This window comes from Pseudomonas sp. FG98 (assembly GCF_057808595.1).
The window spans coordinates 1-40421 of sequence record NZ_JBMDIJ010000060.1 but is presented as its reverse complement, the minus strand read 5'-3'; the positions used below and the strand labels follow the sequence as shown (position 1 = coordinate 40421).

Sequence of the window (40421 nt, the reverse complement as noted above, 5' to 3'; positions counted from 1 at the left end):
CATCATTTTGTGGTGATCTGAAGTTGTGTAGATACCCATGCAGCGATGAGGCCCTCGGGAACGCCAGAAGACCGTTCCCCTACCCCTGCACCCCATGCACCGCCAGCAGATCCTCGATAAACGCCCGCGCTGCCTCGCTCCGGGGCCGTCCGTTGTAGGTGATCATGCTGTGCACCACTTCGTACCGCAGCCGCTCGGGCTGCAAGGCGCGCATGCGGCCGCGCTCGATCCAGATCTGCGCATAGTGGGTCGGCAGGTAGCCCAAGTGCGTCCCGGCCAGCACCGCGTGGGCCACGGCTTCCATATGGTAGGCCGTGGCCCGGCTGCGTTCGGGGCGCAACGGCAGCTCCTGGTTGTCCGGGAGAAAACCATGGCTGATCCAGTTGCACGCGGCGATCCGTTGCAGGTCCGGCTGCGCCTCGGCGAACAGCGGATGGCGGTCGCCGCAGAACACGCCGATCTCCTCGGTATACAGCGGCAGGTACTCCAGGCTCGGCCGCGAACGGCTGAAATAGGACACCGCCAGGTCCAGTTGCCCGTCGATCACCGCCAGTTCCAGTTCGGTGGGCGAGTTGACGTAGAGGTTCAACTGGACGTCCTGCTCGCGCTGGTGAAACCTCGCCAGCGCCTCGCCGAAACGCGCCTGGGGCAAGGTCGCCACGTTGTCCGCCATGCCCACGTACAAGTCCCCGACCAGATTGCCCGACAGCCCCTGCGCCTCGTCGCGGAACAGTCCGATGGCCTCGAACATCGCCTGGGACGCCTCGATGATGCGCTTGCCCTTGGTAGTCAGGCGAAACCCGCCCTTGCCGCGCTCGCACAGGCGATAGCCCAGGCGCTGCTCCAGGCTGCCGATCTGCATGCTGATGTTCGACTGGCTCATGTTCAGCTCGGCCTGGGCAGCGGTGAAGCCGCCGCATTTCACTACCGTAGTGAAGATGCGCAGCAGGCGCAGGTCGAGGTCGGTGACGGTACGGAGCATGGCAGGCACGGGTCGACAGGAATGGGCGCTCAGTGTACCTGTCGCGTCGCCTGCCAGCACATGAGCGATCCCGCCACCACCAGCAGCGCCCCTTGCCAGAACTGCCCGCTCAACTGTGCCCCCAGCCAAAGCGCGGCAAAGGCCGAGGACAGCACCGGCGAAAAGTACGAGGCGGTGGCCAGCAAGGTCAGGTTGCCGCGCAGAATGCCCAGGTTCCACAAGGCATAACCGCCGGCCATGGCCACTCCGGCGGCGAGCAGTTCCAGGCTGTTGCCCGCAGTGAACGGCGGCAGTCGCTCGCTGCTCAGGGCGTACTTGATCCACAGCAGGCAGGACGTGAGGAAGAAGAACAGCACCACCAGGTTCTGCCCGTTGGCATAGCGGCGGGTAACGTTGCAGTACAGGGCGAAAGTGATCGCACAGCTCAACGCCAAGCCATAGCTCAGCGGGTTGGAACCGACATTGGCAAGAATCCGCCCCAGCGACAGCTCATTGCCGCTGACCACCCAGACGATCCCGGTCAGCGCCAGCAGACTGCCCGGCACGATCAGCCAGCGGGCACGCTGGCCGTTCATGAAGATCGCCAGCACCACCGTCAGGCACGGCCACAGGTAGTTGAGCATGCCGACCTCGATGGCCTGGTTGGCATTGCTGGCAAAGCCCAGGGCCAGCGACAGGCAGATCTCGTAGGCGACGAACAACGCGGTGCCGACAAACAGGTACATACGCGGCACCGAGCGCAGCCGTGGTCGGCCAAGCAGCAGGACCAGCAGCACGGTGCCGAGGGAATAGATCAGCGCGGCACCGCCCAGCGGGCCGAAGACCTGGCTGATGCTGCGGATCAGGCCGGACGCGGTGCTCCACAGCAGGATGGCGAGCAGGCCGCAAGCAGTGGCGGCCCGGGGGCCGGTGACGGTCATGGAAGTCTCCTCGGCAAAAGGCGCCGAGTCTAACCCAAAGGCCATTGGCAAAACCGGCGCACAAAGACACCGCGCCTGGCTGAGAATGACATGGCGATCAATGACACACCTCGTGCCGAACCCCGCTTGCAGGGCATGGTTGCTACGCGTCGTGGTAGTCCATCAGCCACTCGCCCAGGGTCAGCCCCACTTGCGGCAAGGTCCGCCTCCAGCCTTCGCGCAGGTAAGACCCGATCTTCGCCACGCTCATCTCCTCCAGCTCCTGCCCTTCGAGTTCGACGATCCTTTTCAGCCGCCTGACCAGCCATGAGGACGTACGGCCTTTGCTCGCCTCGACGGAGACCGACTCGCACCAGGAGTGGACAAACAGCTCCCAGGCCGTGTTGTCCTGGCGGAAACGCGGCATATCCGGAAACTCGTAACCCTGGATGTAGCGGCTCTTGAAATCCTGGTCCTGGGCAAGGTTGAAATCCTGCTTGAGCTTCTGGAGAAACTGAGCCTTGTACGGCCCCGGGTTCAGTTTGCCGTTGAGCTCCATGAGGTAGCGTTGCGGAGGGATCTGCGCACGCTGCAAACCGTCCCATACCTGCTCGAGTGCCTTGACCAGGGTCTCGACCCTCTCTGCCTGCCAGTCTTCATCGGCATGACCGCTGACGATCATCGCCACTTTCGCCTCGCGTGCATCGGCCGCCTTCGAACGCATGATCTTCCAGTTAGCCCGGTAGCATTCATCCGAGACCCAGTCCCCCAGGTGCGTCCACACGCTGAAACTGGCCTTCCAGTGAAGCTGCTCCTGTTCCTGCTCGGCGGCAGCCGCGTCGTCATTCACATAGCCATAGCGCACCACATCGCGCTCGCCCTGCTCGGTAAAGGCACTGTTGGCGAAGATCTGCGCGACCTGATCCCGTGGTAACGCTTGCTTGAGGCGGATATTGAGTACGCCGAACTGCGGCGCATCGCGGTATTTGGCAGTCAGCCGGCCGCGCTGCAACCAGGTGTCGAACCCCGACGGCAGGGTCCCCATGGGGATGCTTTTGAACGCAGGTAAATGCAGGAATGGGGCATTGTACGAATAGACACGCCGCTCCTCGACCCTGACCGCCGCGTCACCGTCGGTATCGAAGGTCCGCAGGATGTCGAGGAAGTAATCGGCAAGATCGCTGTCATTGCTGATGGACAGCTCGAGATCGGCGATCAACTCGGCATTGATGTTGCCGCTGAACGCTGCATTCGTGGCGTTGGCCGACCCCAACAGCAAGCGGCGCTTCCTTCTGCGCGGTCCTTCCTTGCGTATGAACTCGAAGTAATAGGACTTCATGTGCATCAGGCCCCGGGCGCGCCCCAGGCGGATCTCCAGATCGACCGACTTGCCACAATCGGCCAGCAACGCCTCCAGATCCTCCTTGCGGATACCGTCGTCGGCCAACAGGCACAAGCGTCTCGGCTTCATCCGTGCAATCAGCTGCTTCATGAACTTCACATCGACATAAGGCGCCACGACCAGAGCCACTTCCGTGGCATACCCCTCGGGCACCGACAACCTGTCAAAACTCATCCTGCGACATCCATTCGTTCATCGAAAAAGGCTTGGCGGGGCCGTAAAACCCGGCGTGCCGCCATTATCCAGGACTCCGGGGCAATATCGGGAGAAAATAAAAGCAAAATGCCAGCATTCTTTTTGAACGGGACTATCCTGTCAGTCGGTACTCACCAGCAGGAGGCAAAAAATGCCAAGGATTGCGACCATCCCGAAAAACGATCACGAACCGGCGTGCAACATCGAGGAGGATGAGGATTTACGGGTGCATTTCACTGCCGATGCCGATATCGACGCCGACGGGGCCAACGGCCAGAATGGCAAACCGGCGGCCTACATGCTCGGCGACAAAGGTAGCGACTACCTGGAAAACGGCGGGATGTACGAAAAGAACGGCAAGGTCTATTGCTACGACGCCGACAACAGCATCGCGATCCTCGACAAGCAGGGCTACCCGAAGCTCTATCCCGGCGGCATCGTCGGCTGCAAGACCGCCTACCGATACCCCGGCAAAGCGTCGGATGACCTCGCTGCCTACGTCGACTCGGCCACCGTGCCCTATATCGTGGTGCCCGCCGTGGTTATCAGCAAAACCAAGGGCGTCGTCCTGGGTTGCAAGGCCAGGGTGACCTTGAATGGCAAATCGGTCGACTGCGTGGTCGCCGATGTCAGTTCCAATTCAAAGATCGGCGAATTGAGCATCGCCGCCGCCGAAGCGCTGGGCATTCCGTCGAGCCCGAGAAACGGTGGCAGGCACAAGGCCGATGTGCTGTACGAGCTCTGGCCGGGCATAGCCGCACCGGGCTTCACCCTGATCCCCTCTCCCAAGCACCACTGAGTTCCTCGGTCCGTTCGGGTGTCGCTCGCCACAACTACGGCCGGCGACACCCGAAGTCAGCCCGCGACGCCTTGCAAGCAACCAAAGCACCCGCCCTGCTGTCTGCATGCAAGAGCTGGCTTGCAGAAGGACTGAACCGTGCCCAACACCCCCACCCGCGTCGACGACTCCTCGACCGCCGATATCTCCGGCCATCCCAAGGACATCTTTTTCGCCGCGGTGGAAACCACGCGCATGCCGATGATCGTCACCAACCCCAAGGCGCCGGACAATCCGATCATCTTCGCCAACCAGGCGTTTCTCGACATGACCGGCTATGCCGCGGCGGAGATCGTCGGGCGCAACTGCCGTTTTCTCCAGGGGCCGGACACCGACCCGGAAGTGGTCACGGCGATCCGCGAGGCGATCGCCGGGCGCTACGACTTTTCCACCGAGATCCTCAACTACCGCAAGGACGGCAGCAGCTTCTGGAATGCCCTGTTCATCTCGCCGATCTACAACGAGAAAGGCGAGCTGATCTATTTCTTCGCCTCGCAACTGGATGTCAGTCGCCGCCGCGACGCCGAGGATGCCCTGCACCAGTCGCAGAAGATGGAAGCCCTGGGCCAGTTGACCGGCGGTATCGCCCATGACTTCAACAACCTCTTGCAGGTGATGGGCGGCTATATCGACCTGATCCGCACGGCGGCGGAAAAGCCGGCGCCGGACATGGAACGCATTCGCCGCAGCACCTTCCACGCCCGATCGGCGGTAGACAAGGCCAGCACCCTGACCAAGCAACTGCTGGCCTTCTCGCGCAAGCAGAAGCTGCAAGGCCGGGTGCTCAATCTCAACCAGCTGGTGGATACCGTGCGGCCGCTGGTCAACCGCACCTTTGGCGACGGCGTGCAGGTGGAATATGACCTCGAAACCGGGCTGAAGAACTGCCGCATCGACCCGACCCAGGCCGAGGTGGCGCTGCTGAATATCTTCATCAACTCGCGGGACGCGCTGATTGGCCGGGCCAAGCCGCGGATCTTCATCGAAACCCGCAATGTCACGGTGCGCGACCTCGCCACTACCTCCTACGACGGCCTGCTGCCGGGCCATTACGTCAGCCTGGCAATCACCGACAACGGCATCGGCATGTCGGCGAGCATCCGCGACCGGGTCATGGACCCGTTCTTCACCACCAAGGAGGAAGGCAAGGGTTCCGGGTTGGGTCTGTCGATGGTCTACGGCTTCGCCAAGCAGTCCGGCGGCACCGCGCGGATCTACACCGAAGAAGGCATCGGCACCACCCTGCGCCTGTACTTCCCGGTGGACAGCGGTGCCGTACTGCCGCTGGAGCGGCGCCCGGCGGCCGAGGCGAAGAACGGCCACGAACGGGTGCTGATCGTCGAGGATCGCCCGGATGTGGCGGAGCTGGCGAAGATGGTTCTGGAGGACTACGGCTACCAGGCCGACCTGGTGCTCAATGCCCGCGAGGCGCTGAAGCGTTTCGAAGCCGGCGAGCGCTACGACCTGCTGTTCACCGACCTGATCATGCCCGGCGGCATGAACGGCGTGATGCTGGCCCGCGAGGTGCGGCGCAACCACCCGGCGATCAAGGTGCTGCTGACCACCGGCTATGCCGAGAACTCCATCGAGCGCACCGATATCGGCGGCTCGGAGTTCGAGGTGATCTCCAAGCCCTACCTGCCCCATGACCTGGCCCGCAAGATCAGGCAGGTGCTGGATTCGCCGGGGGGGATCGCCTGAACGCCTGGTCATGGCTAGACAACAGAGTTAACCGGGCTTCTTGCAGGAGCGTGGCTTGTTCGTCGAATTAGTTGCAACAGGGTTAATGAGAAGTATTACCATGCGCACCATACGCCACCCTCTGCCATGGAACCGCGCGCATGCCCTCTTCCACCTCCCCGCATCACGCCGTCGGCGAACTCTATGTCGCCCACCACGGCTGGATCGTCCAGCTGCTGCGGCGCAAGCTGGGCAATCACCAGCAGGCCCAGGACCTGGCGCAGGACACCTTCATCCGCCTGATGCGCCAGGACGTGCTGCCGTCATTTCGCGAGCCACGGGCCTACCTGGCCACCGTGGCCAGCCGCCTGTGCGCCGAGTTCTTCCGCCGTCGCGCGCTGGAGAACGCCTACCTGGAATCCCTGGCGGCCCTTGACCCGCAGGAAATGCCGTCGGCGGAGACCCGCCTGCTGGTGCTCGAAGCCCTCGATACCGTGGGCCGGGTGCTCGACGGCCTGGGCACGCGGGTGCGGGAGATCTTCCTGCTGTCGCAACTGGACGGCCTGACCTACCCGCAGATCGCCGAACAGCTCGGGGTCAGCGTCAATGTGGTGCAGAAAGCCATGCTCAAGGCCTACCGGGTCTGCTACGCCGCGGTCTACGAACCGTGAGGCCGTTTCAGCCGCTGGAAAACCAGGCCGTCGACGAGCAGGTGCTGGAACAGGCGCTGCACTGGATGGTGCTGCTGCAATCCGGGGTCAGCAGCGATGACGAGCGACGGGCCTGCGAGGCCTGGCGGGCGCAGAGCGCGTCCCATGAACTGGCCTGGCAGCGCCTGGCCGGGCTCAACCAGGACCTGCGCCAGACCACCCGCAACGTAACACCAGCCAGTGCGCGCAGCCTGTTGCGCGCACGCAGCGGCAGTTCGCGGCGGACCCTGCTCAAGGGCCTCGCCGGCCTGGCCGTGCTGGGCGCCACCGGAGTCGGGGTCAGCGAGCGCAGCCTGTTGCCGCAACTGTTCAGCGACTACCGCACCGGCACCGGTGAACGTCGGCGCCTGCAACTGGCCGGTGGAGTGCAGTTGCAACTGGATACCCGCACCGCGCTGGACCAGCAGGCCGCCGAGCTGAGCCTCAACCTCGGCCGCGTGCTGATCAGCACCGACACGCAGGCCGCGCTGCGCATCCGCAGCCAGGGCGGGTGGATCACCCCCGGCAGGTCCAGCAAGCTGGTGATCGCCCGGGACCTGCCGGGGATGACCGGCAGCCAGCTGCAGGTCTTCGCTGGCAGTGCCGAGTTGGAACTTGCCCAGGGCGACAGGCTGGTGCTCAACGCCGGGCAGCAGTTGAACTTCGACAGCGAGCGCACCTTGCCGCCGGTTGCCCTCGGTCCTGCCGAGCTGGCCTGGAGCGACGGCCTGCTGGTGGTCGAGCGCATGCCCCTGGGCCTGCTCCTGGCCCATCTCGATCGCTATCGTCGCGGCGTTTTGCGCTGCGCCCCGGAAGTGGCCGGGCTGCCGGTGTCCGGGTCGTATTCGCTGGATCGTCCCGACGCCAGCCTCGACCTGCTGGCACGCATGCTGCCGATCAAGGTGGAACGGGTGCTGGGGGTCTGGGCGACGGTGACGCCGGCCTGAGCCGGGCCGCGAATAAAAATAATTCGCGATAGCCGGCAGTTTTTTTCAGCTCACGCATCAAGACAGACAGAACGCTGAAAAACAGCGCCCTTCCCTCTGCCACCCAACGGATCGTCTTCATGCACAAACGCCCTTCTCCCCTGGCCCACGCCCTGCGCCTGGCCCTGCTCGGCGCTACCCTGGCCAGCGCCAGCCAGCCGCTGCTGGCCGCCGACACCGGCAGTCAGCAACAAACCCGCAGCTACCGCATCCCCGCCGGCAGCCTGGACAGCGTCCTGGGTACCTTCGGCCAACAGGCCGGGGTGATGATCGGCGTGGATTCGGCACTCACCGCCGGCCTGCGCAGCGACGGCCTGAACGGCGATTACTCGGTGGCCGACGGCCTGGCCCGGATCCTCCTCGGCAGCCACCTGCAAGCCATTGGGGACGGTCTCGGCTATCGCCTGGTCAAGCGCGCCGAGGACGGCCCCCTGGAGCTGAGCGCGACCACCATCAGCGGCCAGGGCATGGGCGAAATGACCGAGAACTCCGGCGCCTACACCACCGGCCTGGTCAGCATCGGCTCGAAGACCCCGGTCAGCCTCAAGGACACCCCGCAAAGCGTCTCGGTGATCACCAACAAGCTGATCGAAGACCAGCGCATGACCAGCCTGCCCGAGGCGATGAAACTCACTCCGGGCATCACCAGCCGCAGCTCCACCTACCACTCCAAGCAGTTCTATTCCCGCGGCTTCCCCATCGACAACGTGCAGATCGATGGTGCCGCGCCCATGGACATCGGCACCGGGGTCGGCACCTTCTACAGCGACCGTATGTACGACCTGGCCGCCTACGATCACGTCGAGGTGCTGCGCGGCGCCAGCGGCCTGCTCGGCGGTACCGGCGACCCGGGCGGTATCGTCAACCTGGTACGCAAGCGCCCGCTCGATCACTACCAGCTCAAGCTCAACACCTCGGCCGGCTCCTCGGACAACTACCGCAGCGAAGTCGACGTGACCGGGCCGCTGGCCTTCGACGGTGCGCTGCGCGGGCGCCTGGTGGCGGCCTACACCGACCGCCAGTACTTCATGGATAACCGCAGCACCGAGAAGCCCCTGGTGTACGGCGTACTCGAAGCCGACCTCGGCGCCGACACCCTGCTGACCTTCGGCGGCAGCTACGACAAGGTCAAGGAAAACGGCACCGGCGACGGCCTGCCGCGCTACAGCACCGGCGGCGACCTGCACCTGCCGCGACACAGCTGGTACACCACCGATCAGGCCTGGAACGACAGCTTCACCCGCGAGTGGTTCGTCAAGCTCGACCACTACTTCAACGACGACTGGAAGCTCAACACCTCGTACACCTGGACCTACAACGGCTCCACCACCGAAGGCGTGATCCCCTATGGCTCCGTCGACGAAACCACCAATACCGGGCCGTACTGGTGGGGCAGCTACGTGTCGAGCTGGAGCGAGCAATCGGTGTTCGACGCCAACCTGTCCGGCGCCTTCGACGCCTTCGGTCGTCGTCACGAAGTGCTGTTCGGTGCCGACTACCAGAAAGTCACCAGCCGCTGGCGCGCCGCCAACGGCATGCTCGGCAAGGGCGGCCTGATCGACCTGTGGGACCCGAAGAGCACGCCGCTGACCAGCGATGCATCGAACCACGCCTTCTGGCGCGACTATTCGCCCAACACCCGCGAGCAGTACGGCGTCTACTCGACCCTGCGCCTGCAACTGAGCGATCCGCTCAAGCTGGTACTCGGCGCGCGGGCCCAGCGCTACAAGTTCGAGCAGGCCTACAGCAAGCGCAACAGCGACGGCACCGGACAATGGGCACTGCAGGACCGGGTGTCCGATCGTGAGCCGACCACCCTGGTGCCCTTCGGCGGCCTGATCTACGCCCTCGACGAGCAGTGGTCGGCCTATGTCAGCTACAGCGAGGTGTTCAAGCCCCAGGCGCAGAAACTCATGGGCCCGGAAGACGCGCCAAGCTCGATCGAACCCATGACCGGCAAGACCTACGAAACCGGACTCAAGGGCGAATTGCTCGGCGGTGCCCTGAATGTCAGCGCCGCGCTGTTCTACACCACCCGCGAGCACCAGGCCGCCATCGACCCGTCCTATCCCGACCCGGTGTTCAGCTACAGCGGCTCGTGCTGCTACCTGGCCCAGGACCGGGTGGTCAGCAAGGGCATCGACCTCGAGGCCAGCGGTGAAATCACCCCGGGCTGGGAAATCCTCGCCGGCTACACCTACAACCGGGTGCAGAACGACACCGAGGAAACCCTCTACAGCAGCATCACGCCCAAGCATCTGTTCAAGCTGTGGAGTGTCTATACCTTGCCGGGCGCGCTGTCTGACCTGCGGGTCGGCGCCGGCGTCACCGCGCAGAGCCCGACCTACGTGACCGGCAAGGCTTATCGCTTCGACGCGGTGGGCAACGCCATCGACAGCCGCGACTACGACTTCAGCCAGTCCGGCTACGCGGTGTACGACGCCCTGGTGGAGTACAAGGTGGACGAGCACTGGACCGTGGCGCTGAAGGGCAACAACCTGTTCGATCGTCGCTACTACGAGAGCGTCGGGACGTCCGAGTACGGCAACTACTATGGAGAGCCGCGCAACTTCACCCTGACGCTGCGCGGGGTGTTCGACTGAGGGTTCACAGGCTGATGGCCTCATCGCCGGCAACGCCGGCTCCCACAGGGTTCCGGGCCGGCCACAGTATCTGTGCTCGACGCGGTCTCTGTGGGAGCTGGCTTGCCAGCGATGAGGCCGGCAAGAACAATCAGGCCAGCAAGATCGATATCGAGGCTGACGGCCTCATCGCCGGCAACGCCGGCTCCCACAGGAATCTCGGCCAGCCACAAGACCTGTGTCCGACACAGACACTGTGGGAGCTGGCGTTGCCAGCGATGAGGCCCTCAAGAACAATCAGGCCAGCAAGATCGGTATCGAGGCTGACGGCCTCATCGCCGGCAACGCCGGCTCCCACAGGGTTCACGGCGGATGCGATCTCTGTGGGGCTTGGCGGGGCGCCGGGCACCATTGCCGTCAATCAATGCGCAACCGCCAGCGGTCATAGCGACTGAAGCTGACCCGCGACAGCGGCAGCACATCGATATGCTGGAACGCCGACAGCGGACATTGCAGCACATGCAGCAGCGCCGCACGGATCACCATCGGATGGGTGATCGCCTGCCAGTGTCCCGGATCCGTCCGGCGCTCCATCCAGTCCGCCACCCGCTGGCAGAGCTGCGCCACCGACTCGCCGCCGTGGGGCGCGACCTGGGGATCGCCCAACCATTGTTGCAGGCCATCCGCCTCTTCCTGTTCCAGCTGTTTCAGCGACAGCCCTTGCCAGCGCCCGAAATCGCAGTCGCGCAGTCCCGCATCCGGTTGTCCAACCAGGCCCAGCGCCTCGGCGGTCTGTCGCGTGCGCAGTTCCGGCGCAATCAGCGTACGGGCCGCTTCATCCAACGTGATCACCGCATCGAAAGCCGGCTGTATCCCATCCTCGGCCAAGTGGAAGCGACCGACGCGCTGGGCTTCGCTGCGGGCGTGACAGATCAGGGTCAGTTGGCTGCTTTTCATGGACGGACCGGACAACGTCGGGGAAAGGGGCCGGCATTGTGGCACGGCTCAAGCTTCGCGCGAACGCGCCGATAGCCTTGAACACGTACGGACACCATGGGCAACCACATGACCCCCATCAGCACAGGACTGCGCATTTCGCCTGTCTACATCGCACCCCAAGCCACGCCGGCCAGCACCGCAAGCAGCACCCAGGCGCCGGCCGCGACCAGCAATGTCACCCTGGGCCAGGCCCGGGACGACAGTGACGGCTACACCTACTCGTCACGCAATGCCACCTCCACCGCACGCTACGCCCTGCAGGACGACGGCGTGGACAAGCTCAGCCTGAGCCTGCTCACCGGCATCCAGGGCGGGTCTGCCAGCGAACGTTTCCGCGGCGTGGGTTCGGCGCTGGTCGAACAGTTGGTGCTCAAGGGCGGAACATCGGTTTCCCAGTCGGTATTCCGTTATGCCGAAGGCGCCACCCCCAGTGCCGAAGCCATCAAGCTGCGCGCCGACAGCCTGCGCCAGGACCCGGCCAATACCATCAGCCTGAGCCTGACCACCGCCTCCGGAGCGACCATCAAGCTGTCGCTGGTCAGTGACGACAACGGCCTGGCGGTCAGCGCCGAGGTCGAGGACGGTGAACTCAACGCCTACGAGCTCAAGGGTCTCGCCACCCTCGCGGACGGCTTCCAGGCCGCCATCGACGGCCTGGCCAAGGAGCCGCCGAGCCTGAAGCTGGATGGGCTTGTCAAGTTCGATTCCAACCTGTTCAGTTCCTTGCAGATGAACGCCACCCTGCAAACCGCCAGTGGCGAACAACAGGTCTTCGACCTGAAGCTCGACGACACGGCGCGCAACCTGAGCCTGCAAGGCCCGTCGGGCAATCTCAAGCTCGACCTCGACACCCGCGACAGCAGCCTGCTGGGCACTGCCAGCCAGCGCCAGGCAGCGATCGGCAACTACCTGGAGCAGTTCGACGCGGCGCGCAAGCGCGGCAATGGCGACAAGGACCTGATGGCCCTGTTCAAGGACGCTTTCGTCCAGCTCAACAGCGTGGACGACGGCAAGGCCGCCAGCGGCTCCGGCCCGATTTCGGGCAAGACCGATCGCCTGCTGCTCAGCGGCCTGGCCGACTTCAGCGCCTCGATCGGGCAGACCGCGCAGTCGGTCAACCCGCTTTTGCCGGGGGAAACCGACCGTTTCGACTACCAGGTCTCGCAGAGCACCATTGCCCAGGGCAAGGCCCTGTCCAGTCGCTCGGTGCAGCAGGACCAGCAGTCGCGCCTGAACGCCGCCTGGCACGTCGGCGCCAACCCGCAGGTGGCGCTCGCCCTGAGCAAGGACCTCAAGTCACAGAACTACAGCTACCACGAGGTCACCGACGAAGCGAAAAGCAGCACGCGCCTGGGCTTCAACAAGGACAACAAGCTGGTGCAGGCCAGCGCCACGCAGCAGGCCAGCCAGAACGAACGCGTGCGCACCTACACCGATGGCGTGCTGACCAACGAAACCAATACGCCGAAGTCGGTCTCACAGACGCGCAATCTGCTGGGCACGCTGAACGACGCGTTGCAGCGCGAGCGCATCTCGCTGCGCGACAAGGGCGTCTCGGTGCTGGAATCGCAGTTGGCGGAGAAGCGGGATGAGTGGTGGTTGCAGAGCGATGCAAGCGCTATCCGCAGCCAGGGCTGAACGCAAGCCGGCCTGCCTGCAGGCCGGCGTCCCTGATCGATCAGTGGGTCGCCATGCTCGAGCCCGCAACCGGACCTTCGCTGTAGGTGTAGTTGGCCACCACATCATTGCGGATCAGCAGATCCAGCATCTTCTGGGTGCCGGTGGTGGTCACCTGCATGTTCACCACATAGCTCTTGGCGTGGGCCGAGGCGTTGGTGTAGGCGTAGATCCACTTCTCGTCGGTATCGCTGACTGCGGTCTTCATGTAGGGCTCACCGAACATCGAGCGCAACTGCGCGGTGGTGGTCTTGCCCTTGACGATGGTGGCCACACTGGCCGAGGAGAAATCCCGACCGACCGTGTAGTTCGACGAAGTGGCGCAGCCATTGAGCACCAGGCACATTCCGATTGCGGCGAGCAGCTTGTTCATGGTCATCCCTGAGGTGGAAAAGGACCGAGCTTAACCTGCGACAAAGCAATTCGCCATCATTCAGCTTCAGGCGCGATGTGCACAACCACACAAAATTAGTGGATATCAAATTGACATCGTGCTGACCCCATGGCTACGCTCGCCCGCAGTCCGATAATGCCCGCCGAACTGACGTCGGGCGCCCCCAGAAAAAACCGCCGGCAAGGAACGCAGAACCGCCATGAGCCCCCGCGAGCAACTCCGCCGAGACGGCTATCTTCTTCTTCGCCAGGCGATTCCCGCAGATTGGCTGGAAGAGCTGCGCGGCGCCTTCGACGGTGGTGCCCGCGCCTCCCACGAATGGCCGGTTCCCCGTGGCCGTGACTGGCGCCACTCGCTGCTCGACAGCCATGCGCGGATCCAGGCGCTGTGCCGGCTGCCGGCGCTGCTGGCGGCCACCGGCGCGATCATCGACGAGCCCTTCTTCCTGTCCCATGTGGAAGGCCGCGAGCCCCTTGTCGGCGGTGGTCACCAGCGCCTGCACCGGGACATGTGGGGGCACCGGCCGGGGGATACGGTGACGGCCATGGCCTACTTCGACGACTACGGTCCGCACAACGGTGCGACCCGCCTGATACCCGGCAGCCATCGCTTCGAGCCGGGGGAGTCGCCATACGACTTCGACGACGAATCCCGGGTGATACAGGTGTCCGGCCGTGCTGGCGACATCCTGGTGTTCGACGTCGACCTGGTGCATGGCGCCAGCCTCAACCCCTCCGGAGCGCGGCGGCGGTCGATCCTGATCAACTACTGTGCGCAACCCTTGTACGCCACCCACCTGCAGACCGCGCCGATGCGCAATGTCAGCATGGACAGCAGCGAGCGCTTCGAGCCGGCGGATTACGACTTCGTCGCGTAGCATCCGGCCGGCAAACGTGCTCCAATCGCCGGCCCGATCCGTTTCTCCAGGCCTTCAGCATGTCCCAAGCCACCGACCAAGCCTTCTACGACCGCGCCGACGCCCATATCGACCTGGCCAACCAGCAGATCGAAAGCCTCCAGGACCTGGGCAAGGTCAGCGCCTCGCTGACCTTCGGCGCCACCCGCTTCAATGCCTGGATGAGTGCACGCAGCTTCAAGTCCGGCAGCGAAATGGCTGCGGCGCGGGAGGAACTGCTGAAGTACTTCTGCGAACAGTACCGGATGATGCTGGAAGACAACCTCGACGATCACATCGCGCATTTCGAGCAGTACATGCTGGGCAGGAAGGATTGATTCGAGGCTGATGGCCTCATCGCCGGCAAGCCGGCTCCCACAGGGTTCCGGGCCAGCCGCTTAATCCAGGCCCGACACAGGAACCTGTGGGAGCTGGCCTTGCCAGCGATGAGGCCGGGAAGAACAGCACAGACCCGCGCAGGATTGATGTTGAAGCTGATGGCCTCATCGCCGGCAACGCCGGCTCCCACAAGAATCCCGGTCAACCACAAGGCCCAGGCCAGACACAGAACCTGTGGGAGCTGGCCTTGCCAGCGATGAGGCCCGGCCGGACAACATCACCGCACCTGCCCTCCCCGCAGAACGGAGCAACAAGGCAGTCGGCAGCGGCATGAAATCCACATGTCGAATCTTTCATCAAGCCCCCGCCCCAGCCCGAATGCGGCGCTTCTACACTGACTTTGTGCAAACCCGAACGCAGCGCTTGACCACCCCACCCACCGGGCGTAAGGTGCGCCGCAATTTCAAACCACACAGGAGTCCTGCCTTGGACAGTTGTCCCAGTCGATTGCGACAGGTCTGAACAGCGAGCACGTCCGGCAGCACTCTTCCTGCCACTGTCTCGCTGATCACAGCGGACAGTGGCGATCCGCATCCCGCCCGGGATGACGCATCCCCATTCTCCCCTCACGCCTTGCCCGGCTGCGTTCGCGCGGCCCGGTAGCGCCACGACCTTTCGCCATCCATAACCCGAATGCGTGCCGGCCTGCGCCCGGCGCCAACGCCGGCCCCTGGCCGGAACGAAATGGAGGTGAATCATGGATTGGAAAATCTTTCTGCTGCGCGCCGCCGCAGCCCTGGTCCTCGGTGCCTTGATCGGCGCCGAGCGGCAACTGCGCCAACGCCTCACCGGCCTGCGCACCAACGCCCTGGTCAGCACCGGCGCCTGCCTGTTCGTGCTGATGACCCAGAGCGTTCCCGGCCTGGCCAGCGATGCCTCGCGCATCGCCGCCTACGTGGTATCCGGCATCGGCTTTCTCGGCGGTGGCGTGATCATGCGCGACGGCCTCAACGTGCGCGGGCTGAACACCGCCGCCACCCTCTGGTGCACCGCTGCCATCGGCGTGCTGTGCAGCATGGGCCTGCTGCTGGAGGCCGCCCTCGGCAGCCTGGTGGTGCTCTGCGCCAATATCCTCCTGCGCGATATCGCCCAGCGCCTGAACCATCAGGACGTGGTCCCGGCCAGCGAATCCGAACAGCGCTACGCGGTGAAGATCGTCTGCCGCGCCGAGGATGAAATCCAGGTGCGCAGCCTGATGCTGCACAGCTTCGACGGCGCCGCACTGCGCCTGCAATCACTGCACAGCGAAGACCAGGCCAACCCGGTCAAGCTGGAAGTTCGCGCCGAACTGCTCGGCAATCACGACGCCAGCAACCAGCTGGAACGCCTGGTCAGCCGTATCAGCCTGGAGAAAGGCGTCAGCTCGGTACGCTGGCAAGTCTTCGAAGCGGCTGCCGATTGAGACAGTCATCCACCCACCCGACAGGAGCATCCGGAGCCCGGCCATGAACCCCGACCCCAGTCCCGTGACACCCAGAACCGGGCCGGACGGCAGCTAGCGACTTCCCCTCGCGCTGTCGCCCGGCCTGAAACCGGCGGCAGCGCATTGCCTGCGCTGCGCAGACCCTTTTTGGTGGTGGCCCGTGCGGCGACCGCCCAGGAGTGCAGCATGCTCTTCAAATCCTTCGGCCGGCGCCAGCTCGCCAAGGTCGCCGAGCTGGATAACGACGCCCTCCTCCAGCACTTCGCCAGCCATGCCGAGGGTCTCGCCGACGCTCGCGTCGAGGCAATCCGTGCCGAGGTCGGAGCCAATGTGGTGGACCAGGAAAAACCCGTCTCGCCCCTGCGCCATCTGTGGTGGTGCTACCGCAACCCGTTCAACCTGCTGCTCAGCCTCCTGGCCCTGGTGTCGTGGCTGACCGAAGACCTCAAGGCCGCCAGCGTCATCGGCAGCATGGTGCTGATTTCCACCCTGCTGCGCTTCGTCCAGGAGTCGCGCTCCAACCGTGCCGCCGAGCGCCTGAAAAGCCTGGTGGCGAACACCGCCAGCGTGCTGCGTCCCGACCGCCCCGGCGCCGACCGGCGCGGCGCGGTGGAAATCCCTTTCCGTGACCTGGTGCCCGGCGACCTGGTGCTGCTGTCGGCCGGCGACATGATCCCCGCCGACCTGCGGGTGCTGGAGGCCAAGGACCTGTTCGTCAGCCAGGCAGCGATCACTGGCGAATCCCTGCCGCTGGAGAAATTCGCCCGGGCTCATCGCGGCGCCGCCGGCAGCCCGCTGGAGCGCGACAACCTGTGCTTCATGGGCACCAACGTGGTCAGCGGCAGCGCCCGGGCGCTGGTGGTCGGCACCGGCCAGCACACCTACTTCGGCAACCTCGCCGAGCGGGTGCTCAGCCACGACCGCGAACCCACCGCGTTCCAGCAAGGGGTGAACAAGGTCAGCTGGCTACTGATCCGCTTCATGCTGGTGATGGCGCCGCTGGTGCTGCTGATCAACGGCTTCACCAAGGGCGACTGGCTGGAAGCCTCGCTGTTCGCCCTGTCCATCGCCGTCGGCCTGACCCCGGAAATGCTGCCGATGATCGTCACCTCGACCCTGGCCAAGGGCGCGGTGGTGCTGTCGCGCAAGAAAGTCATCGTCAAGCGCCTCGACGCCATCCAGAACTTCGGCGCCATGGACGTGCTGTGCACCGACAAGACCGGCACCCTGACCCAGGACCGCATCGTTCTCGAACGCCACACCGACGTGTTCGGCACGCCCTGCGACGCGGTGCTCGACGACGCCTGGCTGAACAGCCACTACCAGACCGGGCTGAAAAACCTGCTGGATGTCGCCGTGCTGGAACACGCCGATGCCGGGCGCATGGCGCGCCTCAGCGAGCGCTTCGCCAAGGTCGACGAAATCCCCTTCGACTTCCAGCGCCGGCGCATGTCGGTGGTAGTGGGCGAGCATGGCGATGGCCACCGGCTGGTGTGCAAGGGCGCGCTGGAGGAAGTGCTCGCCGTATGTAGCCGGGTGCGCATCGGCACTGACGAAGTGGCCCTGGACGACGCCCTGATGACCCGCATCCGCCAGCACACCGCCAGCCTCAACGACGATGGCCTGCGGGTGGTCGCGGTGGCGGTCCGGCAGTTGCCGGCCGGGCGCGAGCAGTATCGCGTGGCGGACGAAAGCGACCTGCTGCTGACCGGCTACATCGCCTTCCTCGACCCGCCCCGGGACAGCACCGCGGCTGCCCTGCGCGTGCTTGCCGAACAAGGGGTCGAGGTCAAGGTGCTGACCGGCGACAACGAGCGGGTGACCCGGCGCGTCTGCCAGGAAGTCGGCCTGCCGCTGAAAGGCCAGTTGCTGGGCAGCGATATCGACGCCCTGAGCGATCGCCAGCTCAGCGAACGCGCCGCCACCTGCAACCTGTTCGCCCGTCTCACCCCGGCGCACAAGGAGCGCATCGTGCGCCTGCTGCGCCAGCGCGGGCATGTGGTCGGCTTCATGGGCGACGGCATCAACGACGCCCCGGCCCTGCGCGCGGCGGACGTCGGCATCTCGGTGGATTCGGCGGTGGATATCGCCAAGGAAGCAGCGGACATCATCCTGCTGGAAAAGAGCCTGATGGTGCTGGAGGAAGGTGTGGTCGAAGGGCGCAAGACCTTCGCCAACATGCTCAAGTACATCAAGATGACCGCCAGTTCCAACTTCGGCAACGTGTTCAGCGTGCTGGTGGCCAGCGCCTTCCTGCCATTCCTGCCGATGCTGCCGCTGCACCTGCTGGTGCAGAACCTGCTGTATGACGTGTCGCAGACGGCCATCCCGTTCGATAACGTCGATGCCGAGCAACTGCGCAGCCCGCAGCGCTGGCAGGCCGAGGACATCGGGCGCTTCATGCTGTTCTTCGGCCCGCTGAGTTCGATCTTCGACATCCTCACCTACGCGCTGATGTGGTTCGTGTTCGCCGCCAACACCCCCGAGCACCAGACCCTGTTCCAGTCCGGCTGGTTCGTCGAGGGCCTGCTCTCGCAGACCCTGGTGGTGCACCTGATCCGCACCCGCAAGCTGCCCTTCGTGCATAGCCGCGCGGCCTGGCCGTTGCTGGCGATGACTGCGGCGATCGTCGCCATCGGCCTGCTCCTGCCGATGTCGCCGCTGGCCGGGTATTTCAAGCTGCAGGCACTGCCGTGGACGTACTTCCCGTTCCTGCTGGCGATCCTGGTGGGCTATGTCGGCGTGGTGCAGGCCATGAAGGGCTGGTTTGCCCGGCGTTATGGGTGGTAGTGACCCCATAGCCAGAACAACAACACAAAACCCTGTGGGAGCCGGCTTGCCGGCGATGAGGCCATCAGCCTCGATATCGATATTTCTGATCGGGTTGTTCTTTCGGGCCCCATCGCTGGCAATGCCAGCTCCCACAGGGACCGCGCTGAATCCAGAATTTGCTTTCCCAAACAATCCCTCTATGATTGCGAGCCATTCCTAATTGCACTCCGTTATCAGGAGCTACCGGTGTCAAACCCGCCGCCCTCTTCCACGCACGACGACCTGCACGGCCTGTACCGCGACCACAGCGGCTGGTTGCGCGGCTGGCTGCGCCGGCGCCTGGGCGATGGCGAGCGCGCCGCCGACCTGACCCAGGACACCTTCCTGCGCCTGATCACCAGCACCGTCGCCCATCCCCTGCGCGAGCCGCGGCATTTCCTCGCTACCGTGGCCAAGCGGGTGATGGTCGATCACCTGCGCCGGCGCAGCCTGGAGCAGGCCTATCTGCAAGCCCTGGCCCAGGAGCCGGAGCTGCTGGCGGCGTCACCGGAAGAGCGGCTGCTGATGCTGGAAACCCTGCTGCAGATCGATGCCATGCTCGACGGCCTCGACCACAAGGTGCGCCAGGCCTTCTTCTTCGCCCAGCTCGACGGCCTGCCCTACGCCGAGATCGCCAGGCGCCTGGACGTTTCGGTCAGTTCGGTGACCAAGTACATCGCCCGCGCCACCGAGCGATGCCTGCTGTTCGCCCTGGATGCAGACACATGAGTTCCGCCAGCCAACGCCTCGCCCTGCGCGATGCCGCCAATTGGTACGCGCGCCTCGGCGCCGCGCCGGATTGCCCGACGACCCAGGCCCAATGGCAAGCCTGGCTGGAGCAGGACAACCTGCACCGCTGGGCCTGGCAACGCCTGGAAACCCTGCAAAGCGAGCTGCGCGGCCTGCCGCCGACGCTGACCCGCAATACCCTGGCCAGCGACCTCGCACAACCCGGCCGGCGCGTGCTGCTCAAGGGCCTGGTGCTGGGTCTCGGCGTCTCCGGCCTGGCCTGGACCGGCTACCGCCAGGCACCGCTATGGCTGGCCGATATCCGTACCGCTACCGGCGAACGTCGTCACCTGGTCCTCGCCGACGGCACGCAACTGACCCTGAATACCGCCTCCGCCGTGGACATCCGCTTCAGCGCCGAACAGCGCCTGATCGTCCTCCGTGCCGGGGAAATCCTCGTGACCACCGCCAAGGACCCGCGCCCGCTCAGTGTGCGCAGCCGCCACGGCCAGATGCGCGCCCTCGGCACCCGCTTCAGCGTGCGCCAGGAAGACGCCTACACCGAGTTGCAGGTGCTGGAACACGCGGTAGCCGTGCGCAACCGGCCAGATGCCGAGGAACTGCGGGTGGATGCTGGCCAAGGACTGCGCTTCGACCTCGGCCCGCTGCCGGCGCCCCAGCCACTCGATCCGAATGCCAGCGAATGGGCCAACGGCCGCCTGGTCATCGACAACTGGCGCCTCGACCATGCCCTGGCCGAGTTGCAGCGCTACCGCCCTGGGCTGATCCAGTGTGCCGACGAGGTCGCTCATCTGCGCCTGTCCGGGGCCTATCCGCTGGACGACACCGACCGCGCCCTGGCCGCCATCGCCAAGGTCTTGCCGGTACGCATCGACCAGCGCACCCGCTACTGGATCAGGGTTCGTGCAAAGGCCTGAGCCGCGAATGAAAAAAATTTTCATTTTCCTTTGTCGATTTGCCGTTCTCGTTCGACCCCTCCTTCAAATTGCCGCCATTGCACTTGAAGGAGCTGTTCATGCAACGCCACGCCTTTCCCCGTAAACCCCTGGCCATCGCCCTGCTCGGTGCCGCACTGGGCCTGCAGGTCGGGCTGATCCAGCCATTGAGCGAGGCCGGCCAGGCCCGGGCCGAGGAACAGAAACGCAGCTACAGCATCGCCGCCGGACCACTGGGCGCGGTACTCAGCCGTTTCGCCAGCGATGCCGGGGTGGTGCTGTCGTTCGATGCGCGCCTGACCCAGGGCAAAAACAGCCCCGGCCTGCAGGGCAGCTACAGCGTCGAGCAGGGCTTTGCCCGCTTGCTGGCAGGCAGCGAGTTGCAGGTGATCCGCAGCGGCAACAGTGACTACCAGTTGCTGCCACGTACCAGCGACGGCAGCCTCAATCTCGGCGCCACCACCATCAACGCGACGGGCCTGGGCAGCAGCACCGATGGCACCCATTCGTACACCACCGCCGGGGTGACCATCGGCAAGTCCACCCAGAGCCTGCGGGAAACCCCGCAATCGGTGACGGTGATGACCCGTCAGGTGATGGACGACAAGAACCTCAACAGCCTCGACAAGGTCATGAGCAAGACCCCGGGGATCACCTTCAGCCAACGCAACTACGGCGCCCACGTGTTCCAGTCACGCGGCTTCGTGCTGGGCGAGGAAAGCTACCTGATGGATGGCGTGCCGGGCCAGGCCTATACCGTTACCGGCTGGCTGCCACCGGACATGGCGGTGTACGACCGGGTCGAGGTCCTGCGCGGCGCCAGCGGCCTGCTGGTGGGGGCTGGCAATCCGGGTGGCGCAGTCAATCTGGTGCGCAAGCGGCCGACCGCCGAGCCGCGCTTCAGCGTCACCGCCCGCGCCGGCTCCTGGGACAACTACCGCCTCGACCTCGACGGCAGCGGCCGCCTCAACGACAGCGGCAGCGTGCGCGGGCGCTTCGTCGCCGCCTATGAAGACAAGCACTCCTACCTCGACGAACTGGAGTCACGCACACCGTTGCTGTACGGCATCGTCGAGGCCGACCTGAACGACGACACCACGGTCACCGCCAGCCTTCGCCACCAGACCGGCGATATCAACGGCTATTCGATCTTCGGCCTGCCGCGCTACAGCAACGGCCAGTCCCTCGGGCTGTCGCGCTCCACCGCCCTGGTCCAGGACTGGAACAGCCATGAAACCGAGATGAACGAGGTGTTCCTCGAACTGGAGCATCGCTTCGACGACAACTGGAGCAGCACTACCTCGGTCAGCCATTCCAAGGGCCGGGTCTACCAGGCACTGGCCTATGCCCGCGGCGCCATTGACCCGGTGACCCAGACCGGCTCGACCTTCCGCGGCATCGAGTTCCGCAAGGTCGGTATCGACAGCAACGGCATCGACAGCCATATCGACGGCAGCTTCGACGCCTTCGGCCTGACCCACCAGCTCACCCTGGGGGCCAACTGGTCGAAACAGCGGATCGATGACAAGGCGGCGGATATCTATTTCGATGACCCGGTCCCGGTCGACGTTTTCGACCCCGACCATCACTCGATCGCCAAACCGGCACGCCCCGCCTGGACGTCGGCCAACGACCTGGTCGACCAGCGCTACGGCCTGTACGCCAATGCCCGCTTGAAGCTGGCCGAGCCGCTGACCCTGGTGCTTGGCGGGCGGGTGAGCTGGTACGACTACGACTTCACCTACAACCTCAAGGAGGCGCCGGACTACCAGTCGAAGGAAACCGGCCAGGTCACCCCGTTCGCCGGGCTGATCTACGACTTCAGCCAGGATTGGTCGTGGTACGCCAGCTACGCCGACATCTTCATGCCACAGAGCAACTACATCAGCTTCGCCGGTTCGCCACTGAAACCGGCGATCGGCACCAACTACGAAACCGGGATAAAGGGCGAGTTGTTCGACAAGGCGCTGAACCTGTCCCTGGCGCTGTTCTATATCAAGCAGAAGGACGCCGCCTACTTCGACGCCGACGAGAACCACGTCTGCCCGCAGAACGCCAACGGCTCCTGCTGGCTGAGTGGCGTGGTGCAGCGCAGCAAGGGCGTCGACATCGAGGCCAGCGGTGAAGTCCTGCCAGGGTTGCAGATGCTGGCCGGCTACACCTGGAACATGACCGCCAGCAGCGGCAGCGAACGGCTGTCCAGCGAGACGCCAAGGCACCTGGCCAAGATCACCACCAGCTACAACCTGCCGGGGGCGTGGAACCGGGTGACCGTCGGCGCCGGGGTGCAAGCGCAGTCCGGCTACCGCAACGAAACCTGGGACGGCTACGGATACGGCGCTGCCGGACGGGCCATCTGGGATGCGCGGGTGGCCTACAAGGTCGACGAGCACTGGACCCTCAGCCTGGTCGGCGAGAACCTGGCGGACCGCAAGTACTATGTGTCCGCCGACGGCACCGACCGGGTCAACCTGTATGGCGAACCACGCAACTACATGCTGACCTTGCGCGGCGATTTCTAGGGCGATTGCCTGTTCCAGGCCGGGCCGGATTTGGGCACCATGGGCTCATTTCCCCTGCCCGGCCATGACCATGACCTACGCCTACTCGCTCCTGCTGATCACCGGCATCTACCTGGCGGTCCTCGCCAGCCCGGGGCCGAATTTCTTCATTCTCAGCCAGATGGCGCTGAGCCGGCGCCAACGCGATGCCCGCTACGTCGCCCTGGGCATCGGCACCGGATCGGTGTTCTGGGTCATGGTGTCGATCGCCGGGGTAGCGACCTTGCTGGCGCAGCATCCCTGGCTGTCGACGGCGGTGCGCGTGCTGGGCGCGACTTACCTGGTCTGGTATGGCGCCCGTCTGCTCTGGTCGGCCTGGCATCCGGCGCCACGCACGGGGGCCATCGACCAGCCGCAACTCGACGGCTCACGCCTGGCGGCTTTTCGCACCGGCCTGCTGACCTGCGTGACCAACCCCAAGGGCGCGGCCTTCTGGACCAGCGCCTTCGCCGCGATCTTCCCGGCCAGTCCGCCGCTATGGTTCTACGCGGTCACCGTGGTGCTGATCGGCGTGCTTTCGTTCGGCTGGCATCTCGGCCTGGGCATGGTCTTCGGTACCGCACGGCTGCGCAGCCTGTACCTGCGCATCGAGCGCTGGATCAATGGCTTCGCCGGCGGCGCGCTGGTGGCGCTGGGGCTGCAGCGGATCTTCAGTCGCTGACCTTGCGCCCCGCCCAGATCACCGCCTGGCCGGCGATCACGCTTTGCTGCTGCGGGTCGTAGGTGAGGCTGGGTGAGCCATGCAGGGCATAGCCCTGGGCGAGCAGTTCGGAAATGCGCTTGCAGAAGGCGGCATCGTCCTTGCCGGTGATCAGGCGATAGACCGGCAGGCCGTCGGGGGTGGTGGCGCTCATGGAGGGTTCCTTGCAGAGGGTGAGATGTTGTCTGGTCGGGCCTCATCGCCGGCAAGCCGGCTCCCACAGGGTCAGCGGTGCACGCGATACCTGTGGGAGCTGGCTTGCCAGCGATTAGGCCCTGGTTGGCACCGCAGAACTACAACACCCCCAACAAAGTCCACAAGCGCCGCGCTTCGGCATCCGAGTTGATCAGCTCCGCCAGCAGGTCACGCAGCGGCTTGTTGCCCCACTCCACGCCACGGCGGATCAGGTACGGCACCGGACTGTGCGGTTCGGTACGGGCCAGGTAGTCGGCGATCACCAGCAGTTGCCGGTAGGCTTCGTCACGGGTACGCGGTTCGGCGAACGGGGCGCGGGGTTCGATTGCAGCGGACAGGTCCATCGCGCGGGCTTTCTCCGGTTCGGGCTGCGCCTCTTCAGGTTCGGGCGGCAATAATTGCGGCGGGTGCAGCGCGATGAATTCGCGCAGCAGGTTTTCCAGGTTGTCCAGTTGCTTGCGCAGGCCGCTGAAGGACGGCGCCTCGTCGCCCAGGTTGCGGTCGCACCAGCCATCCAGCAGGAGCAGTTGTGCCTTGCTGGTTGCCACGGCCTTGACCCCTTGCAGCCACCAGGTCACCGGCGTGCGCCGGACCTCCTCGCTGACCTTCTTCTGCAACGTCTGCGCCGCTTCGGCCGCGATCTTGGCCGGCTTGCTGTCGTTGATCTGCACCTGGCGCTGCTTCATCTGGTGCCAGGCATACAGGCTGAAGGCACCGATATCCGCCGGCGCCTGGGGAAACAGCTGCAACCGGGTCAGGAGGATTTCATCGTAGCGCCGCGCCATCCAGATCAGCGGCCCGGCACGCCGCCCTGCGTCGTCCTCCACCTGCGGATGGAGATCGTCGGGATAGCGCTCGCACAGCCCGCCGATCAGCGCCAGGGCCTCGGCAATGCCCTGCAGGCCTTCGCGGTGCAGCCAGGCCTCGCCGAGCCAGGCGGCGATCATCAGGTCCTTGCTGCGGGTCTTCATCACGTCGCTGGCGATGACCTGGACCTTTTCCCAGTCGGCACGCTTGACCTCGCTGGTGGACCAGACCCCCGTAGGCAGGCTGGTGTCGTCTTCGCGGCGCAGTTCCTTGAGCCGGTCATACACGGCGTCGTAGTGCATGTCCTTGCCACAGGGCAAGTCCGCGGAAATGGGTTCGAGCAGTTGGCTGACCCGCTGGGAAAAGCCGGGGGTAGTCATGGGTAATCTCCTGAAGCGGCCACTGAACGCGGGGCGTAGCCGAGCTGTGAAAGCGGTGCCTGCACCGGCAGCGGATGGATGGACAGCGGTGCCTTGCCGCCCTGGCTCATCAGCGACAGGCGCAGGAACATCTGGGTCTGGTTGTCTTCCTCGGGCTGGGCGTGCACCGGCACTTCCAGACTGAGCGGGAACTCGGTGTAGTCGACATTCGGCTGGCGCAACAGCGAGCTGTGCGCGGCCATCATGCGCAGCAGTGCCCACGGCCCCTGGTATTGCCATTCCGCTTCAAGGCCGCTGACATGAAGTTGCTGCTGCACCGGATCGTTGACCGGCCGCTGGGTACCGTCGCGAGCCCAGCGCAGGCGCAGGTTGAGGGTCTGGCCGAGGGTCCAGTGCAGTACCTGGTCATCGCCCGGATAGACGATCTCGCGGTTGCCGGCACCCAGGGTCCAGGCGATCACCTGGTCGGCACCGCGCTCGCTGTCGCGGTCGGTACGCCAGGTGACCTCCATGTCGATCCCGGACAGGCCGGCCTTGTCGCGCATCAGCATCGCCCCCAGCCACGGACGGGCCAGGGCGATCCGGTCAAGGAAGTCGCCGGCCGCCGCACGATCCCGGGCCGTGAGGATGCCCAGGCCATCGCGGGCCTGGGGCAGGCGGTTGTCGATCAAGGTGAGGAAGTACTGGACCCGGGCCGGATCGGCATCCGGCGCATGGCGATCGGCGGCAAACGGGAAACGCCCGGCCAGGTACTGGTTGAAGTAGCCGGCCAGTTCGTTCCAGGCACTGGCCACGGTTTGTCGTTGCAGGTACTGGCAACGCTGCATGGCGCCCTGCTGCAGGCTGGTCCAGCGCTGGGTCAACTGGCCGGAAGCATGCGGCGCGCTGGCCGAGCCGAGGATCTTCAGGCAACTGGCCTGGTCCATGTCGTTGAAGTCGCGCACGATCAACTGGGTGATCAGCGCCGGCGAGCTGGACGGGTTGCCCGCCTTGTACTTGACCATTTCCTCGCCGAGGGAGTTGAAGCGGCTGACCAGCTCCGACTCGGTGAGGTTGAGGCTCGGCAACTGGGTCATCAGCCAGTCCCGGGCCGGTGCCGACTGCTCGGTGATCGCGGTGATCACGGCGAACTGCTGCTCCAGGCTGCCCTTGAGGTCCTGGGTGTCGGCCGCACGGAACAGGCGCAGGCCGAACTCCTTGCTGCCGTCCCACTGGTTGATATCGGCGCGGTCACGGAATACCGGCTGCTGGAACACCTCGTCGATGGCCGTCGACACATCGGCCAGGGCGCTCTGGTTCAAGGCACTTTGCAGGCCGCTGGCCAGGTCGGGACGTTGCAACTGGACGAACGCCCGGTGCACGGACAGCGCCTGGTCGGTACGCACCTGGAAGGTCAAGGCGCCAGGCAGTTCGGCGTCCCCGGCCTGACGCCCGAGGCTGGCCCACATGGCATCGCCCGCAGCGTTTTCCGCAGTCTTCAGCAGCGCATTGCGGTACACCGGCGGAATGCCCGATAGCGACTCATGGGAGTACTGCTTGTAGCTGTCGAAATAGCTCTGCGCCAGGCGCAGCCCTTCGCCATCCACCCGCCCCAGCGGCGACGCCTCGCCCACCGCATCCTCGCGCAGGGCACGGGCGACGAAGTCGCGCTTGAGCAGCAGGTTGATCGCGCTTTGCAGATGGACGATGCGGTCCTGCAGGGCCAGTTGCCCGGTGGCGCTCTGCACCAGCAGGTTGCGACTCGAAGTGCCCTGGGCGACCCATTGCTCCTTGAACGCGTATTGCATCTGTTCGGCCTGGCGTTCGGTCTCGTCGGCAACCGCAGGGCCGAGCAGCTTGCTCTGGCGGATCTTCTCCAGCAGGTCGCCATAGCCGGCGACCAGGTCCTGGCCCTTGCCGCGGCTCCAGGTGGAGTTGGTCAGGTCGATAGCCGATTGCAGGTCCTCGATCAGCGCATCCATGTGCTCCAGCTCGCGCAGGGTCTGGCCGGCGCCGTTCTCCAGGCGGTCGAGGTAGAGCTTCAGATAGCCGGCGGACACCACATAACCGTCGGTACGGAAGTAGTGGCCCAGCCAGTTTTCCATCAACTGGTTGAAGTTGCCCTGGATGGTGTTGCGGTACAGCGACAGGTCCAGCGGCTTGAGCGGGCTGATGCCCTGGTTGACCAGCAGGCGGTTGTAATAGCGCTCGTTGGGCAAGGTGCCGGCATTCAGGTTCATGTCCAGGGCCTGGTTGCTCAACGGGATCAACTGGTCCAGCGGCGTCTTCTGGTTGGCCTGGGCCTGGGCATAGAGGGCGGCCGCCTGTTCCAGGCGCAGGACCTTCTGCACCAGCTCGCGGGCCTTGACGTAGCTCGGCCACTGCGCCGGGTCCCCGCCCTGGGGCGCAGCGGCGCGGCGAGTGACCTCGGCGATGGCCAGCACATCGCGCAGCTCGGACTGCAACAGGTCATGGATCGGCTGCTGCATATGACTCATCGCCGTGTGTTGCAGTACCCGGTCCATGTCGTCGTCCAGCGACGAGAACCACGAGGTCGGATAGGCCAGCGAGGTGAAGTGCCAGCGCGGCGCACGCTCCAGCACGTTCCAGAAGCTCTGCACGTTGTGCCGGGTCTGCTCCTGGCGATGGCTGTCGTCCTGGATCACCACGTAGTCGTTCTGCGAGTTCTGCAACAGCCGCGACAGCTCGCCGGCATCGCGCAGCGAATCACGCCAGACCCAGACCATGGCGATGGCCCAGATCACCCCGGCCACCGCCGCACTCACCGCAACCACCCGCTGCCAGCGCTGGCGCAGTTGCAGCAGGCGTGGAATCGGCCGGGCCAGGCCCCGCTCGGCATTGATCCGTTGCTGCCACAGGCCATGGGCGAAGACGTTCTGCACCAGTGGCTGGTCCAGCGCGCTGAATGCGCCGCTATCCGCCGCCTGGGCCTGGGCACCGGTGAAATACAGGCCGCGCAGGGCCGGCGCCTCGCCATGGGTATTGCCCTGGAACACCGGCCACAGCAGCATCTGCAGGTTGCGCCGCATCGCCTCGAAGCGCTGCGGCAAGGTATCCAGATCGCCACTCAGCTGGCCGGACAGGGTGCCCATCTGCACGATGGCCTCGGACAGCGCGTAGGTGATGCCATCCACCGCGTCATCGGTCCAGCGCGACTGCCAGGCGGCATCCGCAGTGTGCGGCGACGACCAGCCGAGCACCTGCTTGCGCGCCTCTTGTGGCAAGGCCCGGGCCAGCTCCTGGAAGCCCGGCACTTCGTCCATCCCGGTAATCAGCACGTAGACCGGCAGGCTGATGCCCAGGCGTTGCAGCAGATCGATGAAGCGCCGGCGCGCATCGAGGCCGAGGGTTGCGGCACGGTCGGCATCGAGCAGGTCGGCCGCAGCGACGGTCCAGATCACCCCGTCCAGCGGGCGCCGAGAACGCAGGCGCAGGAGCAGGCCGATCAGGTTCCACCAGCCGCTCGCCTGCTTCATCCCCTCGCCCGGCATGAACAACGCCTGCGGCACCACCAGCACGGCGCCGCTCGGATCGGCCCACCAGCGGCCGAACCAGGCCGGCTTGTCCACCGGATTGAGGTTCCAGTCGGCGCACAGGCGCTTGCCTTCGACTTCGTCGCCGAGCATCAGCAGCCAGGGCGCCTGGTAACGGTCGCTGACGCCCTGCTCGTGCTCCATCTGGCGCACCGCCAGGTAGAAGCTGCGCACCATCGCGCCATTGCGATTGCGCAGCCATAGCACCAACAGCACCACCAGCAGCAGAACAACGAGGATGCCGACCACCCAGGCCAGAACGGACAGGCTCATGAAATCGGCTCCTGGACCTGATGGGGCGTAGCCAGGTGCAGCACCGGCGAGAGTTCCTGGCCGATATCGCGCCAGAACAGATGGCCGACCCCGATCAGCAGCAGGGTCACGCCAAGGATCAGCAGTCCCAGGCGCAGGCCATCGCCCATGGACTCGCGGGCCGGTTGCTGCTGCGGTCGACTATCGGCCGGTTCGGCCAGCAGGGCGCTGACATTGGCGTAGTCAGGGTCGCGCTGGCGGGTGAAGTTGAACAGCGCATGCCGCCATTTGGCATGCAGCGCTTCCCCGCCGGGGCCGCGCAGGCGACCGTGGAAACCGAGGATCATGCACAGCAGGTAGACATTGCCGAGGTCCTGGCTGGTGGGTGCCTGCTCGTCGAGCAGGCGCTTGATTTCCACCGGCAGGCGATCGCCGGCCTGGCGGCTGCTGTACAGGCGCAGCTCCAGCGGGCACTCCTGCCAGTCCGGCTGGCCGGGCCAATCGGCGAACAGCAGGGTTTCGTCGACCAGGGCGACGAAGGCATAGACCATCGACTTGACCTGCAACGGCGCGGAATCGCCGACGCTGGCAAAGGCCGTGCGCCACAGGCGACGGGTCGCACCGGTGGACAGCTCGACCACCTGGTCGATCAACTTCTGGCGGTCCTCGCCGCGTTTGTCCAGGTCGTCCCAGGCCTGCGACCACTCCTGCCAGGCCTCGCGAAAGGCACTGGTCAGGGGCGCATCCTGCACGCCGCGAAAACGCGAAACGGCAATCCCTTCTGGCATAGGCTTCCCTACCGTGTCAGGCGTCTTGTTCTTCGTGGTGGTCGTCGATCAGCAGGACGATCTGCCAGGGCCGGAAGGTCTCTCCCGACCCGGTCGACACGATCTGCAACGGCAGTTGCGGCTTGAAGCAATCGCCGGTGGCCTCGATGACGAACAGCCGGGTGTCGTCGCCAACACCGTAGGCCACCTGTTCCTTGCGGCTCATGGGGTTCTGCGCCAGGCCCGGGCGGCGCTGGCGCGCCAGTTCCGGAACCTCGGTGGCGGAGGCGATGATGGTCCGCCCCAGCCATAGCCGGGCATCTTCCTCGGGCGAGCCGGCCGGCATGCGCAGGCCGATGACCAGGGTCTGGTCGGCCTCGGGGGACGGCAACTGGACCTCGTAGACATTGCCCTTCTGCTCGAACGGCACGCTGCGATAGCCCAGGCGCAACTTGCCCAGCACCTGCTCCATCCAGCGCAGCACCTCGTTGTAGCCGCGGTACAGGTCGAGGAAGTCCAACGGCGCGAAGGCCGGTACGGCCTTGGTCGGATCGAGCGCCGCCCAGCTCCCGGCCATGCCCAGCAGCAAGCCGAACAGGCCCTGGGGCGTAGCGATACGGCTGTTCAGGGCGCCTTCGATTTCCGGCAGGCGCGCCCACAGTGCCACCGATTGTCGACGCAGCTCCTGGGCACTGCCGGAGTCACCCTCCAGTTGCACCGCCTGCAGGCGCTTGCCGAGGAACACGCACTTCTCGCGGATGGTCGCGCACAACTGGAAGACCCGTTGGCCCAGGGGCGACTCGGGGAGGATGCGCGGGGTTGGCGCGATAAAGTCATCCTGCACCTGGTAGCCACCATCGGCGCGACTCACCCGCAGCAGCGGCAGGCACACGGTGTCGGCCTTGTTGGCATCGGTGACCAGGCGCGGATGGGGTTTCCACACCGTGACGCGTTCATCGTCGAGGGCGTTGTCCAGATTCGGTACCGGCTCGCTCTGCGCCGAGCGCCAGCGGCCATCCAGCGCACGCAGGCGCTGGCCCTGCCAGATCGGGTTGACGGCGAGGTAGATGGTCACGCTCGAATCGGCTGCGGCTGCCACCGCCTCGGCCAGGTCGAACTCGGCGAGGCCGCCCTCCCCGGCGCCGATACTGATCGGCATGCCGTCGGGCAGTGTGGCCTCCAGGGCGAGGATGCGCAGCTTGCCGGCGACCAGCGCGGGCTTTTCCCAGGCCAGTTGCGTCACGCCCCAGTACCAGGGGTTGGCGGCCTGGGCCAGGTGCGCCGCCATGGCTTCGGCCCGCAACCCTTGCAACTGAAAATGCTGGGGCAGCAGTTGCATGCCTTCGTACCAGCAGACCACATCAGGTCGCACGCTCATAGGTTCCCTTGACATCCTGTATTTGGCATATGGCCGAACGCGGCCGCGCTCAGCGTATGTTCTGGTCGAGCAGGGTCATCTCGCGCGCATCGAATTTCAAGCGAATGCTGCGCTGGTCTTCCAGGCGCAGGCGATGGGCGCCCGGACTCTGGTAGTTGGCAAAGGCCAAAAGTCCCACCGACGGTTTTCCATCCAGCGGGAAAGTTGACGATTCAATCAACTGTCCCGGCACCAATTCCATACCCCAAACATAAAGATATTGACGAAAATCGCGCTGATATTGATCGCGGGTTGCAAACCATTGTTTTGCTGTCAGTCCTGACAACTTTGTGAGCAAATCAATATCGTTGACCGCAATAAAATCGACCGCAATAGGCGAGTCATCATTTGCACGCAAAGCAACATCGAGAGTAACTCCGTCGACACTAACTTTGGATCCAAAATACGAGCATCCGCCCATGTAGAGGGCGCCTAAAAGTACCACCATCATCTTGAAAAACATGAACTTTTTAAGACGCATAATGATCCAAGAAAAGTTTTATTTGCATTTCGGCATGCCTGTTATAGCATCCATGCCAATTCGCCACCATGACGAATTGAGGTGATTGCGGAAAACAGGATCCTCCAACGCGAGTGTGTCCGCTCCGCGGTCTAAGCAAGGGAATGCGATCAGTGGGAAACCGTTGCATTGCTCCCGCCTTCTGCATCGGAGTCAGCCACTATGGAAGAGAGTATTCAGCACAAGCTGGACCGGGTTCGCCCGCCTCGTGTGCAGATCACTTATGACGTAGAAACCGGTAACGCCATCGAGAAAAAGGAACTGCCGCTGGTCATGGGCATCCTCGCCGATCTCTCCGGTTCCACCGCCAACCCGGAAAAACTCGGCGAGCGTCGTTTCATCGAGATCGACAGCGACAACTTCAACCAGGTCCTGGGATCGATCAAGCCCAGCGTCACCGTCAACGTCAAGAACACCCTCAGCGGTGGCAACTCTCCGCTCAGCGCCAAGCTGGAATTCAACTCCATCGAAGACTTCGACCCGGTCAACGTGGTCAACAAGGTCGACTCCCTCAAGGTCCTGTTCGGTGCCCGCGAGCGCCTGCGCGACCTGCTGACCAAACTGGACGGCAACGACAAGCTCGACGAACTGCTCAAGGAAGTGCTGGCCAGCGCCGACAAGGACCTCGAAGAGATCAAGGCAGCCCGCTCCGGTGCCAGCGCCGCGCCCGCCGACGCGACGCCAGACGTCAAGAAAGACGAAGCGGACGCCGGTGAATCCACCGAGCCGAAGACCGAGTAACCGGTCCGACGCCTGATTCGCCCGCCCGATCATTCCCTTTGCACCCGGAGACTCCACCATGCCCGCGTCCAGCACCGAGAATCAAAGCGAAGGCAGCACCCAGACCCTGAGTCTGCTGGAAAAGATCATCAAGGAAGGCCAGATCATTCATGACGAAAGTCAGAAGGTCTACGCCCAGGACCTGATCGCCGAATTCGCCAGCCAGGTTCTCGACAAGTCCCTGACCGTCAGCCAGGGCCAGGACCCTGACACCCGCGCCCTGATCAACGACCGCATCGAGCAGATCGACAAGCTGATCGGCAACCAGCTCAACGAAATCCTTCACGACGAAGGCTTCCAGAAGCTCGAAGCCTCCTGGCGCGGCCTGCACATGCTGGTCAGCAACACCGAGACCAGCACCCGCCTCAAGCTGCGCCTGCTCAACGTGTCGCAAGCCGAGCTGAAGAAAGACCTGAACCGCGCCGTCGACTTCGACCAGACCGCACTGTTCAAGAAAATCTACGAAGACGAATACGGCACCTTCGGTGGCCATCCGTTCAGCGTGCTGGTCGGCGACTACTACTTCGGCCGCCACCCGCAGGACATTGCCCTGCTGCGCAAGCTCTCCGAAGTCGCGGCCAACGCCCATGCGCCGTTCATCGCCGCGGCCAGCCCGCTGCTGTTCGACATGAAGCAGTTCACCGACCTCGGCGTGCCGAAGGACCTGGCCAAGATCTTCGAAAGCCTGGAACTGAATGCCTGGAACGAGTTCCGCCAGACCGAAGACTCGCGCTACGTGTCCCTGGTGCTGCCGCGCTTCCTCCTGCGCCTGCCCTACGGCCCGGACACCCTGCCGGTGGAAGGCATGAACTTCACCGAGAACGTCAGCAACCCGGACGGCAGCCAGTACCTGTGGGGTAACGCATCCTGGGCCCTGGCCCGCCGCCTGACCGACGCCTATGCCCGGTTCGGCTGGGGCGCGGCGATCCGTGGCGCCGAGAGCGGCGGTGCGGTCACCAACCTGCCGCAGCACACCTTCAAGACCGCGTCCGGCGACCTGACCCTGAAGTGCCCGACCGAAGTGGCGATCACCGACCGCCGCGAGAAGGAACTGAACGACCTCGGCTTCATTGCCCTGTGCCACAAGAAGAACAGCGGCACCGCCGTCTTCTTCGGCGGCCAGACCACCAACAAGCCACGCGCCTACAACACCAACGAGGCCAACGCCAACGCGCGGATCTCCTCGATGCTGCCGTACGTGCTGGCCGCCTCGCGCTTCGCTCATTACCTGAAGGTGATCATGCGCGACAAGGTGGGCAGCTTCATGACCCGCGACAACGTGCAGACCTACCTGAACAACTGGATCGCCGACTACGTGCTGGTCAACGATAACGCCCCGCAGGACATCAAGGCCCAGTACCCGCTGCGCGAAGCCCGCGTCGATGTCAGCGAAGTGGCCGGCAAGCCAGGCGCCTACCGCGCCACGGTGTTCCTGCGTCCGCACTTCCAGCTCGAAGAGCTGACCGCGTCGATCCGCCTGGTCGCCACCCTGCCACCACCGGTCGCAGCCTGACCCAGGCTCCCGCGGGCACGCCTGCGGGAGTCTTCCCCTTCCTATTCGAATTTTCTGACTGCAGGAGCTTCACGCGATGGATGCGATCATTCTGGACCTCGGCGACGACATCAAAGGTGACTCGCTGATCGAGGGCTACAAGGACAAGATCGAGATCATGTCCTACAGCCATAACGTCGCCATGCAGGTGACCAACGACGTCAGCAACACCGAGCGGACGTCGGGCAAACCCTTCGTCAGCGAATTCACCCTGACCAAGTTCATTGACACCTCCACCCCCAACCTCAACCTGTACTGCGTGTCCGGCAAGCCGATCACCCAGGCCAAGATCACCATCGGCCGCAACGCCGCCGAGAGCAACGGCCAGATCATGCCGTTCATCGTCTACACCCTGGACAACGTGATCCTCTCCAACGTCAGCGTCAGCGGCGGTACCGGCGGCAAGCCGGTGGAAACCATTTCCCTGAACTTCACCAAGATCAAGTGGGAACTGACCACCCAGAAAGACGACGGCACCAAGGAAGGCGTGGCGGGCACCAGCTGGGACATGACCCTGAACAAGGCCGGCAGCTGAGGTCCGCGCTAGATGTCCAGCGGTATGCGCCCCCTGTTGTTCGAACGCCTGGCCGGGGATGCCGGCGAGGCCCCGGCGCTCGACCGCCAGGCCCTGGCCGACTCGGTGCGCCGGGAACTGACGCGGCTGCTCAACAGCCGCCGCGCCGGGCCGACGCTGAGCACCCCGCCTACCGTGCTGGACTACGGCATCGGCGACTGGAGCGGCCTGCAGGCCAGCAACAGCGACGATCGCCGGCGCATCGCCCGGGAAATCCGTGCCGCCATCAGCCACTTCGAACCACGCCTGAAGCTGGGCGAGGTGGACGTGCGCCTGGTGGCCGGGCAACCGCGGCGCCTGAATATCCTGGTCAGCGGCCTGCTGCGCCAGGGCAGCGCGCAATGGCCGGTGGCTTTTGTCCTCGACAAGAGCGACACAGGCCTGGAGGTCAGCCATGAGCGACTCAATTGACCCCCACCTGCTCAATTACTACCAACGTGAACTGACCTGGCTGCGCAACGCCGGCAGCGCCTTCGCCAATCGCTACCCCAAGGTGGCGCGGCGTCTGGAGCTGTCCCCGGGAGAAAGCCAGGACCCGCATATCGAGCGCCTGCTGGAAGGCTTCGCCCTGCTGTCGGCACGCCTGCAACGCCGCCTCGACGACGACTACGCCGAATTCAGCGACGCCCTGCTGGAGCAGCTCTACCCCCTGGCCCTGCGCCCCCTGCCCTCGTGCGCCATCGTGCGTTTCGAGCCGGACCTGACCAAGGGCGCCCTGGACAGCGGCTACAGCCTGCCCCGCGACACCCCGCTGTTCGTCACCACCACCCGTGGCGACAGCCTGCATTTCCGTACCAGCGCCGAGGTCACCCTGTGGCCCTTGCAGATCAGCGAGGCCGTGCTGCTCGGCGGCGACGAAGCCCGTGAACTGACCGGCCTGTACGAGGCGGCCTCGGCCCTGCGCCTGCGCATCGACTGCCAGGGCAAGGCGCCCTGGAACGCCTTGCAGCTGCGCCAGTTGCGCCTGCATCTCGACGCCTCGCCGATGATCAACGCGACCCTGTACGACCTGTTCGGCGCCCATACCCTAGCGGTCTACAACGGTGCCAGCCGCGACAAGCTGCAACGCCTCGACGGCCTGCCACAGGTGGTCGGTTTCGCCGACGACCAGGCCCTGCTGCCCGAAGAAGACGGCGTGCATCCCGGCCTGCGGCTGCTGGCCGAGTACTTCGCCTTCCCGGAGAAATTCCACTTCTTCGATGTGCCACTGGATCCGAGCCGGATCGACGGCAACAGCCTTGAGCTGTACCTGGTGTTCGACCGGCCGCTGCCGCCGCACCTATTCCTCCAGGCCAGCGATTTCGCCCTCGGCTGCGCGCCGGCGATCAACCTGTTCCGGCGCACCTCGGAACCCCTGCGCCCGGACGGGCGCAGCAGCGAATACCGCCTGGTCGCCGACAGCCACCGCGAGAACAGCGTGGAGATCCACAGTATCCGCAGCATGCGCAGCCTCTCCGCCGACGGCGTGGTACGCCCGCTGGCGCCCTACTACGGCAGCCAGCATGGCAGCGCGGCGACCCGCTACTGGCATGCCCGACGGATCCACGGCCTGACCCCGAACCGCATCGGCAGCGACCTGCTGGTCAGCCTGGTCGATCCGGGCTTCGACCCATTGGGCCCGGCCTGGAATTTCAGCCTCAGCGCCGACCTGCTGTGCACCAACCGTCACCTGGCGCAGAGCCTGCCGGCCGGAACCCAGTTGTCCTTCGAGCGCCCCGGCGCCCCGGCCAGCGCGCGCCTGGTCAATCCACCCAGCAGCCAGGGCGTACCGCACCTGGACGGCCAGTCGCGCTGGCGCCTGGTGTCGCAGCTGACCCTCAATCATCTGTCGCTGGTGGAAGGCCCCCAGGCCCTCGACGCCCTGCGCGAGATGCTCACCCTGCACAACCTGCGCAACGAAGCCAGCGCCAGCCGGCAGATCGAAGGCCTGAAAAGCCTGAGCAGCGAGCGCCGGGTCGCTCATGTCGGCAGCGACGCCTGGCGCGGCTGGCGCAAGGGCCTGGAAGTCCGCATCCAGCTCGACCCGACCTACTTCGCCGGACATAGCACCGTGCTGTTTTCCGCGGTGCTGGCGCAGTTCTTCTCGCTGTATGCCACTGCCAACCGCTATATCAGCACCGTGCTGGTCGACGCTGACGACGCCACCAAGGAGATCAAGACATGGAGCCCGCAGGCCGGCATGCCCCTGAGCCTCTGAGCGAGACCCTGCGGGCCCGGCCCGAGGGTTTCGAGCTGCTGCAGGCCTTGCTGATCCTCGAGCACGAGAACCGCAAGGCCACCTCGCTCGGTTGCGGCAGCGTGCCGCAGAACGAAGCGGTGCGCCTGCGCGGCCCGCTGACCCCGGTATTCCCCATGGCCCAGGTGGAAAAGCTCAGCCATGAGGCCGGCGACCCGCGACCGATCCTCAGCACGCCGATCTTCGGCCTCGGCGGCCCGGACGGCCCCCTGCCCTACGCATTCCAGGAATGGCTGCAGCAACGCGCCGTAGCCCGCGACCATGCCCCGGCGGAATTCCTCGACCTGTTCCAGCATCGCCTGCTCAGCCTGCTTTATCGCGCCCTGCGCAAGCACCGTATCGCCCTCGGCTTCGCCAAACCCGAGGCAACCCCCGTGCAGCAGCAGTTGCGCGCGCTCAGCGGCCTGCTCCCGCAGGGCCTGCGCGAACGCCAGGGCCTGCCGGACGCTGCCTTGCTGGCACGTACCGCGCTGCTGGCGGGCGGCCGGCGCTCCCTGGCCGGCTTTGCCTCGATCGTCCGTCACCATTTCAGCCTGCCCCTGAGCATCACTCCCTATACCGGTGCCTGGTGCGAAATCCCGCCGGGCAGCCGCAGCGTGCTCGGTCGCGGGCGACGTAACCTCAGCCTCGGGCGCACGGCGATCGCCGGCAAGCACATCTGGGATGAGCATGCCGGCATCACCCTGACCTTCGGCCCGCTCAACGCCACCCAGGCCGAGTCGTTGCTACCCGAGGGCGAGGTGCACCAGCAGCTCGCCGACCTCGCCGCGCTGTATTTCGGCCCCGACCTGGACTGCAAGCTGGTCCTCGAAATCAAGGGCGCAGGCCCGCTGCACCTGGGGCGCTCGCACAACACCCGCCTAAACTGGAACAACGGCGTGCACCGCCACGACACCGCGGATCACCTCCAGCGAATCGAAACCCGACTGCGCCAATCGGCTAGGGACTGAACATGGAACTCGGCAGCCTGATCGCATGCTTGAACACCGACACCCGCGACGCCCTGGAGCGTGCCGCCCAGCGCTGCCTGCAACGCGGGCATCACTTCGTCGAGGTCGAGCACTTTCTCCTGGAACTGCTGGAGATCCCGGGCGGTGACCTGGCCTGCCTGCTGCCGCATTTCAAAGTCGAGCGCGACACCCTGGCCGAGCAAATCAACCGCGCCCTGGAACTGTTCAAGGCCGGCAATACGCGCACCCCATCACTGTCGGCACAGACCATCAACCTGCTCAAGGAAACCGTACTCCAGGCCAGCATCCGTGGCGGCGAACCGCGCATCCGCTCCGGGCAACTGCTGCTGACCCTGCTGGAGCGCGAGGACCTGCGCGGGCAACTGCTCAACAGCGCCGCCGCACTGCTGGCGATCCCCCTGGACAGCCTGCGCAGCCAGTTCCAGGAGCTGACCCGCAATTCCCGCGAACAGCCTGCAACCAACGCCCCGGCCAAGCGCGCCAAGGGCACGGCGCAGGATGCCGAGGACCCGCTGCTGGAGCAGTACACCCAGGACCTCACCGCCGATGCCCGGGCCGGGCGCATCGACCCGATCATCGGCCGCGAAGGCGAGATCCGCCAATGCATCGACATCCTCCTGCGCCGGCGGCAGAACAACCCGATCCTGGTCGGTGCTCCCGGGGTCGGCAAGACCGCGCTAGTCGAGGGTCTGGCCCTGCGCATCGCTGCCGGTGACGTACCGCCGGCGCTGCAGGATGTCTGCCTGCGGGTGCTCGACCTCGGCCTGCTGCAGGCCGGCGCCGGGGTCAAGGGCGAGTTCGAGCAGCGCCTCAAGGGGGTGATCGACGCGGTACGCAACTCGCCCAAGCCGACCATCATGTTCATCGACGAAGCCCACACCCTGATCGGTGCCGGCGGCGCCGAGGGCGGCAGCGACGCGGCCAACCTGCTCAAGCCGGCCCTGGCCCGTGGCGAACTGCGCACCCTGGCCGCCACCACCTGGCAGGAATACAAGAAATACTTCGAGAAGGACCCGGCCCTGGCCCGGCGCTTCCAGCTGGTCCAGGTCGAGGAGCCGAGCGAGGCCACCTGCGTGCAGATGCTGCGCGGCATCGCCGCCAAGCTGGAGCAGCACCATGGCGTGCTGGTTCTCGACAGCGCGATCCAGGACGCGGTCAAGCTATCGCACCGCTATATCTCAGGGCGCCAGTTGCCGGACAAGGCCATCAGCATTCTCGATACCGCCTGCGCCCGGGTCGCCCTCGGCCAGCACGACGTACCGCCGCCACTGGAAAGCCTGCGCCACCGCCAGCACAGCCTCAACGAAGAGCTGGAGCGCCTGCGCCGCGAACAGGCCACCGGCCAGGATCACCGCGAACGCATCACCACCCTGGAGGCGGAATCGACCGACAACCAGGCCGCCACCCGCGAGCTGGAAAGCCGCTGGAGCGAAGAACGGGAGGCCGTGCGCGAGCTGCTGGAAGCCCGCCAGGAACTGCTGGCCCTGAGCGAAAAGGCCGACGCCGATGCCGCCAAGCGCGACCCCGACACCGATAGCCGCATCGACTACCTGGCCGCCGAACTGCTGCGTCTTGAAGCCGGTCTGGACGCCATCCGCCAGGACGATCCGCTGGTGCCCGAGCAGGTCGACTCGAAGATCGTCGCGGCGGTGATCTCCGGCTGGACCGGCATCCCGGTGGGCAAGATGCTCGCCGACGAAGCCCACGCCGTGCGCACCCTCGGCCAGCGCATGGGCCAGCGGGTAATGGGCCAGAAAACCGCCCTCGACACCATCGCCCAGCGCCTGCAGGCCTACCGCGCCGGCCTCACCGACCCGCAGAAGCCGGTCGGCGTGTTCCTCCTCCCCGGCCCCACCGGCGTGGGCAAGACCGAGACCGCCTACGCCCTGGCCGACGCCCTGTATGGCGGCGAGCGCAACCTGATCAGCATCAACCTTTCCGAATACCAGGAGGCGCACACCGTCAGCCAGCTCAAGGGCGCCCCGCCCGGCTACGTCGGCTACGGCAGCGGTGGCGTGCTCACCGAAGCGGTGCGGCGCAAGCCCTATTCGGTGGTGCTGCTGGACGAGATCGAAAAGGCCCACCCGGATGTACTGGAGGCGTTCTACAACGTCTTCGACAAGGGCGTGATGGAGGACGGCAGCGGCCTGACCGTCGACTTCAAGAACACCGTGATGCTCGCCACCAGCAACGTCGGTGCCGAGCTGATCCTGGAAACGCCCAAGGCCGAGCTGGATGGCGAGGTCTTCAACGAACGCCTGCACAAGGTGTTGCTGCAAGCGTTCCGCCCGGCGTTCCTCGCGCGCATGACCGTGGTGCCCTATCACCCGCTGGATGAAGCGACCCTGGAAGGCATCGTCCTGCATAAACTGGAAAAACTCCGCGACCGCTACAAGGCCGCCACCGGCAAGCAGTTCGACTTCGACCGCGGCATCGTCAAGGCGGTATTGGCCAAATGCAGCGGCGCCGGGGCGCGGGATATCGAGAATGTGCTGATGAAGCAGGTCACTGGGACGCTGGCGGAATGGGCGTTGGAATAGGGGTGCGGCTGCCAGGTGCTTGTCGTGACTATTGCAGCGCCCTTGAGATCGAGCGCCGCCCGCGCGGCGCATCGCCGGCAATCGGATCGCCGCCCGGCCG

The 40421-nt window shown here is 65.3% G+C and carries 32 protein-coding genes; 21 read left to right on the top strand and 11 right to left on the bottom strand.

The annotated features are described in order from the left end of the window. Positions 1–79: 79 nt before the first annotated feature. From ACODSK_RS24800 to ACODSK_RS24790, 3 genes are all read right to left on the bottom strand, one after another. Positions 80–982, bottom strand: coding sequence for a LysR family transcriptional regulator (locus ACODSK_RS24800; protein WP_489019732.1), 903 nt, complete (start codon positions 980–982; stop codon positions 80–82). 29 nt (positions 983–1011) lie between these two features. Then, the gene (yddG, locus tag ACODSK_RS24795) at positions 1012–1902 is read right to left on the bottom strand and encodes an aromatic amino acid DMT transporter YddG (protein ID WP_489019731.1); all 891 of its coding nucleotides are present in this window, start codon (positions 1900–1902) and stop codon (positions 1012–1014) included. 142 nt (positions 1903–2044) lie between these two features. Next, positions 2045–3457 (bottom strand): phospholipase D-like domain-containing protein, encoded by a 1413-nt coding sequence (locus tag ACODSK_RS24790; RefSeq protein ID WP_489019730.1) that lies wholly within the window; start codon positions 3455–3457, stop codon positions 2045–2047. 172 nt (positions 3458–3629) lie between these two features. Between ACODSK_RS24790 and ACODSK_RS24785 the strand changes: the two genes are divergently transcribed. The 5 genes from ACODSK_RS24785 (at position 3630) to ACODSK_RS24765 (ending at position 10274) form a co-directional block, all read left to right on the top strand. Further along, positions 3630–4277: a hypothetical protein gene (locus ACODSK_RS24785; protein WP_489019729.1), complete on the top strand. Its 648-nt coding sequence runs from the start codon at positions 3630–3632 to the stop codon at positions 4275–4277. 138 nt (positions 4278–4415) lie between these two features. Further along, positions 4416–6017, top strand: coding sequence for a hybrid sensor histidine kinase/response regulator (locus tag ACODSK_RS24780; RefSeq protein ID WP_489019728.1), 1602 nt, complete (start codon positions 4416–4418; stop codon positions 6015–6017). A 140-nt stretch (positions 6018–6157) separates the two neighbouring features. After that, positions 6158–6667, top strand: a complete 510-nt coding sequence (locus ACODSK_RS24775; RefSeq protein ID WP_489019727.1) for a sigma-70 family RNA polymerase sigma factor — start codon at positions 6158–6160, stop codon at positions 6665–6667. Then, on the top strand, positions 6664–7632 hold the full coding sequence (locus ACODSK_RS24770) for a DUF4880 domain-containing protein (protein WP_489019726.1): 969 nt from the start codon (positions 6664–6666) through the stop codon (positions 7630–7632). Before ACODSK_RS24775 ends, ACODSK_RS24770 begins: the two co-directional genes overlap by 4 nt. A gap of 119 nt (positions 7633–7751) precedes the next feature. Continuing rightward, positions 7752–10274: a TonB-dependent siderophore receptor gene (locus ACODSK_RS24765; RefSeq protein WP_489019725.1), complete on the top strand. Its 2523-nt coding sequence runs from the start codon at positions 7752–7754 to the stop codon at positions 10272–10274. A gap of 396 nt (positions 10275–10670) precedes the next feature. Here the strand turns inward: ACODSK_RS24765 and ACODSK_RS24760 are convergent, their stop codons facing one another. Further along, the gene (locus ACODSK_RS24760; RefSeq protein WP_489019724.1) at positions 10671–11210 is read right to left on the bottom strand and encodes a histidine phosphatase family protein; all 540 of its coding nucleotides are present in this window, start codon (positions 11208–11210) and stop codon (positions 10671–10673) included. A gap of 108 nt (positions 11211–11318) precedes the next feature. Here ACODSK_RS24760 and ACODSK_RS24755 point away from each other — a divergent pair, with 108 nt between their 5' ends. Continuing rightward, on the top strand, positions 11319–12890 hold the full coding sequence (locus ACODSK_RS24755) for a hypothetical protein (protein WP_489019723.1): 1572 nt from the start codon (positions 11319–11321) through the stop codon (positions 12888–12890). Positions 12891–12930: 40 nt separating this feature from the next. Here the strand turns inward: ACODSK_RS24755 and ACODSK_RS24750 are convergent, their stop codons facing one another. After that, the gene (locus tag ACODSK_RS24750; RefSeq protein ID WP_489019722.1) at positions 12931–13302 is read right to left on the bottom strand and encodes a hypothetical protein; all 372 of its coding nucleotides are present in this window, start codon (positions 13300–13302) and stop codon (positions 12931–12933) included. Positions 13303–13522: 220 nt separating this feature from the next. On the opposite strand from ACODSK_RS24750, the gene ACODSK_RS24745 reads away from it, so the two are divergent. The 8 genes from ACODSK_RS24745 to ACODSK_RS24710 all read left to right on the top strand — a co-directional run bounded on the left by ACODSK_RS24745 (position 13523) and on the right by ACODSK_RS24710 (position 23758). Next, positions 13523–14200 (top strand): phytanoyl-CoA dioxygenase family protein, encoded by a 678-nt coding sequence (locus ACODSK_RS24745; protein ID WP_489019721.1) that lies wholly within the window; start codon positions 13523–13525, stop codon positions 14198–14200. Between the two features lie 59 nt (positions 14201–14259). Beyond that, the gene (locus ACODSK_RS24740; RefSeq protein WP_489019720.1) at positions 14260–14556 is read left to right on the top strand and encodes a DUF3144 domain-containing protein; all 297 of its coding nucleotides are present in this window, start codon (positions 14260–14262) and stop codon (positions 14554–14556) included. A gap of 758 nt (positions 14557–15314) precedes the next feature. After that, positions 15315–16019: an MgtC/SapB family protein gene (locus ACODSK_RS24735; RefSeq protein ID WP_489019719.1), complete on the top strand. Its 705-nt coding sequence runs from the start codon at positions 15315–15317 to the stop codon at positions 16017–16019. 207 nt (positions 16020–16226) lie between these two features. After that, the gene (gene mgtA / locus ACODSK_RS24730; protein WP_489019718.1) at positions 16227–18830 is read left to right on the top strand and encodes a magnesium-translocating P-type ATPase; all 2604 of its coding nucleotides are present in this window, start codon (positions 16227–16229) and stop codon (positions 18828–18830) included. Between the two features lie 228 nt (positions 18831–19058). After that, positions 19059–19580 carry a sigma-70 family RNA polymerase sigma factor gene (locus ACODSK_RS24725; protein ID WP_489019717.1) on the top strand — a complete coding sequence of 174 codons (522 nt, stop codon included), beginning with the start codon at positions 19059–19061 and terminating at the stop codon, positions 19578–19580. Next, positions 19577–20518, top strand: a complete 942-nt coding sequence (locus ACODSK_RS24720) for a FecR domain-containing protein (protein WP_489019716.1) — start codon at positions 19577–19579, stop codon at positions 20516–20518. The genes ACODSK_RS24725 and ACODSK_RS24720 overlap by 4 nt, the downstream gene beginning before the upstream one ends. Before the next feature lie 98 nt (positions 20519–20616). After that, positions 20617–23058: a TonB-dependent siderophore receptor gene (locus ACODSK_RS24715; RefSeq protein WP_489019715.1), complete on the top strand. Its 2442-nt coding sequence runs from the start codon at positions 20617–20619 to the stop codon at positions 23056–23058. Between the two features lie 70 nt (positions 23059–23128). After that, positions 23129–23758, top strand: coding sequence for a LysE family translocator (locus tag ACODSK_RS24710; protein WP_489019714.1), 630 nt, complete (start codon positions 23129–23131; stop codon positions 23756–23758). Here ACODSK_RS24710 and ACODSK_RS24705 read toward each other — a convergent pair. The 6 genes from ACODSK_RS24705 to ACODSK_RS24680 all read right to left on the bottom strand — a co-directional run bounded on the left by ACODSK_RS24705 (position 23748) and on the right by ACODSK_RS24680 (position 31629). Continuing rightward, positions 23748–23951, bottom strand: a complete 204-nt coding sequence (locus ACODSK_RS24705; protein WP_489019713.1) for a DUF1737 domain-containing protein — start codon at positions 23949–23951, stop codon at positions 23748–23750. The genes ACODSK_RS24710 and ACODSK_RS24705 overlap by 11 nt on opposite strands. Positions 23952–24090: 139 nt before the next feature. After that, entirely contained in the window at positions 24091–25179 is a 1089-nt protein-coding gene (tssA, locus tag ACODSK_RS24700) for a type VI secretion system protein TssA (protein ID WP_489019712.1), read from the bottom strand. Next, positions 25176–28985 carry a type VI secretion system protein gene (locus ACODSK_RS24695; RefSeq protein ID WP_489019711.1) on the bottom strand — a complete coding sequence of 1270 codons (3810 nt, stop codon included), beginning with the start codon at positions 28983–28985 and terminating at the stop codon, positions 25176–25178. The genes tssA and ACODSK_RS24695 overlap by 4 nt, the downstream gene beginning before the upstream one ends. Continuing rightward, positions 28982–29752, bottom strand: coding sequence for a DotU family type IV/VI secretion system protein (locus ACODSK_RS24690; protein ID WP_489019710.1), 771 nt, complete (start codon positions 29750–29752; stop codon positions 28982–28984). Before ACODSK_RS24690 ends, ACODSK_RS24695 begins: the two co-directional genes overlap by 4 nt. Before the next feature lie 16 nt (positions 29753–29768). Next, positions 29769–31109 carry a type VI secretion system baseplate subunit TssK gene (gene tssK, locus ACODSK_RS24685; protein ID WP_489019709.1) on the bottom strand — a complete coding sequence of 447 codons (1341 nt, stop codon included), beginning with the start codon at positions 31107–31109 and terminating at the stop codon, positions 29769–29771. A gap of 49 nt (positions 31110–31158) precedes the next feature. Then, positions 31159–31629, bottom strand: coding sequence for a type VI secretion protein (locus ACODSK_RS24680; RefSeq protein WP_489019708.1), 471 nt, complete (start codon positions 31627–31629; stop codon positions 31159–31161). Between the two features lie 201 nt (positions 31630–31830). Here ACODSK_RS24680 and tssB point away from each other — a divergent pair, with 201 nt between their 5' ends. The 7 genes from tssB (at position 31831) to tssH (ending at position 40321) form a co-directional block, all read left to right on the top strand. After that, on the top strand, positions 31831–32409 hold the full coding sequence (tssB, locus tag ACODSK_RS24675) for a type VI secretion system contractile sheath small subunit (protein ID WP_489019707.1): 579 nt from the start codon (positions 31831–31833) through the stop codon (positions 32407–32409). A gap of 58 nt (positions 32410–32467) precedes the next feature. After that, on the top strand, positions 32468–33961 hold the full coding sequence (gene tssC / locus ACODSK_RS24670) for a type VI secretion system contractile sheath large subunit (RefSeq protein ID WP_489019706.1): 1494 nt from the start codon (positions 32468–32470) through the stop codon (positions 33959–33961). Positions 33962–34037: 76 nt separating this feature from the next. Next, positions 34038–34535 carry an Hcp family type VI secretion system effector gene (locus ACODSK_RS24665; RefSeq protein ID WP_489019705.1) on the top strand — a complete coding sequence of 166 codons (498 nt, stop codon included), beginning with the start codon at positions 34038–34040 and terminating at the stop codon, positions 34533–34535. A 12-nt stretch (positions 34536–34547) separates the two neighbouring features. Beyond that, positions 34548–34985: a type VI secretion system baseplate subunit TssE gene (tssE, locus tag ACODSK_RS24660; protein ID WP_489019704.1), complete on the top strand. Its 438-nt coding sequence runs from the start codon at positions 34548–34550 to the stop codon at positions 34983–34985. Beyond that, complete coding sequence (tssF, locus tag ACODSK_RS24655; protein ID WP_489019703.1) at positions 34969–36771, top strand: type VI secretion system baseplate subunit TssF; 1803 nt, start codon at positions 34969–34971, stop codon at positions 36769–36771. The genes tssE and tssF overlap by 17 nt, the downstream gene beginning before the upstream one ends. Continuing rightward, positions 36735–37760: a type VI secretion system baseplate subunit TssG gene (gene tssG / locus ACODSK_RS24650; RefSeq protein ID WP_489019702.1), complete on the top strand. Its 1026-nt coding sequence runs from the start codon at positions 36735–36737 to the stop codon at positions 37758–37760. Before tssF ends, tssG begins: the two co-directional genes overlap by 37 nt. Positions 37761–37762: 2 nt before the next feature. Further along, positions 37763–40321, top strand: coding sequence for a type VI secretion system ATPase TssH (gene tssH, locus ACODSK_RS24645; protein ID WP_489019701.1), 2559 nt, complete (start codon positions 37763–37765; stop codon positions 40319–40321). Positions 40322–40421: the final 100 nt, after the last annotated feature.

What these genes read in the sequence shown, in the direction of transcription:
- ACODSK_RS24800 (WP_489019732.1), bottom strand. Translation starts at nt 982, where the DNA reads ATGCTCCGTACCGTCACCGACCTCGACCTGCGCCTGCTGCGCATCTTC.
- mgtA (WP_489019718.1), top strand. Translation starts at nt 16,227, where the DNA reads ATGCTCTTCAAATCCTTCGGCCGGCGCCAGCTCGCCAAGGTCGCCGAG.
- ACODSK_RS24665 (WP_489019705.1), top strand. Translation starts at nt 34,038, where the DNA reads ATGGATGCGATCATTCTGGACCTCGGCGACGACATCAAAGGTGACTCG.
- ACODSK_RS24740 (WP_489019720.1), top strand. Translation starts at nt 14,260, where the DNA reads ATGTCCCAAGCCACCGACCAAGCCTTCTACGACCGCGCCGACGCCCAT.
- tssA (WP_489019712.1), bottom strand. Translation starts at nt 25,179, where the DNA reads ATGACTACCCCCGGCTTTTCCCAGCGGGTCAGCCAACTGCTCGAACCC.
- ACODSK_RS24765 (WP_489019725.1), top strand. Translation starts at nt 7,752, where the DNA reads ATGCACAAACGCCCTTCTCCCCTGGCCCACGCCCTGCGCCTGGCCCTG.
- yddG (WP_489019731.1), bottom strand. Translation starts at nt 1,902, where the DNA reads ATGACCGTCACCGGCCCCCGGGCCGCCACTGCTTGCGGCCTGCTCGCC.
- tssF (WP_489019703.1), top strand. Translation starts at nt 34,969, where the DNA reads ATGAGCGACTCAATTGACCCCCACCTGCTCAATTACTACCAACGTGAA.
- tssE (WP_489019704.1), top strand. Translation starts at nt 34,548, where the DNA reads ATGTCCAGCGGTATGCGCCCCCTGTTGTTCGAACGCCTGGCCGGGGAT.
- ACODSK_RS24695 (WP_489019711.1), bottom strand. Translation starts at nt 28,985, where the DNA reads ATGAGCCTGTCCGTTCTGGCCTGGGTGGTCGGCATCCTCGTTGTTCTG.
- ACODSK_RS24680 (WP_489019708.1), bottom strand. Translation starts at nt 31,629, where the DNA reads ATGCGTCTTAAAAAGTTCATGTTTTTCAAGATGATGGTGGTACTTTTA.
- tssG (WP_489019702.1), top strand. Translation starts at nt 36,735, where the DNA reads ATGGAGCCCGCAGGCCGGCATGCCCCTGAGCCTCTGAGCGAGACCCTG.
- ACODSK_RS24720 (WP_489019716.1), top strand. Translation starts at nt 19,577, where the DNA reads ATGAGTTCCGCCAGCCAACGCCTCGCCCTGCGCGATGCCGCCAATTGG.
- tssK (WP_489019709.1), bottom strand. Translation starts at nt 31,109, where the DNA reads ATGAGCGTGCGACCTGATGTGGTCTGCTGGTACGAAGGCATGCAACTG.
- ACODSK_RS24715 (WP_489019715.1), top strand. Translation starts at nt 20,617, where the DNA reads ATGCAACGCCACGCCTTTCCCCGTAAACCCCTGGCCATCGCCCTGCTC.
- ACODSK_RS24750 (WP_489019722.1), bottom strand. Translation starts at nt 13,302, where the DNA reads ATGAACAAGCTGCTCGCCGCAATCGGAATGTGCCTGGTGCTCAATGGC.
- ACODSK_RS24690 (WP_489019710.1), bottom strand. Translation starts at nt 29,752, where the DNA reads ATGCCAGAAGGGATTGCCGTTTCGCGTTTTCGCGGCGTGCAGGATGCG.
- tssC (WP_489019706.1), top strand. Translation starts at nt 32,468, where the DNA reads ATGCCCGCGTCCAGCACCGAGAATCAAAGCGAAGGCAGCACCCAGACC.
- ACODSK_RS24785 (WP_489019729.1), top strand. Translation starts at nt 3,630, where the DNA reads ATGCCAAGGATTGCGACCATCCCGAAAAACGATCACGAACCGGCGTGC.
- tssB (WP_489019707.1), top strand. Translation starts at nt 31,831, where the DNA reads ATGGAAGAGAGTATTCAGCACAAGCTGGACCGGGTTCGCCCGCCTCGT.
- ACODSK_RS24710 (WP_489019714.1), top strand. Translation starts at nt 23,129, where the DNA reads ATGACCTACGCCTACTCGCTCCTGCTGATCACCGGCATCTACCTGGCG.
- ACODSK_RS24735 (WP_489019719.1), top strand. Translation starts at nt 15,315, where the DNA reads ATGGATTGGAAAATCTTTCTGCTGCGCGCCGCCGCAGCCCTGGTCCTC.
- ACODSK_RS24755 (WP_489019723.1), top strand. Translation starts at nt 11,319, where the DNA reads ATGACCCCCATCAGCACAGGACTGCGCATTTCGCCTGTCTACATCGCA.
- ACODSK_RS24745 (WP_489019721.1), top strand. Translation starts at nt 13,523, where the DNA reads ATGAGCCCCCGCGAGCAACTCCGCCGAGACGGCTATCTTCTTCTTCGC.
- ACODSK_RS24705 (WP_489019713.1), bottom strand. Translation starts at nt 23,951, where the DNA reads ATGAGCGCCACCACCCCCGACGGCCTGCCGGTCTATCGCCTGATCACC.
- tssH (WP_489019701.1), top strand. Translation starts at nt 37,763, where the DNA reads ATGGAACTCGGCAGCCTGATCGCATGCTTGAACACCGACACCCGCGAC.
- ACODSK_RS24760 (WP_489019724.1), bottom strand. Translation starts at nt 11,210, where the DNA reads ATGAAAAGCAGCCAACTGACCCTGATCTGTCACGCCCGCAGCGAAGCC.
- ACODSK_RS24790 (WP_489019730.1), bottom strand. Translation starts at nt 3,457, where the DNA reads ATGAGTTTTGACAGGTTGTCGGTGCCCGAGGGGTATGCCACGGAAGTG.
- ACODSK_RS24775 (WP_489019727.1), top strand. Translation starts at nt 6,158, where the DNA reads ATGCCCTCTTCCACCTCCCCGCATCACGCCGTCGGCGAACTCTATGTC.